General features: G+C 41.1%; 61 protein-coding genes and 1 riboswitch (1 of these 62 running past the window's edge). Of the genes, 19 read left to right on the plus strand and 42 right to left on the minus strand.

Annotation, left to right across the window (positions count from 1 at the left end):
• Together AB4484_RS09320 and AB4484_RS09325 are read left to right on the plus strand one after the other, a co-directional pair.
• Positions 1–956 (plus strand): hypothetical protein (locus AB4484_RS09320; RefSeq protein ID WP_372077721.1); only part of this gene is annotated, 956 nt, incomplete at its 5' end.
• Positions 957–968: 12 nt separating this feature from the next.
• Complete coding sequence (locus AB4484_RS09325) at positions 969–1,682, plus strand: class I SAM-dependent methyltransferase (protein WP_372077723.1); 714 nt, start codon at positions 969–971, stop codon at positions 1,680–1,682.
• Here the strand turns inward: AB4484_RS09325 and AB4484_RS09330 are convergent.
• The 3 genes from AB4484_RS09330 to AB4484_RS09340 all read right to left on the minus strand — a co-directional run bounded on the left by AB4484_RS09330 (position 1,679) and on the right by AB4484_RS09340 (position 4,621).
• Positions 1,679–2,914 carry a hypothetical protein gene (locus AB4484_RS09330; RefSeq protein WP_372077725.1) on the minus strand — a complete coding sequence of 412 codons (1,236 nt, stop codon included), beginning with the start codon at positions 2,912–2,914 and terminating at the stop codon, positions 1,679–1,681. The two genes, AB4484_RS09325 and AB4484_RS09330, sit on opposite strands and share 4 nt — an antisense overlap.
• Complete coding sequence (locus AB4484_RS09335; protein WP_372077727.1) at positions 2,914–3,459, minus strand: sugar transferase; 546 nt, start codon at positions 3,457–3,459, stop codon at positions 2,914–2,916. Before AB4484_RS09335 ends, AB4484_RS09330 begins: the two co-directional genes overlap by 1 nt.
• A gap of 217 nt (positions 3,460–3,676) precedes the next feature.
• Positions 3,677–4,621 (minus strand): UDP-glucose 4-epimerase family protein, encoded by a 945-nt coding sequence (locus AB4484_RS09340; protein ID WP_372077729.1) that lies wholly within the window; start codon positions 4,619–4,621, stop codon positions 3,677–3,679.
• 173 nt (positions 4,622–4,794) lie between these two features.
• Here AB4484_RS09340 and AB4484_RS09345 point away from each other — a divergent pair, with 173 nt between their 5' ends.
• On the plus strand, positions 4,795–6,666 hold the full coding sequence (locus AB4484_RS09345) for a polysaccharide biosynthesis protein (protein WP_372077730.1): 1,872 nt from the start codon (positions 4,795–4,797) through the stop codon (positions 6,664–6,666).
• On the opposite strand, the gene AB4484_RS09350 is transcribed toward AB4484_RS09345, so the two are convergent.
• The 15 genes from AB4484_RS09350 to rfbB form a co-directional block, all read right to left on the minus strand.
• Entirely contained in the window at positions 6,656–7,786 is a 1,131-nt protein-coding gene (locus AB4484_RS09350; RefSeq protein ID WP_372077731.1) for a glycosyltransferase family 4 protein, read from the minus strand. The genes AB4484_RS09345 and AB4484_RS09350 overlap by 11 nt on opposite strands.
• A 30-nt stretch (positions 7,787–7,816) precedes the next feature.
• Positions 7,817–8,524 (minus strand): hypothetical protein, encoded by a 708-nt coding sequence (locus tag AB4484_RS09355; RefSeq protein WP_372077733.1) that lies wholly within the window; start codon positions 8,522–8,524, stop codon positions 7,817–7,819.
• Positions 8,508–8,681 (minus strand): hypothetical protein, encoded by a 174-nt coding sequence (locus AB4484_RS09360; protein ID WP_372077735.1) that lies wholly within the window; start codon positions 8,679–8,681, stop codon positions 8,508–8,510. Before AB4484_RS09360 ends, AB4484_RS09355 begins: the two co-directional genes overlap by 17 nt.
• Positions 8,682–8,729: 48 nt before the next feature.
• On the minus strand, positions 8,730–9,581 hold the full coding sequence (locus tag AB4484_RS09365; protein WP_372077737.1) for a hypothetical protein: 852 nt from the start codon (positions 9,579–9,581) through the stop codon (positions 8,730–8,732).
• 8 nt (positions 9,582–9,589) lie between these two features.
• Entirely contained in the window at positions 9,590–10,939 is a 1,350-nt protein-coding gene (locus AB4484_RS09370; RefSeq protein WP_372077739.1) for a fatty acid--CoA ligase family protein, read from the minus strand.
• Entirely contained in the window at positions 10,939–11,634 is a 696-nt protein-coding gene (locus AB4484_RS09375) for an SDR family NAD(P)-dependent oxidoreductase (RefSeq protein ID WP_372077741.1), read from the minus strand. Before AB4484_RS09375 ends, AB4484_RS09370 begins: the two co-directional genes overlap by 1 nt.
• Positions 11,635–11,645: 11 nt before the next feature.
• Entirely contained in the window at positions 11,646–11,930 is a 285-nt protein-coding gene (locus AB4484_RS09380) for a hypothetical protein (RefSeq protein WP_372077742.1), read from the minus strand.
• Between the two features lie 10 nt (positions 11,931–11,940).
• The gene (locus AB4484_RS09385; protein WP_372077744.1) at positions 11,941–12,516 is read right to left on the minus strand and encodes a GNAT family N-acetyltransferase; all 576 of its coding nucleotides are present in this window, start codon (positions 12,514–12,516) and stop codon (positions 11,941–11,943) included.
• 16 nt (positions 12,517–12,532) lie between these two features.
• Entirely contained in the window at positions 12,533–14,089 is a 1,557-nt protein-coding gene (locus AB4484_RS09390; protein WP_372077746.1) for a glycosyltransferase, read from the minus strand.
• A gap of 11 nt (positions 14,090–14,100) precedes the next feature.
• Positions 14,101–14,835 (minus strand): ABC transporter ATP-binding protein, encoded by a 735-nt coding sequence (locus AB4484_RS09395; protein WP_372077748.1) that lies wholly within the window; start codon positions 14,833–14,835, stop codon positions 14,101–14,103.
• Entirely contained in the window at positions 14,828–15,613 is a 786-nt protein-coding gene (locus AB4484_RS09400; RefSeq protein WP_372077750.1) for an ABC transporter permease, read from the minus strand. The genes AB4484_RS09395 and AB4484_RS09400 overlap by 8 nt, the downstream gene beginning before the upstream one ends.
• A gap of 88 nt (positions 15,614–15,701) precedes the next feature.
• The gene (locus AB4484_RS09405; RefSeq protein WP_372077752.1) at positions 15,702–16,823 is read right to left on the minus strand and encodes a DegT/DnrJ/EryC1/StrS family aminotransferase; all 1,122 of its coding nucleotides are present in this window, start codon (positions 16,821–16,823) and stop codon (positions 15,702–15,704) included.
• A 17-nt stretch (positions 16,824–16,840) separates the two neighbouring features.
• A complete protein-coding gene (rfbC, locus tag AB4484_RS09410; RefSeq protein WP_372077754.1) occupies positions 16,841–17,386 on the minus strand; it encodes a dTDP-4-dehydrorhamnose 3,5-epimerase in 546 nt (181 codons plus the stop codon).
• A complete protein-coding gene (gene rfbA, locus AB4484_RS09415; protein ID WP_372077756.1) occupies positions 17,373–18,251 on the minus strand; it encodes a glucose-1-phosphate thymidylyltransferase RfbA in 879 nt (292 codons plus the stop codon). Before rfbA ends, rfbC begins: the two co-directional genes overlap by 14 nt.
• Positions 18,251–19,348, minus strand: coding sequence for a dTDP-glucose 4,6-dehydratase (gene rfbB / locus AB4484_RS09420; RefSeq protein ID WP_372077758.1), 1,098 nt, complete (start codon positions 19,346–19,348; stop codon positions 18,251–18,253). Before rfbB ends, rfbA begins: the two co-directional genes overlap by 1 nt.
• Before the next feature lie 281 nt (positions 19,349–19,629).
• On the opposite strand from rfbB, the gene AB4484_RS09425 reads away from it, so the two are divergent.
• The 5 genes from AB4484_RS09425 to AB4484_RS09445 all read left to right on the plus strand — a co-directional run bounded on the left by AB4484_RS09425 (position 19,630) and on the right by AB4484_RS09445 (position 24,294).
• Positions 19,630–20,064: a rhodanese-like domain-containing protein gene (locus tag AB4484_RS09425; protein WP_016786319.1), complete on the plus strand. Its 435-nt coding sequence runs from the start codon at positions 19,630–19,632 to the stop codon at positions 20,062–20,064.
• A gap of 123 nt (positions 20,065–20,187) precedes the next feature.
• Complete coding sequence (secB, locus tag AB4484_RS09430) at positions 20,188–20,655, plus strand: protein-export chaperone SecB (protein ID WP_009847959.1); 468 nt, start codon at positions 20,188–20,190, stop codon at positions 20,653–20,655.
• 196 nt (positions 20,656–20,851) lie between these two features.
• Complete coding sequence (gene gpsA / locus AB4484_RS09435) at positions 20,852–21,907, plus strand: NAD(P)H-dependent glycerol-3-phosphate dehydrogenase (protein ID WP_372077760.1); 1,056 nt, start codon at positions 20,852–20,854, stop codon at positions 21,905–21,907.
• Between the two features lie 297 nt (positions 21,908–22,204).
• The gene (gene cysE / locus AB4484_RS09440) at positions 22,205–23,026 is read left to right on the plus strand and encodes a serine O-acetyltransferase (protein ID WP_009847961.1); all 822 of its coding nucleotides are present in this window, start codon (positions 22,205–22,207) and stop codon (positions 23,024–23,026) included.
• Between the two features lie 116 nt (positions 23,027–23,142).
• Complete coding sequence (locus AB4484_RS09445) at positions 23,143–24,294, plus strand: murein hydrolase activator EnvC (protein WP_372077805.1); 1,152 nt, start codon at positions 23,143–23,145, stop codon at positions 24,292–24,294.
• A 147-nt stretch (positions 24,295–24,441) separates the two neighbouring features.
• On the opposite strand, the gene AB4484_RS09450 is transcribed toward AB4484_RS09445, so the two are convergent.
• Positions 24,442–25,080, minus strand: a complete 639-nt coding sequence (locus AB4484_RS09450) for a TetR/AcrR family transcriptional regulator (protein WP_017061441.1) — start codon at positions 25,078–25,080, stop codon at positions 24,442–24,444.
• A gap of 124 nt (positions 25,081–25,204) precedes the next feature.
• Positions 25,205–26,368: a nucleotide sugar dehydrogenase gene (locus AB4484_RS09455; protein ID WP_372077762.1), complete on the minus strand. Its 1,164-nt coding sequence runs from the start codon at positions 26,366–26,368 to the stop codon at positions 25,205–25,207.
• 150 nt (positions 26,369–26,518) lie between these two features.
• Here AB4484_RS09455 and rfaD point away from each other — a divergent pair, with 150 nt between their 5' ends.
• Both rfaD and lpxM read left to right on the plus strand, forming a co-directional pair.
• On the plus strand, positions 26,519–27,460 hold the full coding sequence (gene rfaD, locus AB4484_RS09460; protein WP_372077764.1) for an ADP-glyceromanno-heptose 6-epimerase: 942 nt from the start codon (positions 26,519–26,521) through the stop codon (positions 27,458–27,460).
• A 75-nt stretch (positions 27,461–27,535) separates the two neighbouring features.
• Positions 27,536–28,489, plus strand: a complete 954-nt coding sequence (lpxM, locus tag AB4484_RS09465) for a lauroyl-Kdo(2)-lipid IV(A) myristoyltransferase (RefSeq protein WP_372077766.1) — start codon at positions 27,536–27,538, stop codon at positions 28,487–28,489.
• Positions 28,490–28,544: 55 nt separating this feature from the next.
• Here the strand turns inward: lpxM and AB4484_RS09470 are convergent, their stop codons facing one another.
• From AB4484_RS09470 to AB4484_RS09495, 6 genes are all read right to left on the minus strand, one after another.
• Positions 28,545–28,793, minus strand: a complete 249-nt coding sequence (locus tag AB4484_RS09470) for a hypothetical protein (protein ID WP_372077768.1) — start codon at positions 28,791–28,793, stop codon at positions 28,545–28,547.
• 406 nt (positions 28,794–29,199) lie between these two features.
• Positions 29,200–30,087 (minus strand): lipopolysaccharide biosynthesis protein, encoded by an 888-nt coding sequence (locus AB4484_RS09475; RefSeq protein ID WP_372077770.1) that lies wholly within the window; start codon positions 30,085–30,087, stop codon positions 29,200–29,202.
• The gene (locus AB4484_RS09480; RefSeq protein WP_372077772.1) at positions 30,077–31,033 is read right to left on the minus strand and encodes a glycosyltransferase; all 957 of its coding nucleotides are present in this window, start codon (positions 31,031–31,033) and stop codon (positions 30,077–30,079) included. Before AB4484_RS09480 ends, AB4484_RS09475 begins: the two co-directional genes overlap by 11 nt.
• An 18-nt stretch (positions 31,034–31,051) precedes the next feature.
• On the minus strand, positions 31,052–31,540 hold the full coding sequence (coaD, locus tag AB4484_RS09485; RefSeq protein WP_122046770.1) for a pantetheine-phosphate adenylyltransferase: 489 nt from the start codon (positions 31,538–31,540) through the stop codon (positions 31,052–31,054).
• A gap of 9 nt (positions 31,541–31,549) precedes the next feature.
• On the minus strand, positions 31,550–32,614 hold the full coding sequence (locus AB4484_RS09490) for a glycosyltransferase family 9 protein (RefSeq protein WP_372077774.1): 1,065 nt from the start codon (positions 32,612–32,614) through the stop codon (positions 31,550–31,552).
• Positions 32,607–33,707, minus strand: a complete 1,101-nt coding sequence (locus AB4484_RS09495) for a glycosyltransferase family 9 protein (protein ID WP_372077776.1) — start codon at positions 33,705–33,707, stop codon at positions 32,607–32,609. The genes AB4484_RS09490 and AB4484_RS09495 overlap by 8 nt, the downstream gene beginning before the upstream one ends.
• A 71-nt stretch (positions 33,708–33,778) precedes the next feature.
• Between AB4484_RS09495 and AB4484_RS09500 the strand changes: the two genes are divergently transcribed.
• Positions 33,779–34,501 (plus strand): 3-deoxy-D-manno-octulosonic acid kinase, encoded by a 723-nt coding sequence (locus AB4484_RS09500; protein ID WP_372077778.1) that lies wholly within the window; start codon positions 33,779–33,781, stop codon positions 34,499–34,501.
• Between the two features lies 1 nt (position 34,502).
• Here AB4484_RS09500 and AB4484_RS09505 read toward each other — a convergent pair whose 3' ends face one another.
• The 11 genes from AB4484_RS09505 to radC all read right to left on the minus strand — a co-directional run bounded on the left by AB4484_RS09505 (position 34,503) and on the right by radC (position 43,698).
• Positions 34,503–35,396, minus strand: a complete 894-nt coding sequence (locus AB4484_RS09505) for a hypothetical protein (protein ID WP_372077780.1) — start codon at positions 35,394–35,396, stop codon at positions 34,503–34,505.
• Between the two features lie 3 nt (positions 35,397–35,399).
• The gene (locus AB4484_RS09510) at positions 35,400–36,140 is read right to left on the minus strand and encodes a glycosyltransferase family 25 protein (RefSeq protein WP_372077782.1); all 741 of its coding nucleotides are present in this window, start codon (positions 36,138–36,140) and stop codon (positions 35,400–35,402) included.
• Positions 36,137–37,456 (minus strand): lipid IV(A) 3-deoxy-D-manno-octulosonic acid transferase, encoded by a 1,320-nt coding sequence (waaA, locus tag AB4484_RS09515; protein WP_372077784.1) that lies wholly within the window; start codon positions 37,454–37,456, stop codon positions 36,137–36,139. The genes AB4484_RS09510 and waaA overlap by 4 nt, the downstream gene beginning before the upstream one ends.
• Before the next feature lie 13 nt (positions 37,457–37,469).
• Entirely contained in the window at positions 37,470–38,525 is a 1,056-nt protein-coding gene (gene waaF / locus AB4484_RS09520) for a lipopolysaccharide heptosyltransferase II (protein WP_372077786.1), read from the minus strand.
• Positions 38,522–39,472 (minus strand): glycosyl transferase family 90, encoded by a 951-nt coding sequence (locus tag AB4484_RS09525; protein ID WP_372077788.1) that lies wholly within the window; start codon positions 39,470–39,472, stop codon positions 38,522–38,524. The genes waaF and AB4484_RS09525 overlap by 4 nt, the downstream gene beginning before the upstream one ends.
• Positions 39,469–40,584, minus strand: coding sequence for an O-antigen ligase family protein (locus AB4484_RS09530; protein WP_372077790.1), 1,116 nt, complete (start codon positions 40,582–40,584; stop codon positions 39,469–39,471). The genes AB4484_RS09525 and AB4484_RS09530 overlap by 4 nt, the downstream gene beginning before the upstream one ends.
• A gap of 189 nt (positions 40,585–40,773) precedes the next feature.
• A complete protein-coding gene (gene mutM / locus AB4484_RS09535) occupies positions 40,774–41,583 on the minus strand; it encodes a bifunctional DNA-formamidopyrimidine glycosylase/DNA-(apurinic or apyrimidinic site) lyase (protein WP_372077792.1) in 810 nt (269 codons plus the stop codon).
• A gap of 2 nt (positions 41,584–41,585) precedes the next feature.
• The gene (locus AB4484_RS09540; protein ID WP_193842528.1) at positions 41,586–42,110 is read right to left on the minus strand and encodes a hypothetical protein; all 525 of its coding nucleotides are present in this window, start codon (positions 42,108–42,110) and stop codon (positions 41,586–41,588) included.
• A gap of 204 nt (positions 42,111–42,314) precedes the next feature.
• Positions 42,315–42,482 (minus strand): 50S ribosomal protein L33, encoded by a 168-nt coding sequence (rpmG, locus tag AB4484_RS09545; protein ID WP_002535344.1) that lies wholly within the window; start codon positions 42,480–42,482, stop codon positions 42,315–42,317.
• Positions 42,483–42,495: 13 nt separating this feature from the next.
• Positions 42,496–42,732, minus strand: coding sequence for a 50S ribosomal protein L28 (rpmB, locus tag AB4484_RS09550; RefSeq protein ID WP_004728407.1), 237 nt, complete (start codon positions 42,730–42,732; stop codon positions 42,496–42,498).
• A 291-nt stretch (positions 42,733–43,023) separates the two neighbouring features.
• Positions 43,024–43,698 (minus strand): DNA repair protein RadC, encoded by a 675-nt coding sequence (gene radC / locus AB4484_RS09555; RefSeq protein WP_050619728.1) that lies wholly within the window; start codon positions 43,696–43,698, stop codon positions 43,024–43,026.
• A gap of 224 nt (positions 43,699–43,922) precedes the next feature.
• Here radC and coaBC point away from each other — a divergent pair, with 224 nt between their 5' ends.
• The 3 genes from coaBC to lpxL all read left to right on the plus strand — a co-directional run bounded on the left by coaBC (position 43,923) and on the right by lpxL (position 46,914).
• Positions 43,923–45,164, plus strand: a complete 1,242-nt coding sequence (gene coaBC / locus AB4484_RS09560) for a bifunctional phosphopantothenoylcysteine decarboxylase/phosphopantothenate--cysteine ligase CoaBC (protein ID WP_372077794.1) — start codon at positions 43,923–43,925, stop codon at positions 45,162–45,164.
• A gap of 139 nt (positions 45,165–45,303) precedes the next feature.
• A complete protein-coding gene (gene slmA, locus AB4484_RS09565; RefSeq protein ID WP_050644492.1) occupies positions 45,304–45,894 on the plus strand; it encodes a nucleoid occlusion factor SlmA in 591 nt (196 codons plus the stop codon).
• A 39-nt stretch (positions 45,895–45,933) separates the two neighbouring features.
• Entirely contained in the window at positions 45,934–46,914 is a 981-nt protein-coding gene (gene lpxL / locus AB4484_RS09570) for an LpxL/LpxP family Kdo(2)-lipid IV(A) lauroyl/palmitoleoyl acyltransferase (RefSeq protein ID WP_372077796.1), read from the plus strand.
• Between the two features lie 75 nt (positions 46,915–46,989).
• On the opposite strand, the gene pyrE is transcribed toward lpxL, so the two are convergent.
• Together pyrE and rph are read right to left on the minus strand one after the other, a co-directional pair.
• On the minus strand, positions 46,990–47,631 hold the full coding sequence (gene pyrE, locus AB4484_RS09575; RefSeq protein WP_017059267.1) for an orotate phosphoribosyltransferase: 642 nt from the start codon (positions 47,629–47,631) through the stop codon (positions 46,990–46,992).
• A gap of 106 nt (positions 47,632–47,737) precedes the next feature.
• Positions 47,738–48,454: a ribonuclease PH gene (rph, locus tag AB4484_RS09580; RefSeq protein ID WP_019826449.1), complete on the minus strand. Its 717-nt coding sequence runs from the start codon at positions 48,452–48,454 to the stop codon at positions 47,738–47,740.
• Positions 48,455–48,668: 214 nt separating this feature from the next.
• Here rph and AB4484_RS09585 point away from each other — a divergent pair, with 214 nt between their 5' ends.
• Positions 48,669–49,535: a YicC/YloC family endoribonuclease gene (locus AB4484_RS09585; RefSeq protein WP_048612459.1), complete on the plus strand. Its 867-nt coding sequence runs from the start codon at positions 48,669–48,671 to the stop codon at positions 49,533–49,535.
• Positions 49,536–49,882: 347 nt separating this feature from the next.
• Here AB4484_RS09585 and AB4484_RS09590 read toward each other — a convergent pair whose 3' ends face one another.
• The 3 genes from AB4484_RS09590 to AB4484_RS09600 form a co-directional block, all read right to left on the minus strand.
• A complete protein-coding gene (locus AB4484_RS09590; protein WP_017071067.1) occupies positions 49,883–50,095 on the minus strand; it encodes a cold-shock protein in 213 nt (70 codons plus the stop codon).
• Positions 50,096–50,406: 311 nt separating this feature from the next.
• Positions 50,407–50,832: a phosphate-starvation-inducible protein PsiE gene (locus AB4484_RS09595; protein WP_017079068.1), complete on the minus strand. Its 426-nt coding sequence runs from the start codon at positions 50,830–50,832 to the stop codon at positions 50,407–50,409.
• Between the two features lie 192 nt (positions 50,833–51,024).
• Positions 51,025–52,395, minus strand: a complete 1,371-nt coding sequence (locus AB4484_RS09600; RefSeq protein ID WP_017062465.1) for an NCS2 family permease — start codon at positions 52,393–52,395, stop codon at positions 51,025–51,027.
• A gap of 58 nt (positions 52,396–52,453) precedes the next feature.
• A riboswitch (purine riboswitch) is annotated at positions 52,454–52,553 on the minus strand.
• 324 nt (positions 52,554–52,877) lie between these two features.
• On the opposite strand from AB4484_RS09600, the gene gmk reads away from it, so the two are divergent.
• The 4 genes from gmk to recG form a co-directional block, all read left to right on the plus strand.
• Positions 52,878–53,501, plus strand: coding sequence for a guanylate kinase (gene gmk / locus AB4484_RS09605; RefSeq protein ID WP_017062466.1), 624 nt, complete (start codon positions 52,878–52,880; stop codon positions 53,499–53,501).
• A gap of 279 nt (positions 53,502–53,780) precedes the next feature.
• Positions 53,781–54,053 (plus strand): DNA-directed RNA polymerase subunit omega, encoded by a 273-nt coding sequence (rpoZ, locus tag AB4484_RS09610; RefSeq protein WP_009848003.1) that lies wholly within the window; start codon positions 53,781–53,783, stop codon positions 54,051–54,053.
• A gap of 39 nt (positions 54,054–54,092) precedes the next feature.
• Entirely contained in the window at positions 54,093–56,219 is a 2,127-nt protein-coding gene (gene spoT, locus AB4484_RS09615; protein WP_048612458.1) for a bifunctional GTP diphosphokinase/guanosine-3',5'-bis pyrophosphate 3'-pyrophosphohydrolase, read from the plus strand.
• A 369-nt stretch (positions 56,220–56,588) separates the two neighbouring features.
• On the plus strand, positions 56,589–57,671 hold the 5' portion of the coding sequence (recG, locus tag AB4484_RS09620) for an ATP-dependent DNA helicase RecG (protein WP_372077800.1). Its footprint extends 996 nt past the window's final position; only the first 1,083 of its 2,079 coding nucleotides appear in the window; its start codon is at positions 56,589–56,591; the stop codon falls past the right edge of the window.

Genomic DNA, 57,671 nt, shown 5'->3' on the forward strand with positions numbered 1-57,671 from the left:
TCAATGATCACGGGTATAGACAAAGTAAAGTTAAGAAAAACACAGCACAGTCGAGCATAGAAGAAATTAAGGGACAAAGAGAATATCAATACGGTATTAATATAAGTAACTTTAAAAAATTAGTAGAACCAAGTGATGAACTATGGGTATTCTCAGGATTTCAATTCGTTGCTTTAGAAATAAAGACTACGCATCATAATATTCGTTACTTTGAAATAGCTAATTTCCCCAATAAATACCAGTCAAGTTATACAGGGGTAAATGCGGACGCCGATCATAATCATAAAATAGAAGAATTACGAACAACTCATACTGTGACGCCTAGAGAAATAGAACTGCTAAAAACACAACTACTCACTTTTCGTCCGCCACACGTTGACTCATCAATCCTAAGTAAAGCTCTAGAACAGTTTGTGAACCTGATAGGCTTTCATTGCCTAAAAACGACAGCTCCTCATTCATCACCATTGCAACAACTACAAAAAGCTATTGAGATCCATCGAGTTAGAAAAATTATTCATAACCACAAACACTTACAACGTCCAAGTAACTTCAATTTATTCATAGGACAAGTAGCACAAGATTCACAAACCCTATTTCAATCTAATACAAATGCTATTGATTCAATTAAAAATGCACACCAAGATTCAGAATCAAAAGGACTTCCTCTTGTCGTTCGGCTTCACCCTGGAGAAAAACAACTCTGCGTAATACAAGAACAAATCCGCTTTTGCAAACAAGAAGGCATCCTCATTTGCAACCAAGGAGCTTTACTGGAAAGCGTTCTTCAAAGTGAGCATATATATACAATAAACTCCACTGGAGGGTTACATTCTTTACTCCTTGAAAAACCAGTAACCCTTTATGGAAACAGTTTTTATCAAGACTGGAAAGCCAGTGATGTCGTCCTTTATCACCAACATTTACTTCAAGAATTGCACTCTCCTAACTCATAAAAGGAAACAATAGTGAACATAATAACTACATCCACTAAAGTTGGGGATAATGCTCAACTTTCATTTAAAAAAGTGAGGGTACTAGATATCCGACGACACTCAATTCCTGAACTATGTAAAGATAAGCGAGTGTTAGTGATTGGCTGTGTAGATATGATTGATATGCTCTCTATGCAAAAATACATAAAACAAGGAGAGCATCAATTCCACAATATTTCCCAAAAGGCTAGCTATACGGCAGGGCTTGATATCAATCAAAAGGGCATTAAATTACTGCAAGAAAAAGGATACCATGTTGATTATTGCGATATATTCAATGATCAAAGCAAGTACCTAGAAGAAGAGTATGATTATGTCGTTTTATCTCATGTAATAGAGCATGTGATTGATCTAACGGGCTTCATAAAAAAAATAATGAACATTGTAAAAACCAAACAAGTTATCTTTGCGGTACCAAATGCATACAATATAAAACATGCGCTTCCCGCTCTATTACTACAACGAGAAAAAGTCAGTAATGACCACTATTACACTTTTACACCAATCACCTTTGTAAAACTTATCGAAGGGTTGAATTTTGAAGTAAAAGAACTCTATTTTGACCAAGATAGAAGACTCAAATCAGGTAAAAAACACCGCTTATTGGGAACATTATGGTCACTAGTAAAATCAAAAATATTCACACACAGTGGCGATATTATTTTGGTTGCTCAATATAAATATTAACTTTTGTTTACGTCACTCTGAAACTTATATGCAAAATAAGCCGTAAATAAAGTATAAATGGTTTTACCTCCAATCGAGGTTAACACAGCCCCCCATACTCCATAGTTAATAGTTAACACCGCGAGCAAAACAAAAACGACAAGTGCGGACATAACTGTCGAAATGGTAATATAGCCTACTTTATTTTGGGCTATTAAAAAGCTTTCAGTCCACCCACAAAAAGCCGCAGGGATAAGAAGTAATGAGCTATAAACCAGTAATTCATGAAAAGGAACATACTCGCCACCAAATAACGTCATAATGTTTTCACTGAAAATAAAGATAATCATGATACCAAACAACATGGTAACAACAGGAAAAACTGCACCCACGTAACACAACTTCAATACTGTTTTTGAATCTTTAAGGCTCACCGCTTTGGTAAAGCGAGGTAAGAGTAATATTCTTGCACCAACAACCACAAAGAAAAAAACATTCATTAAACGAGCAACAACGCCCATTACTGCAATACTCTTATCATCCAACCAAAATGAAGAGAAAGGCAATGCCAAATGAGTAACCGCAAGACCAAGAGACATGATAGATAGGTATGGTAATGTGCTTTTGAATGTCTTAATTAACTCCGAAAATGAAACTCGTTCAAAGCTTACAGCACCTATTTTAATTAAATATCCTAACGCAATAACTAGCGTAACGATAACACTGAAAAAATACAATTTAATAAGAGAACATGCGGGTATACTCAGAACTAAAACAACAAACAGAAAGGGTTGTAAAACAAGTTGAAAAAACGCCCCCAAAGGTGCCTTATTATGACCTTGAAATATAGAGATTGTTAAAAAAAACAATGACATTACGTATATTTCAAATAAACCTAATCTGACAGTAAAGTCAAGTAGCCTAACTAACACCCAAAAATACAATCCAAAACAAAGCAACGAACCCAATAAGGAAAGTATAAAAGCAGCAGAAATAGAACAGTATTTTTCTTTTAAGTCATAACTGGCGGCAATATTTTTTACGAGTAATCGCCCCCCTCCCAATGTAGCCAATTGCGATAAAAAAACCAGTATACCGAGAGAGATAAAATATTGTCCAATAAGCTGTGGTTGATATAAGCGAACCAGTAATAGGTTGACCAATAAAGCCCCAATTGCACCAGTAACCTTAAGAGAACCAAGTTGAATTCCCTGCTTAATCAATCCACTCGGCTTACTTACACCATTCTTCACTAGACCCTATCTCCAGAGCCCTTACCTGCAACTGTCTGTATAATATAAGTAAAATAGAGTTTTACAGATAGCGTTTGGATCATCTTTTGATCCCACTCCGCGAGTTTTTTCGGTGTCGACATGTCGATATCATTGATTTGAGCCAATCCCGTCACACCCGGCCTAACCGACAACACTCCTTTCGACTCTCTCTCATCAATCAACTCTTGTTGGTTAAATAGACATGGTCTTGGGCCAACTAAACTCATTTCACCTTTAAGCACGTTGTATAACTGAGGCAGTTCATCAAGCTTGGTTTTTCGCAGGAATCCACCGAGCTTAGTCACTGAACTCGCTCCAACTAAGTGAGTCGCAACAGATTTTGTTTCCACTGGCATAGTGCGGAATTTGACTAAGGTGAATGGTTTTTTATTGCGCCCTACTCGAGTTTGAAAAAAGACCGGGGAACCGGTATCAAAATATCCTAGGATACAAATCACAACAAACACAGGCCAAAGGAACAACAGGCCAAAGAAAGCAAAAATAAAATCTAATATACGAATCAACTTAAAACCCTTTCTAATAAATACAGATTCTGAATAACGCTCGTGCCCCGCTGTTCAGAGTGACAACTCTCTACTACAAAGCACATAGCTCACGCAGTTAAACCAAATAACACCGTCGCTAAAATCAAAGCACCACTCAAAAATCAACGTATATCATCAACGACATAGCTCAAACAACGTAGAATCCAATATCATCATTCAAAAAACGAGGAACGAGTTACTTGGAATCTAAGTACGCTTGCACTGTGTTTTTTATCCCCTGCTCAAAAGTAACAGGGGGCTCCCATCCCAAAACCTCTTTCGTCAAACACACCTCCACTTGTAGGCTGCCATATACTCTTTGCGCTATGTGTTGCTTATTTAAAACTGACGTTCCAGCTTGTATCCAAGACATTGGAATAGGCAAAAGCCTCGGAGCCTTGCCCATTGATAACGCAATAGTTCGCATTAATTGAGTTGTCGACACATCATTATCATCCGATACCAAGAAGGTACGTCCCGGAGCTGAAGGGTGCTCGCAACACGTCAGTATCAAATCAGATAGATTATCCAAATAAACCAAACTTCTTTGGTTTTTTATAGCACCAAACGGTAACGGAATGCCTTTATCAATCAAACGCATCATAGATAGGAAGTTCGCTTTTACGCCAGGTCCATAAACCAAAGGCGGTCTAATGATAACGACTTCTAAACCTGTCTCTTCTGAAAGCTTAGCCAACTCAACTTCAGCTTCATACTTACTCAAACTATAAGGATCTTGCGGCGTATTATTTAAATTAGGTTCAAACGGTAAATTTGGCTCACTGAATTCACCGTTAACTTTAATGGAGCTGATAAATACGAATCTTTTTACACCGGCATCAACAGCTTGGTTTGCTAAATTCAAAGTACCAAACGTGTTCGTATCGCGATAGGCTAATAATGCATCTTGCTCGGTCTCATTCATCTGATGCACTCGAGCAGCACAATGAACAACACAATTCACACCTTCGAATGCACCAGACCAATCGGTAAAAGCATCAATGGAAGGGATAACCAAGCTATTAGTTAATGGCTCGATTTGCTTACGTACAACCGGAATGACTGCCCAGTCACGTTCCTCCGCCAGCTCAACAACTCGGGAACCAACAAAGCCCGTACAACCAGTGACTAATAATTTCATAACACAAAAAAGCTCAAAAAATCGAATAAATAATAAACAAGTTCAACAGTAAAACTACCGATCGACACATAACAATAAATTACAGGTAGCTTACCGCACTTAAGAACATTAAAATACAATCTAAAACTATCACTATCAAACTTAAGACGCTCAGTGGCTCGCTAAGGAACATCATGATTAGACCAATACATACATTGCTTAATGCCAAACGCAAGAACAAGCGTTTCATTAGTATTGGTTATGATATTTTCGCTATCGTGATTTCACTCTATTTAGCTATCACATTGAGACTTGGAAATGCATTTTTTGCAGTCGAAATAGAGGAACTAATAACTCTTTTTATTACTGTTTCAATCACAATTTATAGCTTCGTTAAATTAGGAATGTACCGAGCCGTACTGCGCTATATGATGCTACCAGCCGTAGGCAACATTTTCTTTGGAGTTATAATTTCGACCCTAGCGTTAATAATGAGTGGATTTTTTTTCCACTCATTCATCCCTAGAAGTGTCCCATTTATATATGCTGGCTTGGCAACCCTGACTCTAGGTGGCCCCAGAATACTCATCCGTTCAATTTATTATCACTGGTTTAAACGCCAGAAGCCCAATGTCTTTATTTATGGCGCAGGAGCGACTGGTCGTGACTTAACGTATGCTCTGATTCAGGGAGACGAATACAATCCAGTCGTATTACTTGATGATGACCCAACAAAATCAGGTCAAATATTATTTGGGCTTAAAGTCCATCACCCAAGTGAGTTTGAACACCTCCAATCACTCTATCAACCCGTAAAACTGCTTTTAGCAATTAATGGGATTAATAAAGGGGAGCGTTTGAGATTGGTTGAAAAATTGTCACATTGGCCAATCGCAGTACAATCCGTTCCATCAGTAGAAGATATTGCGGCAGGAAAAGCGACAGCAACTGATGTAAAAGACTTAGACGTTGCAGATCTACTTGGAAGAGCTGCAGTGGACCCTGACAAGGCACTTTTAGCACAAAATATTTTCAATAAGAATGTAATGGTTACTGGCGCCGGAGGCTCTATTGGATCTGAACTATGTCGTCAAATAATGACACAGAAACCCAAAACGCTCGTTCTGTTTGAGCTAAATGAATACAACCTTTACAAAATCGATCAAGAACTAAATTCTACAAAAATCAACTTAAAAAGCGAGACTCGAATAGTCGCAGCTCTTGGCTCGGTTCAGAGACAAAACCGCTTAGAAAAACTGATGATAGCTCACGGAGTTGAAACCGTTTACCATGCTGCAGCTTATAAACACGTCCCTTTAGTTGAAGATAATATTGTTGAAGGTGTTCGTAACAATGTATTTGGAACACTTGCTTGCGCTGAAGCTGCAATACAAACAGGTGTAAAGAACTTTACTCTCATCTCAACAGATAAAGCAGTAAGACCAACTAACGTAATGGGCGCGACGAAACGCATGGCAGAGCTGGTTCTTCAAGCACTAGCAGACAAACAAAAAACCACCAATTTTACAATGGTACGTTTTGGCAATGTACTAGGATCTTCAGGTTCGGTTGTTCCATTATTCAAAAAGCAAATTAAATGTGGCGGCCCCGTAACTGTCACTCACCCTGATATCATTCGTTATTTTATGCTGATCCCTGAAGCGGCACAGCTAGTCATTCAAGCAGGGGCTATGGGTCACAACGGCCAAGTATTCGTACTTGATATGGGGGAGCCCGTTAAGATCCTAGATCTGGCAAAACGTATGATTCACCTAATGGGTATGCAAGAAAACATAAAAGGCGACGCCCAAGAAGGTGATATCGAGATTAAATTTACAGGCCTGAGACCAGGAGAAAAGCTTTATGAAGAGCTTCTTATCGGAGATAACGTTGAAGGTAGCGGCCATCAAAAAATAATGACGGCCAGAGAACAGATGTTGAGCTGGAGTGAAATGCAGCCACTGTTGAATCAACTTGATACTTGCTGCCATAACTTTGACGAAGAATGCATTATGAAGATTCTATTAGATTCACCAACTGGGTATAAACCCAATACTAACGAATAACCCCAAGCTCATCGTAAACTTTTAGAGTTTTTTCAAATACCATTTCTTGAGAAAACTCTTTTTCTACTTTCTGACGCCCCTTAGCGCCAAATTCAAGAGTTTTTTCATCGCTTTCAAGTAAAGCCCGTAAACAGTTAACAAGTGAAATAACATCTCCAGGTTGTGCCAGTAAACCGTTAACCTCGTGAGATACTATTTCACGACAACCAACAACATCGGTTGTGATTATTGCTCTTTGGCAAGAAGCTGCCTCGATCAAGATACGAGGAACACCTTCACCATATGTAGTTGGCAAACACACTATATCGTTTTCTTTTATTAGCTTAGGCATATTCTTCACGTTACCTAGCCAACTAATATCACCAGAGCTTGCCCAAGCCTCTACTTGACTAACAGGAATAGCAGAAGAAACGTCGCTATCAATAATCCCCGCAACATTAAGCTTGAATTCAACACCTCGGCTTTCTAAAATTTGTTTTGCTTCAACTAAGCAGGCCAACCCTTTCTCTTTCAAAAGTCTAGCGCCAAACAAAACGTTTTTATTTAACGGTGGTAGTGAAGGAGAAAAGCGAGTTAAATCAATTCCAGCTCCTTTAATAACTCGACCATTTCCATATTTAAAAATACCAAGCTCATCAAATAGCTTATAATCTTCGTTATTTTCAAAAATGAAACGCGCCTTAGAGGAAGAGATAGACTTATAGAATGTAGTAATAATGCGTCTTAATAGATTAAATTTAATTGAATTAGAACTAAAAACTGCGCCTAACCCAGTTACACTATAGATTATCGGTTTATTAAAAAATAATCTATTTAACAAGCCCGCATATATATTAGGTTTAATTGTCACACAGTGTATCAATTCAGGCTCAATTTCATCTAATATTCTTTTAAGGCGAAGAATACTACCGACCTCTCGAAGAACATTCACACTTTTTCTTTTGACAGATAACTGATGACAAATAAAGCCTTTAGAAACCAATTCATCTTTAATAACATCATTTGAAAAACTGGTAACAATATGTATATCAAGACCTAAAGACTTAAAATATTCTGCTCGCTCAAGCCAATGAAGGCGGAAGTACCAATCTACGTTAATTACATAAACAACTTTCGTCAAAACAACCTCTGCAAGTCCGAACTACTATGACTATTCTAATATGCTATCTATAACTTTTTGGTTATGTTGAATAATATTATCGAAAACACTTATAACTTCATAAACTGGAATAAGTAGCCCAGAAACAAAAACAACCCCACTATCATGAAGTTCGATATTTTCTTTCTCATCAACAACTGAAGACCAAAAATCATTAACAACGTATGGTTTTAAATCTCTCTTCTTCAAAAAAGCGACTTGCTCTTGAAGGTATGTGATTTGCTCTTTGAGAAATTCAGTCGGGCTACCAGTTTCAATCGGTGCCGTCTCCACTCTCCTAGGTAATGGTTTTACTGGTTTCAACAAATAGGAAATCTGATCAACAACGTTAAGCCTGCTATTTCTAGCTTCAGATTTTTGACTATCACTCAAGCTAGCGAATTCGGAGAAATAGTGAAAGTGGATATATTCAGTTGAAAATTCTACATTAAGTTCAGAGTTTGCGGAATAACGCAATCCCCACTGAGGACAAGATGGCGTTTCGTAATCTTTAGGTTGAAGGGCAGTTGTTTTTGCATCAGATGAAAAAAACCTAAATGTGTGCTCATTGAAACAAATTTGATTATTGTGAAAAGTATTAGCTAAATTAGCAGTGGTCAAAAAGTAGGGAACTGTCAAAAAAAACGTACCTGTAGGCTTCAATACTCTATACACTTCAGAGATAACACTTAAAAACCCGTCTTTAGTTAAATGCTCCATACAATGAGATGAATATATAGTCTATTTCGTTATCATCAAAGGGAAGCATTTCCTCGTTCAAATTCAATACAATGTCAGCATCCGACATTGGAGAGAAGTCAATACCAATTGATCCTGGAAGTTTTTTTTGACCACAACCCACGTCTAGTATTTTCATACGAATTATATCCTATTTTTAATTTCTCTAAAAAATTATTGTATTTTATTAAAATAAGTTCAATCTATCCAAAGGGTCTTTCTTAAAGATAAGGTCAATAAACGCTAAAGGAAACGCCTTAAAATTTGGCAACTTGTCTTTGGAGAAGACAGTGTAAATAAGCCATTGAAGAGTAATTTTTAATGTCTGTTTAACCTTCCATAGCAATGGCGTGTAACCTCTCGAAATTAAAGATAACGAATTTTTATAATATAGATAATGTCTAAATGGAGAATGAAGCGAGAACTTAATCCCAAACAAAATTAAACAATCATCACCAATTGAGTGTTCCATAACAGCGTTCTTATTGACATAAATTGGAATTTTGTAATAATTCAACCTAAAACAATATTCGATATCAACACAATCTAAGAAAAACTTCCCTTCAAAAAGACCACAGATATTAATCACACCTCGTGAAAGTAACATTCCTGAGCCGATAACAAATTTCGTACTCTCAAAACCTTCAATAGGTTGAAACTTGCTCTTGTTATAATTCGAAGGCCTTGACCTCTCTTTATCATAAAACTGAGGAGCTACAACAGCCAAACTATTTACGATATGAGGCAGAGAATCAGAAATGTAGTTTTTTGGTAATAAACTGTCCTGATCCTGTATTACAACGTAATCAGCCCCATCATCAAGTGCCCAACTTATAGCAGCATTCATACCAGATACGCCATCATTGTTACAACATCCAATAAACTCGACTCTATCAGAATTAACAACATTATCTTCATCTATATAGGAATTCATATAGATAATGACCTTATCGACTTGTTCAAGCGCTCCTAATACAGATTTTTTCAAGCGCGAAAGATCAGGGTTAAAAACAATGTAGACGGCGTAGACTGTATTCATTTTATTCTTTACTTATATTTATCTAAACGTACTTTTTTAAAGCGCTCATTAATACCCATATTATCCTCAAATTTTATCTTTGTAGGAGTCTTATAACTATCTAATTTTGCTTTACAGTGCTTCCTTATTTCCTTTTTAGCTTCCTTCTCTTCTATTGAATCTGAATTCAAAACAATATTGACGACAACTGTCTGACCAGTGATTGCGTTCGGTGCAGCATAAGCGACACAATCTTTAACACAAGGAACTTCTAATACTACAGATTCAACCTCTGCTGGTAATACCTTCTCGCCACCAACATTAATTACCTCTTTAGCTCTGCCTATAATTTTGAAAAAGCCATCACCAGATTCTTCAACTAAGTCACCTGTTTTAAACCAACCGTCATCAGAAAAAGATTCCATATCCGAATTCAAATAACCAAGAATTTTCGTTTTACTGCGAATCCAAAGCTCACCATTAACAACTTTGATTTCTTGGTTTGGATCGTCAAACTTAATATCTAAACTGCTTGATGAACGACTAGAAGTTTGAGCGATTCCAGTTTCGCTGGTTCCAAAAGTCTGCAAAAGTTTGACTTTAGGCATAAACTTTTGAATTCTCGCCAAAAGGCTTTTGGGCATAGCTTCTGTACCATATGTAATCATTCTTAAACTTTTTAAGTCGAAGTTGTTTGGAACATTAGCCATAAGCATCATATTTAAAAAAGTCGGAGAAGCTGGCAAAAGGTTGACTTTCTGATCTTCAATCAGTTTTCCAACATACTCAGGTTCACGTTTAGAAGGTATAACTAACTTAGCCCCCATAGCCAAGGAATTCAAAAGAGTGTTTAGCCCACCTATATGATCAAACATCAAAAAAACCATAATTGATAACTTCTTCCTTCTTTTTCCCATAAAGGTTGCTAGTAAGTTATCGAGGTCATGTAACATGGCTTTCGGCTTCCCTGTACTACCGCTACTGAATAAAACCAAGCCAGATTTATTCGCTTTTCTAATATCATCAATCAGCTCAAATTGAGTCAACTCATTAGAAAGTAGTTCAGTATCAGGGGCGCCTTGTCGAATATTTATAATATAATTAGGCTTTAATACTGCAATTCTTTTCTCTATCTCTTCTTCATTTTCAGATACAATAGGTATAACAATAGCTTTTATTTTTGCCAAACTAAAGAATAATGAAATCGCGTTAAAGGAATAATCTCCTATAATATAAACAATACTACCAGGCTTTATATTAGAAACCTTACCATCCCAATAATCGATATTATTCAATAAATCACGATAACTGTAAGTTTCATCGTCAAACACTAACGCGGCATCTGAATCATATAATGATAAATTATCTAGATATTCCATTATTTAAATACTCCTCCCAAGTATATAACCTGCCCAGTTATAAAGTCGCTATCTGGCGAAATGAAAAAGTCAATCACATTTGAAACATCTGACTCTTTACCCATACGCTTTATTGCTTGCTCATTTATTAACTCTTCTATTTTGTTCTTCGGTACAGCTTTGATAAGATCAGTCGGGATAGGAGTCGGACCAATAGCATTTACTCGAATACCATATGGGGCTAATTCTTTGGATGATACTCTCGTCAAAGACTCAACAGCAGACTTACTTGCAGCATAGACTGCTTCGCCCTCTAAGTCTAAAGGCACCGCTACGGTTGAATAGTTTACTATAGAACCCTTTTTGCTTTTCATCATGATTTTTGAAGCTTCTCTCGAAACTAAAAACGTACCCACAACATTTGTATTCAATAATCGGACAACTGTTTCTTTGGGAGTGGTCAACAAGTGGTTCATTGATGCCATTCCTGCGTTATTGATCAAAACATCTAGCGTTCTAAATTGCTTCCGGATCGCACGCATCATTTTAATCACACCATCTTCATCACTAATATCTAGAGAGAAGTGAGTGTAGCAAGGATGATTTATGGAGCTTTCACCTCGGCTACAACCGATTACATTCATACCTTTTTCTAGGTAATAATTCGCTAAGTAATAGCCTAAACCTTTTCTAGTCCCTGTAATCAAAATATTCATCAGTATTAACCTCAGCCTATTAGTGAATCAATATACTTTGCTAGAGATTCAACATTACGAAAAGGGGAAGTAACTCCACTCATAGCCTTATCATCAGCTAACATAATTTGAACGTCAAACTCGTCTTCAATTTTTTCTTCCAACTCAGAAATAAGAAAAACGATGCCAACACTATCTAGAGCACCATTCGCTCCAAATAATTTGGTTTTTGTATTTGCATTTTTTAACATTTCGTTATCATCCTCTTCAGAGATATCTCTAAGAGTTGACAAAATAATATCTAGATACTTTTCCATTTTTTAAACCTTAATAATTAAAAATTAAATCACCAAAAATGTTAGATAATGTCACATTATCCAATACTCCAATAAAAGATCTAGGGATCTTTCTAATAATATCCCTTCTATTCTTTTCCCAATCTAACTTTGTATATTCAAATACTAATAACTCTTTTCCATCTACAACATTGCGCTCTTCCAAACATTTGTACTTAAACATATTATGTAAACGGATAGCGACTTTATTATGAGGTAAAACTTCAGCCGTTAGACTTGATATATTGAAAAACTCGAATGCAAAGTCTAAAGCAATAATTTCTAGAAGTACAGCAGTACCAGGCCAGGAGTTATCCTCCGATAAAAAAAGTCCCCACTCTCCACAACCTTCCGATGAATGACTAAATGACAGGCACCCTATAGGATTATTTTCCATCATAACAACAAAATAAACCCGGCTTTTATCATTAATTAGCTTATCAAACCAAATCTGTTGCATTTCTTTTGTAATAACATTATTAGAAATAAGATTCTTTGATACATAATCTGAATTTCTTAAGTTTCTCAAAAACTCTAAATGTTCTTCATTCAATTCGACTAACTTCATTATCATAATTACCCCACTACATTTTTTTTAAATAATTAAATTTGTAATAAAACCAAGTGGATATTAACCGGTACTTTAAAGAAGAAGAAACACTTATAAAAACCCCAGGGAGCTTCCTCATAGTTTTCATCAAAAAATAGAATATCCGATTAGTAACAGCCTTTAACTTGGAGTTAATATTTAACTTGCCTAGAATGCCATGCTCATCGGCAAGATGATAACAAAAATAGATTAACTCGTTCCCGAATATTTTATTAGGATTCAACTCAAAAAGCCATTTTCTTTCGAGTTTTGAGCATAAGGAGTATACGTTATTACTCTGAAATTCGATAATCAAAAAATCATTGAATCTGAGAAACTCTTCATTATTTCTAGCCATATTTTCAGTAAGAAAAATAACACGATCATCACAACTTCCGTGTAGAACATAATCGTATTCAGTCGCTATAAAACCCAATCTAACTAGCTGTTCATAAACTTTATTTATAGAGACATTATCATTAGAAAGGTTACATACTTTAACATCCCTAAAGTTGTCATCAGAAACCAAAACTTTCGGATTGATTTCACAATTCAAAGTATCGAGCTGTAACAGCTTGCTATCACAAATAGCATTAAAGTTATAGTTATCGTTTATATCAGACTTTGCATTTTGAACTATGTGGTTTCTAAGCTTCTGGCTTTCGATTAGTTTTTTTATTCCAGAATACCAACTAGCTTCATCATTTCTAACTAAAACGCCGTTAAAACCATCTTTTACACTGGTATTATATAATGGCATATTGCTATAAACCCCAGCTACAGAGCAACCACCATACTCACGATATTTGTTATTAGTTTTTGAATTAAAAAACTCACCACAACCTATTGGAGCGAGTCCAATGTCAAACCCTTTTCGATAAAAGTTACGTATAAACTCTTCATAGTCTGGAGTAGCAGAGTTCCATTTTACATTATCAAATTTCTTTATTAGTGGGTAAGGCTCTCTCCAGAAGTGAAGCTCCAACCTGTCCTTAGGATACTCTTCAAGTAGCTTTTCTAACGCCAACTCTAAAGGTTTTTCAAAAGAGGGATCTGCAGCCCGTCCCGTCGCTAATGCAATTTTTATTACATCACTCTTTTCAGTTGTTAGTCCAGACAGCAACGTTTTGTCAAAATATGTTTTAGAAAGCGCTACATTTCTATTATATTTTAATGCCTTTTTATACATTATGTCCGAATAAACACAAACCAAACTAGATTCAGATAAAAACTTTTCTAATATATAAATCCGCTCCGGGTATCGATGGTGCTTACCTATGGGATTATCATCAGGTATACTAAAAAAGTTATCATCGATATCATAAATGACTTTTTTACCGGATTTTAAGTATTTACGAGCTAGAGATAAATCAGTTGCACATTGACTACGGCAGAATATCACAATATCTGCAGATTCGTTAACCTTAGTCTTACTTGTGACCTTAGAGATTTTGACATCTATGAGCCCTTGTTTTTGTAAGTGTAACAAGGGCTTCATTAATCCAATTGCTACAGATGGAATAATTAAATTTGAATATATAATAACATTCATGAACCTTTTCCTTAATGGCTAAGGTGGTATGCATTTAACACATCTTCTACTGGACCATCTAATGCAATTCTTCCATTATCAATCCATATTCCTCTATTACAAAACTTTCGAGCCAACTCATCCGAGTGCGTTGCCATAACGATAATCTTGCCTTTCTCTAACATAACCTCCATTCTTCGATTAGCTTTTTCGGTAAATGATGCATCACCAGCCCCTACAATTTCATCAATAACAAGGATGTCTGGTTCAATACTCGTCGCTACAGCAAATGCTAGACGCACAAACATACCTGATGAGTAGGTTTTAAGAGGCTGGTTAATAAAGTCGCCGAGGTCAGCAAATTGGGCAATATCTTCTCTTTTAGAGAGAACTTCCTCATAAGTCATTCCTAAAAGTAGACCTCGTATAATAATATTATCATATCCTGTCATTTCCATCTCAAAGCCTGTCGCAAAATCTAAGAGAGTTGATAGTTTTCCTTGTATATCAACTTTTCCAACTACAGGACTATAAATTCCAGCGATAGTTTTAAGTAGAGTCGACTTACCAGCTCCATTCCTTCCAATCAAACATATTCTCTCCCCCTCATTTATAGTGATATTAATATCATTTAATGCCAGGTGTTCGGAATTATGCTTAGGCCTGTTAATGTTGGTTATTATTGACTTTATACTAGTTGAATGTGCATCTATCAAAGGATAAGACACTGTCAAATCATTAATTCTTATGAACTTTTCACTAGACATAATAAGCAACCTTATTTTCAAACTTTTTAGAAACTTTATAGCTCAAAATAACAAAAACAATTAAAGTAATACTTAATACTATATAATCAATTACGCTTGCGAAAGTACCATCGACCAAAGGAACTCGAATCACCTGAATAAAAGAACTCAACGGGTTAAAATATACAGCAAACCATAGACCTTTTTTTATCAACATTTCTGGAGGGTAGATAACTGGTGTTAACACAAATAATAATTGAAAGACATTAGATAACGCATGGCCGATATCTTTATATATTGCACCTAGATAGCTAAATGTCATTGATATGAAAAATCCACAAAAAAGTACTAGAACCACCCCTGGAATTAGAGTAAATAAGTTATAAAATCCAAAGTCGCCAAAAAGTCCCACAACAGACATTGCTACAATCAGTCCGATACTTAGCCTAACAATATTAGACATAACTATTCTTGCGCAATATATAGGTAATGGTAAGTTGACTTGTTTAATGTACCCTTGAGATATATTTAAAGCAGCAGAGCCATCAACAAAACAAGCGGCAATAAAGCCCCAAACAGCGAATCCGGTTGCTATAAATGGTATGAATTCTATTGGATCTATACCGAAAACTACAGCCCAAATAAGACCAGCTCCGAAAGCGAAACTCAACTGGTTGATCACAAGCCATAGAGACCCTAGTTTAGAGCGTCGAAACTGACTATTTAGATCTTGCTTACTTAAGAACCACCAAATATCTTTATGTTCTTGGAGCACCTTGAACAAATCATTAATGTACATAATTCTACTTTACTAAATTAATATAGGGCAGAATAAACCGCCCTATAAATATGAAAATTCAATATATTGCACGATCGCAGACAAGCGATTAGATATTAGCGATAACTAATTTACAAATATTCTCTACATCTATCTTACTAACACCCATATGCATTGGAAGTGATATTATTTCATCACTAGCTTTCAGAGCTTTATCACAACGCCCACAATGCTCGTACATCTTGTATTCCGAGTTGTCTGTATAATGCACTCCAGGATAAACTTCATTTTCATTTAGTTTAACTAACAATTCATCACGGTTTTTAACTCGAATTTGCAATAAGTGTGTAGAAGACTCACAACCCGGTGCAATAGGAACGATTTCAATTCCTTCAATACCTGACAATTCAGCCCGGTACCAAGAAGCTAATTGTCGACGATATGAATTATCGTTATCAAGATATTTCAATGCCACTAAAGCCATACCAGCCATAATTGAATTACCATGGTATTTAAAGCCTAGGTCTTCAACATCATATTTCCATTTATATGCACCTTGTGCGGCAGTTCGCGCATATGTATCTTTATTTATACCCAACCATGTTAATTTGCGAGCTAGTGCATCATCGTCTGATTCTTGGAAGCAAATCATGCCAGAATCCGCTGTAGGCATATTCTTCACGGCTTGATAACTGAACACGGTTACATCAGCGTTATAACCCACGTGCTTGCCTTCAAATCTTGAACCGGCCATATGAGCAGCATCTAAAACTAGAGCTAATCCTTTCTCTTTACACAGTTTAGACACAGCCTCTAGTTGACCAGTATTCCCTCCAAGGCCAACAAAAACAACAGCTTTTGTTTTATCTGTAATTTTTTCTTCGATACTTTTTGGGTCCAGACATAAATATTGGTCCACATCTGCAAAAACAGGCTCAAGACCAGCATATTTAATCGCATGGTTTGTGGAGATAAACGTCAAAGAAGCAGAAATAACTTCATCTCCATCATTCCAATTATGCTTACGCTTTAATACCTCAAATGCAAGATGAAGACCTGCCGTAGCTGAGCTTAGAAAATGCGCATGTGGTAAGTTTGTGTACTTTTTCCACTCATCTTCAATCTCTACAGTTTTAAAACCCATCCCTGTCCAGCCTTTTTCTAAGCACTCTTTTACATGCTCTAGACACTCATCAACACGGAACTTAGGAACAAATAATTGCGTTGTCATTTTATATAACCTTATTTTTAGAAATGCTCTGCATACTTAAGTTGCAGTCCATTTTTGTCTTTATCTGAAACGAGCAAACTTTCTTCATCGAGTTGCCAATCGATTTTTAGTTCGGGGTCATTCCAAACGATAGAGCGTTCATTCTGGGGGGAGTAATAATCAGTAGTTTTGTACAAAAACTCAACATCATCTGTCAATGTTAAAAAACCATGAGCAAAACCTTCAGGAATCCACAATTGTTTTTTGTTCTCTTGACTTAGTTCAAACGATTGCCACTGTTTAAACGTTGAAGAATTACTTCGTAAATCTACTACTACATCAAGCACTTTCCCTCGGGTAACTCGGACAAGTTTACCTTGTGGTTTCTGTATTTGATAATGCAAGCCCCTAAGTACGCCCTTACCTGATTTAGAATGATTATCTTGGACAAATTGAACACTTCTACCAATTAACTTTTCAAAATTTGAATGATTAAAGCTCTCCATAAAAAAGCCTCTCTCGTCCTCGAAAACTTTAGGTTCAATGATCAAAACATCTTTCAGATTAGTTTTATTTGCCTTCATCGTTGTTTACCAGCCTCTCTAGATACTGCCCATACTCATTCTTCAACATAGGTTTTGCTAAGTTCGAAATTTCTTGCTGACTTAGCCAACCATTACGCCAAGATATCTCCTCTAAACACGCAACTTTTAACCCTTGAACATGCTCAATTGTTTGCACAAAAGAGGAGGCTTCATGAAGACTTTCATGAGTTCCTGTATCTAACCAAGCAAAGCCTCGCCCTAACAGCTCCACATTCAAAGAACCATCGTTCAAGTACATTTCATTTAATGTCGTTATTTCAAGCTCACCACGATGAGATGGTTTTACTTGTTTTGCCATTTCAACCACTCTGTTATCATAGAAATACAAACCTGTTACAGCATAGTTAGATTTGGGGACCACTGGTTTCTCTTCGATCGATACAGCTTTCATCTCGTCATCAAACTCAACAACCCCAAAGCGTTCTGGATCTTTCACTTGATAGCCAAAAACAGTTGCTCCATATGTCCTAGAAGCTGCATTTTTAAGTATATTTGAAAATGACTGCCCATAAAAGATATTGTCACCAAGAACTAAGCATACGCTGTCATCACCAATGAACTCTTCACCGATGATAAACGCTTGTGCTAAGCCATCAGGACTTGGCTGAATCGCGTACTCAAGGTTAATACCGAAATCAGAGCCATCACCCAGTAGACGTTGAAAACCCGCATTGTCTTCCGGTGTGGTGATAATAAGTATGTCTTTAATGCCAGCCAGCATTAATGTCGATATTGGGTAAAACACCATTGGTTTATCATAGATAGGCAATAGTTGTTTTGATACGCCACGAGTCAACGGGTATAGACGAGTGCCAGAACCTCCTGCTAGAACAATACCTTTCATTATTTACTTCCTTTTGATTCAATTATTTCTACACCCAAACGCTCACGTTGATAGCTACCATCTTGTACATTTTGACACCATGCTGAATTGTCTAGATACCATTGCACCGTTTTACGAAGACCTGTTTCAAACGTCTCCTCAGGAGTCCAACCTAGCTCACGCTGCATTTTAGATGAGTCAATGGCGTAGCGACGGTCATGACCAGGACGGTCTTGAACATAGGTAATTTGCTCTGCATACGCTGACTCTTTCGGTACCAACGTATCTAGGATATTACAAATCGTATTGACAACTTCGAGGTTTTTCTTCTCGTTGTGGCCACCAATATTGTAGGTCTCACCGACTTTACCTTCGGTTACTACTTTGTAAAGCGCGCGAGCATGGTCCTCAACGAACAACCAATCACGAATTTGGTCTCCTTTACCATATATAGGAAGGTCTTTTCCTTCCAAAGCATTAAGAATAACCAGTGGGATCAATTTTTCAGGGAAATGATACGGGCCGTAGTTATTTGAGCAGTTGGTTACGATAGTAGGCAGACCGTAAGTACGTAACCATGCTCGCACTAAGTGGTCACTCGAAGCTTTTGACGCCGAGTATGGACTTGATGGCTCATACGAAGTTGTCTCCAAGAACATTGGCAGCTCTGTACCCTCCGGAACTTCATCAGGGTGAGGAAGGTCACCATAAACTTCATCTGTAGAGATATGATGGAAACGAAACTCTGCTTTGGCTTGATCTTCAAGTTTATTCCAGTACTCGCGTGTAGCTTCCAATAACGTATATGTTCCAACTACGTTAGTTTCAATGAATGCAGCAGGGCCAGTGATTGAACGGTCAACATGCGACTCAGCGGCTAAGTGCATTACCGCATCCGGTTTATGCTCTGCAAAAACACGGTCAAGTTCTGAACGATTACAAATATCCACTTGCTCAAATGCGTAACGTTCGCTCGAATCCACTTCGATAAGAGATTCTAAATTACCTGCGTAAGTCAGCTTATCAACGTTTATTACGCTGTCAGATGTATTATTTATAATGTGACGTATAACTGATGAGCCGATAAAACCAGCGCCACCGGTGACTAATATCTTCACAAAAACTCCTAAAATAAAACTTTAAAAACAAAAACAAAAACATAACACGCACGAGTAATATCCATTAGGCATGCTACCGCCCTTTGGTAACAAAGCGAAAACCACACTACGCGTTCAAATTTTAAAATGTAAATTTCTCTATTATCTATGTATCAACGGATATAATCAAAAAAAAATCCAGTTATGTGCGCGGGTAAGCTAACTCTATGTACACCAAACCCCAAAACTCGCTATACTCCTGACCTATAGTTTTTCGCCAATAACGAATAAGAGTTCAAGATATGCAAGAGTTAGTGCCATTTGTTCAAGAGAATATGATTTTAGCCATCGTATGGATCGGCTTGGTTGTTGCCATCATTGCGAACGTTATCAAGACATCAAACGCAGCCTACAAAGAGATCACGGCAGCGCAAACCACACACATGATTAACCGTGAAAACGGTGTTGTGGTTGATATTCGTACTAAAGATGAGTTCAAAAAGGGCCATATTACGGACGCAGTTCACATTTTGCCGTCAGATATCAAAGCAAATAGCTTTGGTAGCCTTGAAAGCCACAAAGCAGACCCAATCATCGTAGTATGCAAGACAGGTCAAACTGCTCAAGAAAGCGCTAACCTACTGGTTAAAGCAGGTTTCGAAAACGTAAGCGTACTGAAAAGTGGTTTAGTGGCTTGGAGCGAAGCTAACCTACCTTTGGTTAAAGGTAAGAAATAGTTAAAGGTAATAAACCGTTAACGACAAGCAGTAAGCTGACCTAATTACACGAATATGACTTTAAGGTTTTGTCCGGCGAATATGACGAACAAAACCTAATTATAAATTTTTAAGGACAAGAAAATGGCTGAAGCAGCACAACAAGACGCACAACAAAACTTCGCAATCCAACGTATCTTCCTAAAAGACGTATCTTTCGAAGCGCCAAATTCTCCAGACATGTTTCAAAAAGAGTGGAACCCAGATGTAAAACTGGACCTAGACACTCAAAGCCGTGAACTTGGCGAAGGCGTTTACGAAGTAATCCTACGTCTAACGGTTACCGTTAAGAACGCAGAAGACACGGCATTCCTTTGTGAAGTTCAACAAGGCGGCATCTTCTCAGCAAGCGAAATGGAAGCTGGCCAACTGGCTCATTGCCTAGGTGCATTCTGCCCGAACATCCTGTTCCCATACGCTCGTGAAACGATTTCTAGCCTAGTGGTTAAAGGTACGTTCCCACAACTGAACCTAGCTCCAGTAAACTTTGATGCTTTGTTCATGAACTACCTACAAAACCAAGCTCAACAAGCTGAAGGCGAACAGGCTTAAGTCTCACAGTAGAACTTAACTCTAACGAACGCTTAAATAGCTTATGTTATAAGAAGCTTAGCTTTTAAATGCACATCGCAGCTTCTGCGATGTGCATTTTTTATTTACACTGTATTTTGATAGAGAACTTTTTCTTCTTAATTTAGAAAACATCTCAAGAACTCTTCGATTTCCCTCATTATTTTTAGGTGGAAGCATGACAGAAACAACTCGCGCGACAGCCCCTTACGGTAAAGACAGCGCTTACGGTAAAGACATTGCGATGACAGTGATTGGCGCAGGTTCTTATGGGACATCTTTAGCGATATCTCTAGCGCGTAACGGTGCCAATGTTGTTCTTTGGGGACATGATCCTGTTCATATGAATCGCCTTGAATCAGAGCGTGCGAACAACGAGTTTCTACCAAATATAGAATTCCCAGAAAGTCTGATCATTGAATCTGACTTAGAAAAAGCCGTGACTTCAAGCCGAGACCTTTTGCTTGTCGTCCCGAGCCACGTATTTGGCGTTGTGCTTAACAGCGTTAAACCTTACTTAGCCTCAGACTCTCGCATCTGTTGGGCGACCAAAGGCTTAGAGCCAGAAACTGGACGCCTGCTTAAAGATGTCGCGCACGATGTGCTGGGTGATGGTTACTCGCTAGCGGTTCTATCCGGGCCGACCTTCGCCAAAGAGTTAGCGATGGGCATGCCAACGGCTATCTCTGTAGCTTCACCTGATGAAGTTTTTCTAGAAGAGCTTCAAGAAAAAATCCACTGCGGTAAAACATTCCGCGTGTATGCAAACTCAGATTTCATTGGTATGCAGCTTGGCGGCGCAGTGAAGAATGTTATCGCAATTGGCGCAGGCATGTCGGATGGTATTGGCTTTGGTGCCAATGCTCGTACCGCACTAATCACTCGCGGCTTGGCTGAAATGAGCCGATTAGGTGCCGCTCTTGGCGCTCAACCAGAAACTTTCATGGGTATGGCTGGATTAGGCGACCTAGTGCTAACCTGTACCGATAACCAATCACGCAACCGCCGCTTTGGTTTGGCACTTGGCGCAGGCAAAGATGTGGATACCGCACAAGAAGAAATTGGCCAAGTAGTTGAAGGTTATCGCAACACCAAAGAAGTTTGGTTATTATCAGAACGCATGGGCGTTGAGATGCCAATTGTTGAACAAATTTATCAAGTGTTGTATCAAGGGAAAGATGCACACTTAGCAGCACAAGACTTACTTGCACGAGACAAGAAGTCAGAAAGATAACAAGAGCAGATACGCGATTCGAGTAAACGAGATACGAAAATAGTAAAAGCGGATACGAGATACGGGTAATCGAGATTCGAAAAGAATAAAAGCAGATACGAGATTCGGGTAAACGAGATGCGAAGAGAGTAAAAGCAGAATGAGCGCTTAAAGAAGGCTGCTTTTCGTTATCCGCATCTCGCTACTCTAATCTGTTCTTTGCATCTCGTTCTTCGTATCTCGAATCTCGGTTACTCGCATCTGCTCTGATAGCTCTTCGAATCGAGCACCTGCCCCTTAAAAATAATGGATGGTAAAATGAAACACTGTGAACAACAAAAAGTTTGGCAATGCATTGTGAAGGAAGCTCGACAGCAGTCGGAGCAAGAGCCTATGCTTGCGAGTTTTTATCATGCCACGATCATCAACCATGAAAGTTTAGGCGCAGCTCTGAGCTACATCCTAGCAAACAAGCTAAAAACAGCTTCAATGCCTGCAATGGCAGTACGTGAAGTGGTTGAACAAGCATTTAAGCAGGACCAATCGATTATTGATGCTGCCGCTTGTGATATCTGCGCGACGGTAAATCGAGATCCTGCTGTCGAGATGTACTCGATGCCTCTGCTTTATCTAAAAGGCTACCACGCCCTTCAAGGTTACCGAGTGGCTAACTGGTTGTGGAAGCAAGGTCGTATTGCGCTTGCCACTTACCTACAGAACCAAATCTCGGTTGCTTGCCAAGTGGATATTCACCCAGCAGCGCGTATCGGTAAAGCTATCATGCTCGACCACGCTACAGGCATTGTGATTGGTGAAACTGCTGTCGTCGAAAATGATGTATCGATCCTTCAAGACGTTACTTTAGGTGGTACGGGTAAAGAAGGTGGCGATCGTCACCCTAAAATCCGCGAAGGCGTCATGATTGGTGCCGGCGCTAAAATACTCGGCAACATTGAAGTGGGTGAAGGCGCGAAAATTGGTTCTTGCTCTGTGGTTCTACAAGCCGTACCACCTCATACAACAGTCGCAGGGGTTCCTGCAAAAATTGTCGGAAAGCCTAAAACAGACAAGCCATCTTTAGATATGGATCAAGGGTTCAATGGCCGCTCTCAGAACTTCATCCATGGTGATGGGATTTAAGTGCAGGTTCGGGATTCGATTCAGCAAAATTCGAAAAACTAAGAGCAGTCACGGGATGCGAGTAACCGAGATGCGAAAAGATTTAAAAGCAGCTGTTGATCATGAATAAGAGCAAAATGACGATAATGATGAAACAAATTCGAGCCATTAGCCGGACTCTTCTGATATCTGCCAGCCTTTGTGCTGCAATTTTGTCTACATCGTCATTTGCCGCCTCTCAGGGGGAACTGAAAGGCGTATCGAGTGAAATATCTCGCCAACAAAAAAACCTGTCCTCACAACAGAAAAAGCTCGATAGCCTGCAAGCAAGCCTCAAGAAACAAGAGCTATCCATCGCTTCGCTTGAAAAAGCGATTCTAGACAGTAAAAAGCAACTCAATACGGCTAATGCAAATATTGCTAACTTAGACACCAAGATTAAAGCGCTTACGGCTCAGAAAAAAGTCCATACCGATAAGTTAGAGCAACTGATTCAGACTTACTACATGACAAGTCGAGCCAAAGCGTCTTCTCACATCCTCAACACGGGTGTCGAAGAAGATCGTATCAGCCACTATTACCAACACCTTGCCAAAGCTCGCTCCGCAACAATCAAAACGATTGAACAGACGCAACTTGAATTAGAAGAAAGCCATAAGCAGCGTCAACTTGAGCAAGAACAGATAGCAACACTGCTAAAACAACAAACCACCAAGCGGGATACGCTGGCCAAAACCCAAACACAACGCAAGAAAACCGTTGGTAGCATCAAGAAGAACATCTCGGGTGACAAGAATTACTTAGCAGAGCTTCAGCGAAATGAAACTCGCCTCAAAGCTGAAATAGCGAAAGCAGAAAAAGCGGCTCGCGAGAGACGTAATGCTGTCCCTATGGATGGGTTAGCCAAACGCAAAGGCAAACTGCCTTGGCCAATCAAAGACAAAGTTCTGCATAGCTATGGTTCTAGCCAAACGGGTCAAGTTAACTGGAAAGGCATGGTGATCAATGCCAAATACGGGCAGCAGGTAAAGTCGGTTTACTCAGGCACGGTTGTGTTTGCAGAGTATCTGCGTGGCTATGGTTTAGTGGTTCTTCTCGACCATGGTAAAGGTGATATGACACTCTATGGCTTTAACCAAGCACTTTTAAAGAAAGAAGGTGACAAGGTTAAAGCGGGCGAAGCCATCGCGCTTGCAGGTGACACTGGCGGCCAAACACGTCCATCGCTGTACTTTGAAATTCGCAGAAACAGCCAAGCTCAGAATCCGAAGAGTTGGTTGGTTAGGTAAGAGCAGATACATGGTTAGAGTAAAACGTGACATGAAAAACGCTAGCCTCGTCGTCGCTCTACCCTGCTTTTCGTTTACTCGTATCCCGTTACTCGAATCTGCTATTTCCCGATCTTCGTATCTCGAATCTCGCTTACTCGTCTCTTTCTACTTAGAGTTCAACGCCCTTACACCATCTTCCAACAGTGTCAGCTGTTCAAAACCTTGAGCTGTTGCAATCGGTTTAACGGTCGCGATCATCTGCAACATTCCTTGATGTACCACTTGCTCAGTAATTTGGGCTTTTGGAGACATCGCCGATTGATAAGCTAACCAACCCGATGCGATCAAGTGAAGAGAAGTGACCATTGACTTCATTTCCGTATCCGTTGCTTTGAGCAAGTTCAACTCAACAAAGGCTCTCATAATGTCGACAAGATTAGTTTGCAGCTTTTCTTGTACAGCCATGTAATCAAGGTGGAGTTTTTCATCACGTGACAATATTTCAGGTAGGTTCGCATAGAAGAATCGGTACTTCCACATCAGCGTGAAGATAGAATCTAAGTAGCTCTTTAGTAGCGTGAGGCTTTCTTGCTGTCCTTGAATCGGTGTGAATCTTTCAAGTAACTCTGTCGAATAGAGAGTAAAGATATCACGGACAATTTCTTGTTTGTTACGGAAGTGGTAGTAGAGGTTGCCAGGGCTAATCTCAATATGTTCAGCAATATGATTGGTCGTAATACTACGCTCGCCGTGCTCATTAAAAAGCTCTAGTGCAGCGTACACAATCTTGTCACGTGTTTTCATTAGTAATTAGTATCCCTATCCGTTTAGTGGCTCAGTATATCGCCACTAAACGGATAGATCGAGCTGTTAACATCTGGTCGAATTAGCAAGCGCTAAAACTAACCTTCTATCAATCACGCTGTAATCAATCACTGCCAAAGAGATCTCGCGTGTAAACCTTATCTGCAACGTCTGATAGTTCATCGACCATTCTGTTGGATACAATCACATCCGATACAGCTTTGAACTCTTCAAGATCAGAATAAACCTTCGAGTTAAAGAAATGCTCTTCTTCCAACACAGGTTCGAACACGACCACTTCAATACCTTTAGCTTTCAAACGCTTCATAATCCCTTGAATCGACGACGCACGGAAGTTGTCTGAACCGGCCGTCATGATCAAACGATAAATACCTACAATTTTAGGCGAGTGCTTAATAATGGAATCCGCAATGAAGTCCTTACGAGTGCGGTTAGCGTCAACGATAGCGCCCACAATGTTGTTAGGTACATCTTGATAGTTAGCTAATAGCTGCTTGGTGTCTTTAGGTAAGCAGTAACCACCGTAGCCAAACGAAGGATTATTGTAGTGATTACCAATACGAGGGTCTAAGCCAACACCTTCGATGATATGACGAGAATCCAAACCATGCGCTTCGGCGTAAGAATCAAGCTCATTAAAATAAGAAACACGCATCGCTAGGTAGGTATTTGACAAGAGCTTTACTGCTTCCGCTCCTGTGGAGTGAGTAAACAGTACGTCGATATTCTCTTTTTCTGCGCCTTCCACCAGAAGATTAGCAAATACTTTAGCGCGTTCCGAGCACTCACCAACAATAATGCGTGATGGGTGTAGGTTGTCGTACAGGGCTTTGCCTTCACGTAAAAATTCTGGCGAGAACATAATGTTTTCACAGTTTAAATCTTGCTTAACACGCTCAGTATAACCAACAGGTACCGTTGATTTGATCACCATGACGGCATTCGGGTTAACCATCATTACGTCACGAATCACCGACTCTACAGAACTGGTATCAAAATAATTATTTTTTTGATCATAATCGGTGGGAGTGGCAATGATGACAAACTCAGCGTCTTTGTAAGCCGCTTTATCTGTTGTCGCCCTGAAATTCAGCGTCTTATTTAATAGAAAGTACTCAATCTCATTGCCTACAACCGAAGACAACGTATCATTAACCATTTCAACTTTATAGTCAGCAACGTCTATTGCGACCACTTCGTTTTTTTGCGCTAATAATATCGCATTCGATAAACCAACATATCCAACTTCTGCCACAGCTAGTTTCATCACAAGCTCCTAATTAATGGGAAATCCTTCGAGATACTCTGACGGTTAAATATAGTGACAATACTATGTTAAAGAATTATTCCGCTAGCTCGGTTCGTTTGTTCCTTGCTATACTCGTGGAAGTTTGTATTCAAAAAAGTAGGAAGAAATATGATTATCGTAACTGGTGGTGCAGGCATGATTGGCAGCAATATTGTTAAGGCGCTCAATGAAGCAGGCCACAACGATATTCTAGTTGTCGACAACTTAAAAGATGGCAAAAAATTTAAGAACCTTGTTGACCTAGATATCACCGATTACATGGATCGTGATGACTTTCTAACTCAAGTTATGGCTGGTGATGATTTCGGTCATATTGAGGCTATTTTCCATGAAGGTGCATGTTCTGCGACCACAGAGTGGGATGGCAAATACATGATGCTAAACAACTACGAATACTCGAAAGAGTTACTGCATTACTGTGTTGAGCGTGAAATTCCATTCCTATATGCATCTTCTGCTGCAACTTACGGTGAAACTGATACCTTTGTCGAAGAACCGCAGTACGAAGGCGCGCTGAACGTCTACGGCTATTCAAAACAGCAATTTGATAACTATGTGCGTCGCTTAACTGCAGATGCAACCGCACACAACGAAACGCTTTCTCAAATCACTGGGTTTCGATACTTCAATGTCTACGGTCCACGTGAACAGCACAAAGGCAGCATGGCTTCTGTCGCTTTTCACCTAAACAATCAAATGAACGCTGGTGAAAACCCGAAATTATTCGCAGGAAGCGAAACCTTCAAGCGTGATTTTGTGTATGTTGGTGATGTTGCGGCCGTAAACCTGTGGTTCTTAAAAAATGGGGTTTCCGGCATCTTCAACCTAGGTACTGGTAATGCCGAATCATTTGAAGAGGTCGCAAAAGCGGTGATTAAACATCACGGTAAGGGAGAGATTGAAACCATCCCATTCCCTGAGCATTTGAAAGGTGCTTACCAAGAATTTACTCAAGCAGATTTAACTAAGCTGCGTAATGCCGGTTGCGATGTTCAATTTAAATCGGTTGCTGAAGGCGTCAGCGAATACATGCAGTCAGTTAATCGCTAGATTCCACTCTCCCGAAAACAAGCTAACGGTATACTGTTAGCTTGTTCAATATATATCGCAAGTTAAAGGTTTACAGTGACAACCCAACGCGACGACTACGATCCTAAAGCATACAACCCTAAATTCATCAGTGCGTTTTTATCACCAAAACACTGGGGAACTTGGCTCGGGCTATACCTATGCCTGCCCATTTCTTTGCTGCCAAATTCGATTCGAGTGGCCATAGCAAAATTCGTGGCGACAAAAATGGCGAAGAAGCAACGTGGCTCAGTACAAAAGGCACGTATAAACCTCGCGCTTTGTTTTCCAGAAAAGTCTGTTCAAGAGCGTGAAACTATTCTAACCAATTGCCTAACAACTGCTGGCACCTTTTTACTTGGTTTTCCTGCCATATCATTACGCAGTAAACGTTGGCTGGAAAAAAACTCAGAAATCATTGGGTTAGAACACTTACAACAACTACAAAAAGACAATCAAAGTGCTATTTTGCTAGTGCCTCACTCTTGGTGCATCGACATTCCGGCTATTCTTTTAGCTTCAAGAGGCTTACCCGTTTCTGCGATGGCAAATAGCCAGAAAAACCCTCTGACCGATTGGCTCATGCACAAGCAAAGAGTTCAGTATGGTGGGCGAGTTTATGATCGCAGTGGCGGCATTAAGCCTTTTATCAAATCAGTCAAAGATGGCTACTTGGGGTATTACCTGCCAGATCAAGACCATGGCCCAGAACAAAGTGTATTCTCAGACTTCTTTGCGACTGAAAAAGCAACCTTGCCTGGACTTGGAAAACTAGCAAAAGTAAGCAGAGCGAAGATCGTTCCGACCTTTGCCAGCTATAATATTGAGACGGGTAAATACGAAATTGAAATCAAAGCACCCATTGAGTTATCTGGCGATGAACATCAAGACGCTAGAGCAATGAATGAAGTCGTTGAAGGTTTTGTTAACCCTAGACCTGAACAGTACATGTGGATTTTAAAGTTGTTAAAAACACGTAGAAATGGACAAGACCCATATGTGGGTTATTAACCTATATATGGGTATAAACCTACACATATCGATTAGATTGATTAGTTAGAAGTTTCTAACTAATCAATAACTTGAAATCTTTGATATTAATGAAGGCCCCTTGATGCTCTTTGATTTTATCAAGTGGCCACTTCCACCACTGTTCAATTAAAAGAGCCTCCCTTTCCTGTTCAGTAAAGCGCTTCTTAATCTCCTTCGCAGGAACACCGCCCACAATACTGAATGCTTCAACATCTTTGGTCACGATAGAGCCGGGTGCAATAACAGCACCATACCCAATAGTCACTCCAGGGAATATTTTCACGTATTCACCAATCCAAACATCGGATCCAACAACAACTTGGTAATGCTCCTCAACATACTTAGTATGCGAGCAAATAGTATCTTTGCTAAATCCAATCCTTGTTTTTGCATCAATCGATGTTCAGCACGATGAAAGCAGGGATGAGTCGACACATAATCATTGATAGGGTGATTATTTAGGACTAATTGTAATCGAGAAAAACGACCTATTTTGACATTGTTCATATTACAATAAATATCAAAATAAGTGCCGAAACCAATATATGAAACATTGACAATCACTTGCTACAGAATTTCAAATTGAGCATCTGTAAAGATTGATTTTCGAGGACGGAAGTTTCTATGTTTTTTTGATCACAAATGAATATTAGCTTCTTTATCTTACGTATGATTTTTTCATAATGAGTCTATTCTCCATTACCAGATAGTAGCTTTTGATAAAAACCATCAACAGTGTAATCTTCAAGCTTAATCAAAACTGATTCGTCAAAGTCGCTAGAAATAAAGCTTTCAATATTACTAGCAAGTTCACTTAAAGAATCAAAGATAAGAAAGTTAGCTTTGGAGTATAAAGGGTGATTATAAAGACTTGCATTATTCGTAATTACTTTTTTTCTAGCGTATAGCGCTTCCTTCACCCTCATAGTATCAGACACCTGTCCATCAAGAACCATTTCTAGTACACATCTGGTATTGAGCATCACGGTTAGGTATTCAACATAGGAATAAGAAGGTTTCTTATCAAAAACAATAAAGTTGCACTTAAATTCAACCAATGCATCTTTTATTTTTTGAACCTTTTCTTTCCTCCCTTTATCCATCCCCACAAAAGAAACATCGTAATCAGAGGATTTTGCTATCTCATCGATGATTTTAAGTTGAGGCAGAGGTACGTAAATATGCTTAAAGCTATACTTTTCTGAGTCACCTTCATCAAAAGTGTACGTTTCGAAATCTTTTAAGTGATGGTTCAGGCTTCCATCTGTGACGTTTCTAAAAACAATCACCTTTCTCCCATCAATCTTTGATATCGACTTAATGTCTCTCAAAGAGTCGGTAGTGAATATGACATCAAAGCCATTTAGCGCCTTTATTTTTCGTCTTATGATCGCTCCATAGGCCCCATGGTAGTGTTTTTTACTGTAGAAAAATAAAAAGGAAATTAATTTCACTAACCACTTACTTAAAAAAATATGATGCTTTTCATAATCAGATGATAGCACGTCAATTTCTAGTTTTTCATACTGTTGCTTGTAGCCTACAAAAACCAGTTTCAGTTTCAATTTATCGTTCATAAGGCAACCTTTTAAAAGACTCGACAATACTTCCTAATGCACTATTGGCTTTATTACCTTCAACTACCTTCTCATAATAACTAACATACGCTGCAGCCATGACATTGGCATTGAATTGATCTCTCGCGTATTCATTACAACGAGCTGAATCATAGGTGTCAGAATTTAAGATCCCTTCTACGAGCTCTTGTTCACAGCTCGATAAAAGACCTACCTCACTAGAAACTAACTCCGGCAGTGAGCCATAGGGTGTACCAAACACTGGACAACCAAAATACAAACTCTCTGTAATCGCCAAGCCAAACGGTTCATGCCAAGTCACGGGGAATATCAGACCTTTTGACTGAGTCATGATCTGAGATTTCGTTGTATCGTCCACCATCCCTAAAAAACGAACATGACGATCTAGCGTTAACCTAAAACCCATTTTTAGGTTCAATCGATGGCCGCCCAAGACATCAAGCTGCTGACCAGCTTTCTTGGTAATATCAATGGCACCTTGAACATTTTTAACTCGCCACGCCGCTTTCCCAAGAAAATGGAAACGTTCACGTTTCAAGTTAAAGTTAGGCTTTTGGTAGTTGTCCCAATTCAAGCCATTGTAAACATAAGCTTGTGCACCATGATTTTTTGCATGCTGAGATGAAACAAAGACGGTATTAGGGTCAATAGGGCCGTCTGAATTACCATGCTGCGTTAAAATGTATGGATAAGAGATAGGCTCAAGATCAGAGTGGAAATGCACAACATCAATATCATTTGGAAGCTGACTTTGCAGTGGTACATTCGGTTGATATTCTATGACTCTCGCCCAAGCACACTTTGTTCCTTTGCCAGCAAGCAGCGTCACTCGGTGACCGGCAAGATGCAAAGCATAAACTAAGTCCCAAATGACTCGTTCCGTTCCACCATAATTAACCACAGGTAACGTGGCTCTTGTATACATTAAAATATTCATAATCACTTAATTTTTAAAAGCTTTTACTTTAGCGACAACAGCTTGATGAACACACTCTGGAACAAATTGCTCTATTTCTCCACCATGAATAGCGACTTCACGAACCAATGTTGATGATAAAAAAGCAAACTCTTCTGAAGGTGTCAAAAACAGGCTCTCTAGTTCTGGTTTTAATCGACGATACATTGTCGTCAAACCAAATTCATACTCAAAGTCCATTGTTGTTCTTAAGCCACGCACCAAAATTGAGGCGTTTTGCTCGGTCGCAAAATCAACCAGCAAACCGCTAAAACCTTCAACGGAAACATTAGGTAATTCATGGCAAGTTTCTCGCAATAAGGCCACACGCTCATCTAAGCTAAATAAGGTGGCTTTACTTGGGCTCTCTGCGACACCAATAACAAGTTTTTCAAACATACATGCGGCACGTTTAATTAAGTCATAATGCCCGTTAGTCACTGGATCAAAAGTACCTGGGTATATTGCTATTTTCATGACATTCCTTTATTCACTGGATGTTTTCTTGTTTTTCAATCGGCCTAATACACGGTCTAGCTGCTCAATCACCGCTTCCGTAGAAATAAGGGCCATAAGATCTTTTCCTTTTACTCGGGTTCCCCACTGAAGATCGCTAACCGCTTTGCCGTGTTGCTCTTTAGCAACCTGCTCATAAACAGAAATCACATTGTCTAAACTATGGTAAGGCCCTGTGCGCATTGGGTTACTGTGCGCATACAAACCAATCACGGGGACACCTTGAGTCGTCGCAATATGTGCTGGCCCTGAATCAGGAGCGATCACAACACTGGATTGACCAATAACTGCGGTAAGCTGCTTTAACGAGGTTAAGCCAACTAAGTTAATACAAGGTGATGTCATGTGCTGGGATATATTGTCGGTTAAATGGCGCTCTCTATCCGTTGGAGCACCACAAAAAACCACCTTAAAGCCTAACTGATAAGCATAATCGGCGACAGCGGCATAGCGCTCAACTAACCAGTTTCTCTCATCTTTACTCGCGGCAGGGCTAATAACAATATACGGCTCATGCGCAAGCTCCATCGATAGTCTTTGATCTTCATCAGACAAAGCAAGATCCCATGTCGGCACCTGTTTGGGACATCCCAAAAAGTAGGCAAATTCAGAGAAATTATCCAACACATGAGATGCGTCCGTTTTTGGCAGCTTGCGATTGGTAAAGAGCCACTGCCCCTCTTTGGCACGTGTCCAACTAAAACCAAGTTTTACTTTTGCCTTTACTCCGATCGTTAACAGGCTGGCTCTTAATGCAACTTGCATATGCAGTAAATAATCAAATCGAGTTGGACGCAGGGCTCTCCATACTTCTTTCATACCTTTTAGGCCGCGTTTTTTATCAAACACGACAACTTGAATTCCAGGTATATCTCCAAGCAATTGAGCTTCGATTTTTCCCATCACCCACGTGATCTGACATTCTGGATAGGTAGCTTGAATAAGTTGCACCACAGAAAGGGCATGACAAACGTCACCAATGGCAGATAAGCGCAGAATACAAATAGATTTGGGAGCAGAAAGAGCGTTATTCATTGAGTGATTCCAATGGCATCATTTCTAGGACAGCAGAAACAACGTTATCTGGCTTGATATCTTGAAGGCATGGCGAATAAACATCATCGCTAATCTGACATTTGTTTTTGTAACAAGGGACGCAATCACGTTCAGATTGCACAAGTCGAATATTAGCGACTCTTTGGGAGCTAACACCATTGCTGTATAAATTGTTCGTTACATCAATTGGCTCTGCATATGGCCAAGGTGACCACATGCTTGCTGGCGCTACGCTAATAATAGATACAATTGGGATAGAGTAACCGGATGCGAGGTGACCCGGCCCACTATCAGGTCCAACAAAACCATCACTGTGTTTTATTAATACAGAGGTTTGAGCTAAGGATAATTCCCCTAAAACACTGACCAATTGGTTCGACTCAGGGACTTGGCTCATGATTTGTTCAACAATGGTCTCATCGCGTTCTAATTTAGCGCCAGATAAGACAATGTTATAGCCTGCAGAGATCAAACGATTGATAACTTCAACCCAATACGAAACTGGCCACTGCTTAATTTCGTTGGAGGATGGTGCATGCACAACAATGTAGTTTAATGGCAATCTCTTTTGAACCTCTGAAGGTAATAACTCTTCAGGAGATACAAGCCGTGCAATACAATTAACATCTATGGTATCCAGCATACGAGCAACGCGACTCATTTTATGCTCAAAGCGATGCTGTTCTTTAATGTAATGAGTATAAATTAACTTTTTAACCCAGGCGCCAGAAAGCGATTCATCAATTGCACCAAGTCTTTTCTTGCCAAAGATAAAACTATAGATAGCGGTTCTATCATTAAGCATTTCATTGACGACTAAATCATATCGACCATGCGCTTTTAAAATCCGGTAATAGTCCTTAACTGATGCTCTTGGCGGAATTTCAACTAAAGAGTCAACGTCTGGATTGGTACCAAAAACCATCTCCCCTCTAGCATTAACTAACACATCTATTGTGGCAGTCGGAAACGCTTTTCTCAGACTATGGGTAAAAGCAGAGATCAACAAACTATCACCAATGCAATGAGTGGCAACAACTAATATTTTTTGGTAACTACATGAATCGTTCATTAATCTGTTCGGCGTTTGATATACTGTTCTACCAAGTATGCCATAAACTCCCCAATACGAGACAGTGATTCATGTTTACAACAAAGCAAATCCATAAAACAACGTACTGGTATAACCCTAAGTTACTCACCGAAGACGTTGAATTGGCTTTTTCTGTGGATTATTGGAAGGCAAATCAAGCAATACTGGGGCACGCTCAAGGTAGAGGAACAACATGGTTTGTTAAGGGAGAAAAAAGCGATTTTGCTCTTCGACATTATCATCGCGGCGGCTTGTTTGGAAAGCTAGTTAGAGACAGCTATTTATTTACTGGATTAGAGAACTCACGAGCATACCAAGAGTTAATGTTACTTGATCTTCTAGCTAAACATAACGTTAATGTCCCAAGCCCAGTTGCTGCAAAGGTATCGCGAGAAGGGTTGTTTTACAAAGCCGATATCTTAATTGAAAAGATTTCCGACGCCGAAGATTTAGTAAAAATACTATCGAACAAAAAACTATCCGATACCCATTTAAACGATATTGGCCATCAGATTCGAAAAATGCACGATGCCGGGGTCAATCATACCGACCTTAATATCCATAACATTCTCGTAGATAAAGCAGGTAAGGTTTGGATTATCGATTTTGATAAATGCTTAACGCAGACAGGCAGCAACTGGAAAGTGAGTAATCTAAAGCGACTCGAGCGCTCATTCGAAAAAGAAGTTCGGTTAGGAAAGATTGATGCTCAGCACTTTGATTTTTCACAAATTGAACAAGGGTACAAAATGAGTACCCTTGAGAGCCTATGATTTATTCTTCTTTCAAACCAAATAACTTACGAAGTTTCTTTTTCTTTTTATAGATATGCCCTCGAATCACTTCAGCAAGAGGGCGCTTGAAGGACACTTCTTTAGCTAAGCGTATTTGCTCTTCAAATGGTTTATCTCCATGTTCTTCAAAGAACTGTTCCAACACCGTTCTCGCCCAGTCTTTTCGTCCACTCGTTGAATAATGATTGAGCCAAGCTTTCGCTGGTTCAATATTCACCTGTGTAGAGAGAGCTTCAGATAACGCAAACTGTTCTAGAGTGTGTGCCTCACACCCTTCTTGACGTAACGCTTGAATCAACACATCGGCATAATCAAAAGCTGATGTGTGTTTCCCGGTGATACCGATGACTGCCGATGCCCACATAACTGAGTCTGGATTGGTGCGGTAGATACTGCCATCCATAAGCTTTATATCTCTATCTCTGATATGTGCGTATTCATTGGTGCTTGGCAAAGTATTGATGTTCACTTCTGAGCAAAACAGTAACGCGTTTTTATCCGATATAGAGTCGAAATAGACATTTGTTGGCACGTTAAAGTACGTATCTGTATCTAGAAAAAGCAGTTTATCTTCAGGGCTCAACTCTAAATTATCACAAAGATATTTTAAGCCGCGGTTCTTGATTCTAAAATGATAAGTATTGTCTAGACTCCATTCAGCCTTTTGATCAGGCGATATCGGAAACACTTTAATTGGCATATTAGCGAAGTGCTCAGGCTCTTCCGCTAGAACAGAGATTTCAGGCCGAGTTCCATTTTCCTCAACCCAATTGGCTAAAAAAGACAAAATGCAAAATCTTGCGCCTTGATAGTAAGTTCTATCATTGCCATAAATGACAAATGTTAAGTGTTTTCTAGCCAATTCTGATTTCATAATTTAGTACTTCGTAATATTTTTAAAAAGTGCTTTGTGCTTGCTGCTGACATGGCTTCGAACATGAGTTCGGTATCCCTCTTTAAACCAACTTCTAACCGTCGCATAAAGCCCTGAGGTTCTACCACTCAACTCACTATCAAATGCACCGGTTTTACTACCCTGACGAACCAAAGGTGGGTGTGTCCAAAAAATATTGTACTCTAATGTCGTTCGTTCATTACCAATATAACCATCAATAGGTGCGTCGGTTATATTGTTTTCCATATGCTCTACCATTGCGCGAGCAAAACTAAGGTCATAAAGCAAACCACCAGTAAGCTTGTTCGTTTTACACAAGTACAGATGTTGATTTGGTACTCTTACTGATGCAGGTACTAAGCTCGACGCCTCTTCAATATTTACAAGATACTTTTCTTCACCAGCAAGCTCGCTTTGGAAAGCTTCTAGTTGCTCAATAAAATTGCTATTTAAAAAAGCATCATCTTCTAACACTAATACTTGTGGAATTTGTTCTTCTACGACTTTTTTCATCACTAAGTAGTGCTTATAAAAGCAAGACTTCTCAGGGAGCCTCAGAGAATCGTCAAAAAAACCATTTCTAACGTCATCAGATAGATCATCGATATCACCAGCTAACATATATTCGTAATCAGTGATGCCCACTTCTGGCAGGTGCTTATCTATATGTTTTCTACGTTCTTCGTAGCCTTTGCTTACATGAATAACAAAAGTTTTGATCATGGTGGTGTCTCAATATTGGTTGACTGATTATTGGTGGCTGAATGATGTATCAATTGGAGTGTTTGTTGTAACGCACCTTGATTCTGTTGAACTATACCATAGCCTATTCGCCCTTTTTCAATTAACTCTTTAGGCTTGGATAATGCACTGACCATTTGTAAAGCAAGCTCATTCTCATCGGCTACAACAGACAGTGCGCTCGAGTCGATCAATTGATTCGCCAGGTCTGAAAAATTGAAATAGCTCGGCCCTGTTAAGCAATATTTTTGAAGCAGCGCTGGTTCGATGAAGTTATGCCCTCCTACTTTCTTTCCAAGTAGGCTTCCTCCCATAAATACAAGATCGCTTGCAGAAAGCATAACCATAAGCTCTCCCATTGTATCTCCTAGGTAGACATCGACATCAAGCGGTACGTCGTCAACAACTTCGGTTCGACGCACTAACAGTAAACCTTGGTTTTTGGCCAATTCAGCAACTGAGTCAAACCGTTCAGGATGACGAGGCACTATCACTAACAGCAATTCTGGCAGTTGGATTTTGGCTTGTTGGTAAGCTCTAAAAATTTGTTCATCTTCACCAGCGTGAGTGCTCGCGGCGGCGACAACCTGCCTGTCCTGTCCAAAAATACTTTTAAGATGTTCACCTTGTGCGATTACATTACTATCAATCGACACATCGTACTTAATTGAGCCTGTGACAATGACTTTTTCGCTCGGCGCACCTAGTAACTCAAATCGAGATTTATCATCAGAGTGTACCGTCAATATTAAACTTAACTTAGAAATTGTCGGATAAATTAACGAACTCATTTTTTGATAATTACTGGCTGATTTTTCGGATAATCGTCCATTGACTAATATCACCGGAATATCATTTTTAGCAACGGTGTTAATGGTGTTTGGCCATAATTCCGTTTCAATAATGAGCATGTTATCTGGCTGAATGCTGTTGATAAAACGTTGAACACACCCACTAAAATCAATAGGCATATAACGGTGGCTAATCGAACCGCTCATTTTTTCTACCTGCTCAGCGCCTGTACTCGTTGTTGTAGTGATCAGTATTCTTTTATCTGGGTTTTGTATCACCAGTTGTTCAACTAACTTCTTACTCGCCAGCACTTCCCCTACTGAAACGGCATGAATCCAAATCACACCCGATTGTCGATTATTAATAGGCGGTGTAAATCCGAAATGCTCTTTCCAGCGATGACCAAAAGGCGGCTTGTTTGCTTTGGAGCGATATAAGCCCCAAAGCAGAATAGGGCTAACAAGGAAAAGTAGCGCAGTATAGGCCCAACGAACGACGATGCTCATATAACGACCTTATTTATATTTTGCCTTGGGAAATAACATCAAACTGCTCAATAGCAGTAATGACTCTACTCGGCATTAACTCAGTTAGGCACTTTAGGTGCTGCTTGGGACAAGTTCGTTCAAAGCAAGGTCGGCACTCAATATCGGTATTGATGATCGCCAGTTTATTCGTTAGCGGAGGCGTATATTTAGGTGAACTAGAGCCGTAAACAGCCACGACATTACAGCCCACCGCGGCGGCCACATGCATCAGCCCAGAATCATTGCTAACGACAGTACGACAAGCCCCGATCAAGTCTACAGCCTGAATTAAGCTCGTATCTCCAGCTAAATTGAAGCAGTGCTGCTGCATATTAACAGGGACTTGTTCGATTATCTTTTGGGTTACTTCACGATCCTTAGCCGAGCCAAACAACCACACTTGATAACCTTGCTTTATCATCGCTGCCGCTGCTGTTGCAAAGTGATTATCAGGCCAACGTTTCGCAGGGCCAAACTCAGCACCAGGACATAAGCCAAGGACAGGCCTTTGATTGTTTAAACCAAATTGCTCCATAGCCTCTTGTTGGCTGGAGCCAACAACTTGTAGGCTTGGAAAAGGTAATGATGACAATTCACCTAAACAACCACTACCCGTCATTTCAGCTTTAGGGTGCGCTAACGCTACATACCGCTCTAACATGTATTGAAACGCTTTTTTATTGGTTCTAACGTCATTAAGCAAACCAAAACGCATTTCACCTTTCCAACCAACTCGTTCAGGAACGCGTGCAAACAGGGGAATTAAAGCTGATTTCGCGGAGTTAGGTAATACGTATGCTTTATCGTACTGCACTTCCCTCAATGATTTCCCGAGTCTATAACGAGATTTCAGATCAAATTGCCCATGCCCTAGTGGCATTTCAAGAGCTTGGTTGACTTGTGGCATTCTTTCCAAAATAGGCTTACACCATGCTGGCGCTAAAACATCAATTTTTGCGTCAGGATACTGTCTTTGCAACTCAATATATAAGCCTTGAGACATTACCATGTCTCCAACCCATGACGGGCCAATAATCAGAATTTTCATTTGTCTTGCTCGTTAATAGCGTGTTCGTTAATAGCTTGGCCAGATAGTCTAAAATATTCTTGAAGTGTTTTAATGCAAACCAATTTTTCTAGTTGTTCATCTTGGAAAGGAGCAAGGTATTCATGCGCATTTTTGATCATCTGTTCAGACTCTTTAGGGTTGTCTAAATAGTATTGAATTTTTTGCTCAAAATCCGACCAGTCATCTTTCACCTCTACATAATGTATACCTGGCTGCAAAGTGCCTTCCATAAACCACGTTTCAAATATCATTTTTGGAGTAACGACGAGTGAGTTTGAAGACATTGCCCATTTCAAGTTTGATGCAACATCGTTCCCTTCAAGGCAAATAATGAATTTGTATTGAAGCTGCTCTTCTACTGTCATAAATGGCTGTTGCCACTCTGGGTGCTGCTCTGAAGTATTCGATTGACCTGCATTCATCAGTGGATGACCATACAGAGCTTCCATAAAACGAATTCTATGTGGTTGAGTCACTGCACCACGAAACACGGCCATATTTTTTTTATCAGCAAAGCTTAAACTATCATTTATGAATCGAAAATGACGACGCTTATCTAACTTGAAGAGTACAGAGTTACTATTGTTCCCATTAACCGGACGAGCTTTAAATAAAGTTGGAACTGGCTCGATATGTGTTTCATCACCAAAGTAGTAACTGAAACGAAAGTACTTTGGGAAATAATAAAGAAACTCTTTAAGATCAAAGTAATAAGATGTGTAACCCTTTCGAGAATAATTCTTAATTTCGCAACTTAAATTAGCCTTATCAAAGTCACCGAGCCCTTTTACGTAATAATTTACTCTGATTTTTATATAATCAGCTTGATCGGAATATGACTTTTCCAGCTTTTCAAACTGTTTTGAAAAATACAAACGAGGTGTGATAGAGAGCAAGGCATGTTTTAAATAATAAAATATCTTCATAGTTTCTCTTTATATTTTATTTTTGCATAATGAACTAAAGTTCCGGTAACAATTAAATATACAACGAGAGCATCACCATTTCTAAAAGGTGAATCTGTTAAACTGGCCACAGCGTAGTGGATAGAAGGCAAGCTAAACAACCAAAATAAGTCGGGATACTTTCTCAGTCCCAAATATACTGGATAGAAAATAAAGAACAAAAAGATACTTAAACCTATAACTCCAGAGCGCGCTAGCTTATCAATATAGTTATTGTGTAAATGCCCTTCTGAAATATAGCCATAAGCCATAGGTGTATACCCTGGTATATTCTCTTCAATATACTCACGATTCAATGACCCATGCCCTAATATAGGACTACTTTCAAAAAGTTCAATGCCAGCTTGGTACATCTGTAATCTGAGACCTATTGATGAATTGAGGTCACCTTGTTCAATTTGGCTGATCTCCGTCCATGTCTGGTCGTAACGCTCGACAAGAGCCTCTTTAGAGAAAAAAACAGCACCAAAACAAAAAGTTAACGATAGTAATATAATTTTTATGCTTATTTTTTTTCGGTAAAGTAGAACTAAGCCAATTACGATATATAGAATTCCAACTCCTAAAATAACCCCTCTCGATTGCGTTAAGATCAAAGAAAAACCGGAAATAATCGCACTTAAGACTAACATCCAGGCGATTTTACCTTTAAAATTTGTCAATAGTGCCCCTACTGAAAGCGTAGATATTAAACCTTGATGTGTTGCTAGCGGGATAGGATTAGTTGGCCAAAATATTCGCTCTGTCGGATAAATAAAAAAGTACCAACATGACAAAGCTAAACATGCCAAAGCTGCACTAAATAGTAGATATTGAGCTAGCTTTGCATTGAGAAGTTGCTTTTGAGGGAGTAAGCACAATAGTACAGTTGTAACAAGAAAACCTCTCAATTCTTGAGAACTGGCACCATAAGTAACATAGCCTATTGCGGTAAACATCCCAGCAAATAGAGTTCCCCATAGCCAAACATTACTTTTAAAGTTGGACTTAATCTGGAACAAGCCATAAATAAATATATGAACAATAGCGGCAACCAAAACCAAAGCTACCAAAGGTTTGTTGCCCTGAGGCATCCAAATAATACCTATAGCTAACCATAGGTAAGGAATTAGTAACAGAGATCTAGAGATAGACTCTGCCTTTAGAAATGAAGACAACATAATTCCAAAGTAATAATAAAAATAGTTCCGGCAATGTTATCAGATAAAGTGCTATAGACACAGCTTCAAGTGATATCAACCTCTGTATTGAGAGCTACACATCTATAGCTGACAACTAGAGCAAAAAAACGTGTTCCGCTGCCCTATCTTTAGTTCTTGAATCAGAGCTTCACAGTTAGGGCATTTTTCCCCGGCTTTCCCATAAACTTGCAACTCTTGAGCGAAGTACCCCGGCTTGCCATCTGCTTGTGCGAAATCTTTTAAGGTGGTACCACCTTGCTTGATGGCGGTGGCGAGCACTTGTTTGATCTCTTTGGTTAACAAAACCCACTCTTCTTTTGTCACTTTGCTTGCAGGGCGCAAAGGGCTAATACGTGAAGCAAATAGCGCTTCGTTGGCGTAGATATTTCCGACACCCACCACCACTTTATTGTCCATGATGAACTGCTTAACGGCCACTTTACGTTTTTCTGCCTTCTCGGCTATATAGTCGGCGTTGAAGTCGTCAGTGAGCGGCTCAGGACCAGATCCCAGTAGCACAGGATGCGTTTCGTCAGGAGCAGACCATAGCCACGCACCAAAACGACGCGGATCGTTATAACGCAGAACCTTGCCATTGGTGAGCTTAAGATCCACATGATCGTGTTTGGCTGCCGGGAAATCGGCATCTAATACGCGCAGTGAGCCCGACATACCAAGGTGCACTATGGCAGTGCCTGTATCCGTTTCAATCAATAGGTACTTTGCGCGACGCGAGATAGAGCGAATCACCTGCCCTTCTAATGCTTTTAACTCTTGTGGGATATCCCAACGCAGCTTGGGGGTGCGAAAAGTGAGCGTTTTAATGGTCTCGCCAACTAAATGAGGCGAGATCCCCATACGGCTTACTTCGACTTCGGGTAATTCAGGCATAGTTAGTCGTCCGATTTAGATGAGTGGTTAGCGTTAAAGCTTGGAAACAGGTAGCTCTCTTCAATAGACACCGCCAACCACTGATCATTCCAGTTTTTTAACAACCAGAATTCAGGCAATTGATAATAGGTAATACGCTGGGGCTCTTCTTGGTCTTGATACCATACTTCGATGGTGTGTGGTGCATTTAACCGAGGCGTAAGGTCTGTGTAGGTCTGTGAGTCGACTTCCGTGCCCACAAGCTCTTTCCAACGTTGAGACAACTCTTGTGCATTGGTAGCTTGAGGGAAGTCCGTACCTTTAAACAGGTAAACCCATTGATTATCTTGTTGAATGACGGACCACTTAGCAAAGTGCAACGCTTGAAGCTCTGCTGTTGGGTTCAGGAGATAAGGATAAGGGCTATCAACCTGCGGTTCAGGCTCGATAAGGTACGCTTTGATCAATGTTGGAAGGTTTAGCACGCCAATAAAAGCGATCACACTGAACATGAGTATGTTGTTCCACCGGCGTCCACGATATCTCATCTGATTCTGCTCATCTAACCTATTGAACATTCAGTATATCGTGAAAGTGGCAATACTTTCTATGTTGCGCAGTTTTCTGTCTATCAGGTGCTATATCAAGCAAGAGCAATTGAGTTGCTCAAATTTTAGATATAAAAAAACCCAGCGATTAAACTGGGTTTTTCAATTCTTTCTTCTACTGAAGAAGAGCAAAAAAAGCATCAATTACTTGATTTTAGCTTCTTTGTACATAACGTGTTGGCGAACTACTGGATCAAACTTTTTGATCTCAAATTTGCCTGGCATGTTACGCTTGTTCTTATCAGTTGTGTAGAAGTGACCAGTACCTGCAGAAGATACTAGACGAATTTTCTCACGAATGCCTTTAGCCATTGCTTAATTCCTCTTAAACGTTTTCGCCACGTGCACGGATATCAACAAGAACAGCATCGATGCCTTTCTTATCAATGATACGCATGCCTTTAGCAGTTAGACGTAGTTTAACAAAACGTTTTTCGCTCTCTACCCAGAAACGATGAGTTTGTAGGTTCGGCAGAAAACGGCGCTTAGTAGCATTGCGTGCGTGTGAACGGTTGTTACCCGTTACTGGACGCTTACCAGTTACTTGGCATACTCGGGACATGAATGTCTTCTCCAATCGTTTCAGCTCGATATCAACCTTGGTGGCCGAACCTCTCTATCAATTAAAATAGAAGGTAAAAACCGTTATGGAAAATCCATACAAGGCTATCAAAGGTCGCGCATTATACTAACTTGACACGCATTGCTCAAGACCCGAACAGATCCTTTTTACGGATTTCGTGATCTTTTTTTGTGCAGCGCAGCTTGCTTGAGTAATCAGAGCTGATTTTAGGTCTAAAAATGTGGGCGGAATAATAGCAGATTTAACGCAACTAACAACCTAAAATGTGATTCAAATCCATCCACGCTCTGCAAAAGAGACAACTTCGCCATCTCCAACGACAAAATGGTCGAGAACTCGGATGTCCACCAGCGCTAATGCATCGGTTAATCGGCGTGTAATCCGTCTATCCGCTTGGCTAGGCTCCGCGACACCCGAAGGATGGTTATGAGCCAAGATTAATGCCGCCGCATTGTGGTGAAGTGACCGTTTAACCACTTCCCGCGGGTAAACCGATGCGGCATCGATGGTTCCTTCAAACATCACCTCGTCCTTTATTACCCTATTTTGGTTATCGAGGAACAATATATAGAAGGCTTCTCGCTGGCGATCACGCAACATGCTCGAAAGATACAACTTAGTATGACTAGGGCTCGTGAGCGCATCTCCACGAGATAACGTCTCTGCTAGATAGCGCTGCGTCATCTCTAACACAGCCTGTAATTGAACATACTTGGCCTGACCCATCCCTTTATGGGCACAAAACTCTTCCTGCGTTGCTGAAAAAAGGTGACGGAGTGAGCCAAAGTCTTTGATCAACTTGTCAGCGAGTTCCAACACGTTCATTCCTTGTGTCCCTGTTCGCAGAAATATCGCGAGCAGTTCCGCATCACTCAAAGAATCAGGCCCTCGACTCAATAACTTTTCTCTCGGCATCGATTCGGCAGGCATTTTATCTATTGGCATATAAAAGCTAATCACTAGTCATGAACACGACCCACCACCTTAATGAGATCGTAATCAGAGATCCTTCGATAGAGATAAAAGGAAACGAGTCACTAGCAAAACCGTGTAATTGATAAGTTTGATAACACCAACTTGATGAGCGTCAAATCTGTTCTAATTCTGCTTCTAGGCACTAATCCTTTGTTCTGATATCGTAAGTCCCAGAGAAATTAAGGAACAGAATCATGCAAACATTGGTTAATCAACTGGATAACGCTGACCTACAAGGCCTAGCTGGGAAAAAAATCCTACTTGGCATTAGTGGTGGTATCGCTGCGTATAAATGTGCCGAACTGACTCGACGCTTAATTGAACGTGGAGCACAAGTACAAGTCGTGATGACAAATGCAGCCAAGGAGTTCATCACTCCTCTCACCATGCAAGCCGTCTCTGGAAGGCCAGTGTCTGATAGTTTGCTTGATCCTGCTGCTGAGGCTTCCATGGGGCACATCGAGCTCGCAAAGTGGGCTGACTTGGTATTACTAGCACCAGCAACCGCAGATCTGATTGCTCGCATGACAGCAGGCATGGGTAACGACCTACTGACCACTTTGGTTTTAGCAACCGATGCGCCAGTTGCGGTATCTCCAGCAATGAACCAACAAATGTACAGCCACCCGGCGACTCAAGAGAACATCGCGACGCTAAAACGTCGTGGTTGTGAAATCTGGGGGCCAGCAGCTGGCGAGCAAGCGTGTGGTGATGTCGGTATGGGCCGTATGCTAGAGCCAATGCAGCTCGTGCACCGTTGTGAAGACTTCTTCCAACCTAAGCCGCTTACTGGCCGTTCTGTGCTTATTACTGCAGGCCCGACTCGTGAAGCGATTGACCCTGTGCGTTACATTACCAACCACAGCTCAGGCAAGATGGGTTATGCACTGGCTGAAGCGGCTGCGAAACAAGGCGCAACAGTCACTCTAATCAGTGGCCCTGTTTCATTAGCGACGCCAAACAAAGTTAATCGTATTGATGTCGACAGCGCACAACAGATGTTTGATGCGGTTGCAGCAAGCGCGGCTCAACACGATATTTTCATCAGCTGCGCCGCGGTTGCCGATTACCGCCCTGAGACCATCGCAGACCAAAAGCTTAAAAAGGTCGACGGTAAAGACGACATGACCATTCAAATGGTTAAAAACCCAGACATCGTCGCTTCTGTCGCTTCGATGACGGAAGGACGCCCATTTACTGTCGGCTTCGCAGCAGAAACTCAAGATGTTGAGAAGTACGCACGCGGCAAACTGGAAAGAAAAAACCTCGACATGATTTGCGCCAACGATGTCTCTGTCGAAGGGCAAGGCTTCAATAGCAGTAGCAATGAGCTGCACCTTTATTGGAAAGGCGGCGATAAATCTCTACCACTGGAAAGCAAAGACACGCTTGGTTTCCAGATCCTCGATCAGATCCAACAGCTTATTGATGCATAAACACACAAATTCGCTCTGACAATCTGCTGACACCTCTCGATTCTGTTGACCTAGGGCTCACAAAACTAGGAAACAGAATTGAATGGTGTTTATAATCCTTCTTCACTCAATCCTCATCTTTAGGAAAGGAAGTAAATAGATGGCTGGTACTCGAAAATCAAACCGTCGTGAAGAAATCCTACAAGCTCTCGCACAAATGTTGGAATCGACCGAAGGTGCTTCTCGTATCACAACGGTAAAGTTGGCCAAGCAAGTGGGTGTTTCTGAAGCTGCGTTATACCGCCACTTCCCAAGCAAAGCCCGCATGTTTGAAGGCCTGATCGAGTTCATTGAAGAAGCGTTGATGTCTCGAATCAACCGCATTCTGGATGAAGAAAAAGACACGCTAGAGCGCATACGACTCGTGATGCAACTTATCTTAGTTTTCTCAGAACGTAACCCAGGCCTGACTCGAATTTTGTCTGGTCATGCTCTAATGTTTGAAAATGAACGCCTGCGTGATCGCATCAACCAACTTTTCGAACGCATTGAGACGCAACTTCGCCAGATCCTGCGTGAAAGAAAGCTTCGTGAAGGGAAATCATTCCCGGTTGATGAGAAAATCTTAGCCGCTCAGCTGCTCGGTCAAGTTGAAGGCAGCTTGAATCGATTTGTTCGCTCAGACTTCAAATATCAACCAACAGAAAATTTTGATGCTTATTGGGCTCTGCTAAGCGCTCAGATTAAGTAACAATCAAATTAAGTAGCAATCAAATCTTAAGTGATGGTTATGACGACGAAAACTTCTCCGACAAACAGCACTGCACAACACGTTATTACTAAGCCACCTTTTACTCTGGCATTACTCCACCCTAAATACTGGGGAGTATGGTTCGGTTTTGGGTTATTGGCGCTTATCGTTAACGTTCTCCCTTATCGCCTCTTACTGCTGTTAGGCCGATCGTTAGGCTCTTTGGGGGCTCGCTATGGTAAAAAGCGCGTCGCGGTAGCAACACGTAATTTGGAGCTCGCCTTCCCAGACAAGCCAGCAGATGAAGTCGCGGCAATGGTCAGTGAGAACTTCAAGAACACCGGTATGGCACTCATCGAAACGGGCATTACCTGGTTTTGGCCGACGTGGCGTTTCAAGCGAATCCTAGTAGATAAAGATACCCAAGCACTGCGTACGCACAAAGGCAACGGTAAAGGTGTTCTTCTATGCTGTGTGCATGCCTTAAACCTAGAGATCACTGCGCGAGCAATGGCTGTTCTCGGTATTTCAGGTTTAGGTGTTTATCGCCCGCACAACAATCCAGCTTATGAGTTCATTCAATACCGAGGTCGTACTCAGAACGGCAATCGCCTGATTCACCGTAAAGACGTCAAACGTATGATTCGAATCCTGCGTCAGGGTGAGATCCTTTTCTATCTGCCGGATCATGATTACGGCCGTAACAAGTCTGTGTTTGTGCCTTTCTTCGCAGTAGAAGATGCGTGTACCACAACAGGCACCAGTATTCTGGCTTACACTAGCCGATGTGCACTTGTTCCGGGGTCTGGTTTTAGAAATGCCGACGGCAAATATGAAATCATGGCTGATGAGTCAATCGAAGAAAACTACCCGCAGAAAGATGAGAAAGCGGCTGCCGCGTATATGAACAGCTACCTAGAGAAGATTATCTTAAGAGCACCAGAACAGTGGATGTGGCTGCACAAGCGCTTTAAGACCATGGAAGACCCAGAAGTGGAGCGCGGCATTCGTTATAAATAATTAATACTGAACCAAAAGAAAAGGGGCTGATGATTCATCAGCCCCTTGTGCATTCTATAGCTATAACAAATTGTATTAGATGCCGTATTGAGCGCGGTACGCTTTTACAGATTCTAGGTGTGCTGCGTCTGTGCCTTTCTCTTCAAGGAAAGTAACCAAGTCAGTCAGGCTAACGATTGAGATAATCGCACAACCGAAGTCACGCTCAACTTCTTGAATCGCAGACAGTTCGCCTTTGCCCTTCTCTTGACGGTCGATAGCAACAAGCACACCCGCTAAATCAGCGCCATTTGCTTGGATGATTTCCATCGACTCACGAATCGCAGTACCTGCAGTGATCACGTCGTCCACTAACATGATGCGACCTTCAAGTGCGCTACCGACAAGGTTGCCACCTTCACCGTGGTTTTTTGCTTCTTTGCGGTTGAAGCAGTAAGGCGTGTCTACATCGTGGTGATCCGCCAGTGCAACCGCTGTCGTCGTTGCAATTGGGATACCCTTGTATGCAGGGCCAAATAGTACATCGAACTCAATGCCAGAATCAGCCAATGCTGCTGCGTAGAAGCGACCTAAGCGTGCTAGGTCACGACCTGTATTAAACAATCCAGCATTGAAGAAGTAAGGGCTCTTACGGCCAGACTTTAAAGTAAACTCACCAAACTTAAGTACTTCTTTCTCTAGTGCAAATTCAATAAATTCACGTTGATATGCTTTCATGTTTTTCCTCTACGTTTATTCAATAAAACTTAACTTACGCTCTGCACTACTCTTTCGAGTTTTACAGACAAAAAAATAGCCCCTTATGAAAGGAGCTATCTAAAAACTATTCTGCTAACGCCGACTTCTGCGCTTCAACAATATCAGCAATACCCTTATTCGCCAGGGCTAAAAGCTGCATCAGCTCTTCGTGGCTGAACGGTTCACCTTCTGCAGTGCCTTGAATCTCAATCATCTTACCGTCTTCCGTCATTACAACGTTCATGTCGGTATCGGCTGCTGAGTCTTCAACGTACTCAAGGTCACACAGTGCTTGTGCACCAACGATGCCCACTGAAACTGCCGCTACGTGGCCTTTCATTGGGTTCTTTTTCAGTTTACCGCTTGCTAGTAGGCTGTTGATAGCATCAGCCATTGCAACGCTTGCACCTGAGATAGAAGCAGTACGAGTACCGCCGTCTGCTTGGATAACATCACAATCTACAGTGATCATGATTTCACCCATTACTTTCAGGTCAACAACAGCACGTAGGCTACGAGCGATCAGACGTTGGATTTCCATCGTACGACCACCTTGCTTGCCGCTCGCCGCTTCACGACGGTTACGAGTGTGCGTTGCACGTGGCAGCATGCCATATTCAGCGGTTACCCAACCCTTTCCTTGACCTTTTAACCAACGCGGTACGTTTTCTTCTACCGTCGCATTACATAGAACTTTAGTGTTGCCGAACTCAACTAATACAGAACCTTCAGCATAAGCTGTGTAGTTACGAGTAATTTTAATTGGACGAATTTGATCTACAGCGCGGTCATTTGGACGCATTGGTATCTACCTTATTAACAGTCTGAAGTGATTTACTATCGAAAGAGTGCATCACCTAAGAAAGGGGTGAGACAGTTTTGATTGGGGCAAGATTATATAGCAGTTTATCGTGCAAAGCTATCCATCATGAAAGGCGACAGGCTTCGAGAGCACACCATATCGTGATACTATGCGTGCGCGTTATTTTCAGAATGATAAAAGACAGGAAAATTCGATGATTTATAGTATGACCGCGTACGCACGCAAAGAAGTAAAAGGCGATTGGGGCACGGCAGTATGGGAAATCCGTAGTGTAAACCAACGCTACCTAGAAACTTACTTCCGTATGCCTGAACAGTTCCGTGGTTTAGAGCCAATCTTGCGTGAGCGTTTCCGTAAGCGTCTAGCGCGCGGTAAGGTTGAATGTAACCTACGCTTTGAAGCAAACCCTGCTGCAAAGGGCGAGCTAAGCATTAACGAAGGTTTGGCTCAGCAAGTAATCAATGCGGCGAACCAAGTAATGACGATGACTGGCGAAGACAGCCGTTTGAACCCATTCCAAGTCATGAACTGGCCTGGCGTGATGGAAACGCCAGAGCAAGACATGGATGCGATCAACAAAGATCTGCTAGACGCATTCAACGATGCTATCGCAGAGTTCATTGATGCTCGTGCTCGTGAAGGTGAGAACATGAAGGCGCTAATCGTACAGCGCTTAGATGCTATCACTGAAGAAGTCGTGAAAGTTCGTGCGCGTATGCCTGAAATCCTAGAGTGGCAACGTGAGCGTCTTCTTACCAAATTTGAAGATGCGAAAATCGAACTGGAAGGTTCTCGTGTTGAGCAAGAGCTTATCCTACTGGCACAGAAGTCAGACGTAGCAGAAGAGCTAGATCGTCTAGATTCTCACGTGAAAGAAGCAAATGCAGTACTGAAGAAAGGTGGCGCTTGTGGTCGTAAACTAGACTTCATGATGCAAGAGTTCAACCGTGAGTCAAACACGCTAGCGTCTAAATCTATCAGCACAGACATCACGGCATCAGGCGTAGAGCTTAAGGTTCTTATCGAACAGATGCGTGAGCAGATCCAGAACATTGAATAACAACCTGTAAGCTGCACAAAATAAAGAGTAATCAGCCTAATCTGTGTTGATTAACTAACAGTGTTGATTAGATCAAAAGGAGCTCCTATTTTTAGGGGCTTTTTTTGTGGATATAGTAATGACAATCAGGGTTAGTCAGTAAGTTGGTAGTTACGCAGAAGATTTACTTAGAGCAAAAGATAGATACAGCGATAGATAGAACGAGATGACTCACGTAAAACAGGATTTTTGAATATTTAGAGAGGGTATTGCAAGTGAAGGAGAGTATTTCGGTAAAACTGAGGGGAAACAGATTTGAGAGAGAAAGTGACGCAAGTTGCTAATGCAACCTGCGCCGACTTAAAATCTTATAGAGCTACAACGTTTGCAGCTTGAAGACCTTTTTGGCCTTGCTCTACTTCGAAAGACACTTGTTGGCCTTCTTTAAGAGTCTTGAAACCTTCAGAAGCGATTGCACGGAAGTGTACGAATACGTCAGCGCCGCCGTTGTCTTGAGTTAGGAAACCGAAGCCTTTCTCTTCGTTAAACCATTTTACTACGCCGTTTACTTTGTTAGACATGATGTGTCCCTTATATAAAAATAAAAAATTAATCGCCAAAAGTGCGATGCGCTGAAAGCTTGAATTATTTAATGTATCTATGAAGCTAAGGGAAACACTGAGAATAACAATGAAGCAATACTAAGGGTTCTACTTTACAACTGGATGTTTCATTTAATAACCCTGAGAACAGAGCGACGTCATTCTTGGTGATCTGAGCCTGCTTGTAAAGCGTTATTTGGACAATTTGATGTTTTTTTGTTCAACCGACTTAAATTAAAAGCCCAACGATATCGTTGGGCTTCATTTATAAAACTTTAACCTTCAAAGTGTTACTCATCTGGCTGCTTGGTTCTAAGGTCTACATACGGCCAATAATGATGTCCAACACGAATCAACAATGTTGCTGCGGCCAAGATAAATGCCGCTAAAGATAACCAAACGATCAATACCGCATCGAGTTCTTTCATGCCCAAAGTGATGTAACGAGCAATCGCCATCATCGCGATATAGATCGGGTATCGCACTGGAATCTTACCGTTCATCACAAACTGCTGAACCATCGCCAACACTTCTAAATAGATAAACATCAGCAGAATGTCAGTCAATTGCACTCGGCGTTCAGCGAAGACATGCATGAACTCTTCGACCATCGCAAACAAGGTCGCGAGCGTGATCGCCACCAGTAATACCGCTTCCATAATGTGGAATACTTTTAAAAACGGCTTACTAAAAGATTTAGGTAAGTTAGAAGGCATAGTCACTCTTCAAGAAATAATTAATCCAGTCTCTACAATAGCATGCATCAATATAAGTCGCGTACTCTCAAAGCATTAACGCCATCAATTACACACGCTATATAGAAGCAACAGATACAAAAATGGCCCCACATTCACTGCAGAGCCATCTGTTTGTCTTTTACGTAGCGACTTGTTAGTGGCTAATTAGCCTTAAAGTAGAATCAGGTAAGTTAAGAACACCACACACAGTCCGTAGATAAGCGGGTGTACTTCTTTGCGCTTGCCTGCCACAACCATTGTGAATGCGTAGCTGATGAAGCCCATCGCCATACCGTTCGCTGGAGAGAAGCTTAGCACTGTGAACATGATGGTAAAGAAGGCTGCAATGCGTGACTCTTTCTTTTCCCAGTTTATCTGACCAAGACGACCTACCATGTAGATGCCAACCACTACCATCGCCGGTGCAACCATTGCAGCGGAGAAGATAGAGAAGATTGGGTATAGGAAAAGTGAGATTAGGAACAGACCAGCCACCATGACTGCTGCCAAGCCCGTTTTCGCACCTTGAGAAGACGCAATGCCAGACTCAGAGAAAGCAGTGATCGATGTGGTACCAAGAATCGAACCAATCACAGTACCGCCCGCATCTGCTACTAGAGCCGATTTCGCGTTTGGCACCTTGCCGTCTTTATCGATGATGCCCGCATCACGGCCAACACCAACAATCGTGCTCAAGCCATCAAAGAAATCGACAATCAAGAAGATAAGTACGATGAACAGTAGGTCGAACATTTTCTCTGGCGTGAAAGCAGAGAAATCAAAGATAGCGCCGAAGCTACCAGCCATGCTTGGCGGCATAGCAATGAACTGTTCTGGAATTGGTGCATTTGAAGTGCCCATGAAGACGTCAGCAAGAATCGTCAACACGATAGCAGAAACGAACGAGATGAACGTTGCTAGCTTGATGTCACGAACCATACAACCCAGCGCGATGAAGATGCTCACGTAAGCGATGATCACCTTTGGATCGGAAATGTCGCCTAAGCCAACCAGTACGAATGGGTTAGAAACGATGATGCCTGCATTCTTAAGACCTAAGAAAGCAATGAACAGTCCGAGAGACACGGTAATCGCCAACTTCAAATCTTCAGGAATCGACTCAATCATCGATTTACGGATATTGGTTAACGAGAACGCGAGGTACAGGATACCTGACAGGAAGATGCCGAACAGCGCCTCATTCCAAAGTACTGCGACTGAACCACTTAATAGTAAGCCTTTGAAGAAGCCGTTCATGCTCATGCCCGGCGCAAGCATCACTGGGTAGTTGCCCCAAATGCCCATAATTAGGGTTGCGATTGCCGCAGACAGAGCCGTTGCAGTAAACACGGCACCTTTGTCCATGCCTGGAATATCACCCAAAATTGCTGGGTTAACCGCCAGAATGTAACTCATCGCCAAGAAAGTAATGAAACCTGCGTACAGCTCAGTGCCAATCGTGGTTTTTCTTTCAGTGATTTTAAACATCGAATCAAGCGAGCCAGAGGTGTTCTGGGCTTTCAGGGTGGAATCGGTACTCACAACAAAACCTTTGCAATAAATTAAGAATTTGGTGATTCAAATGCTGTGAGAATAGAGAGGTCTCTACACTAAAAACTGTAGTCACCAAGGTAGGCTCGGTAGTAGAAACATCTAGTCCATATCACTAGATATATACAGCATTTAATCGTTTGCGCGGATTGTAAGGATTGAGATTAAAACTTCAACAAATTTTGTCCAGATCACATAAAAAAGTACCGATGATGAGTCATTACATTTATACAAAGATCCTTGAGAAGATCATTCGCTAATAAATAACGATCAAGCCAGTTGTTCTCAATCATCTAAATATGCTACTCTTCGCCTCCATTTTTCTGACCTAATTTTCACCAGTTGCTTCTATTAGTTTTACTCGTTATCTCTTTATAGACGTAACCAACGGAACAACAATTAGAGTCAGTGCTATCTTTTATAGTGTAGGTTTATCACCTTCACTCAATCCAACCAACAGTGGAAATATACAGATGGGCAAAGGTACTCTTTACATCGTATCTGCACCTAGTGGCGCAGGTAAGTCGAGCTTGATCTCAGCAATGCTAGAAACCAATCCAACCTACGCAATGAAGGTATCTGTTTCACACACCACTCGCGGTATGCGCCCTGGTGAAGAAAATGGTGTCCACTACCACTTCGTAGAGAAGCATCATTTTGAAGACCTTATTACTAAAGGTGAATTCCTAGAGTACGCTGAAGTTTTCGGCAACTACTACGGTACTTCACGCGTTTGGATTGAAGAAAACCTAAACCGCGGTATCGATGTATTCCTAGATATCGACTGGCAAGGTGCTCGTCAGATCCGTGAACAAATGCCTCAAGCGAAGAGTGTCTTCATTCTTCCACCATCAAATGGTGAACTAGAGCGTCGTTTGAATGTTCGCGGTCAAGACAGCGACGAAGTTATTGCGAAACGCATGAGCGAAGCAAAATCAGAGATTTCTCACTATGCAGAATATGATTATGTGATCGTGAATGACGACTTTGATGCAGCCCTAATGGACTTCAGAGCTATCATTCGTGCGGAGCGCTTAAAAGAAGATAAGCAAGCAGCGAAATACAGCGGCATGCTTACAGCACTACTGGCGGAATAATCTCTGATACCAATCGTAGTAAACAACTGGTCATTCTAGCTTGTGAAAAAGCCTGATAACGTCGTTAGAATTTTTGATTGTAGGGTCACTACTTATCGAAAAATTCTGCCTTGTTCTCAAACTTTTTTTCGGCGCTATCTCTGAACACTTATTTACTGTGATTGGTATAACTAGATTTTCCATTGAGATAAGTATACGGTGATCTAGAAAGTCTCTAGTTAAACTTGTATACTTTCTCGTCATCAAAAATTTATTAGTTAATTACTATTTGGAGTCCTCATGGCACGCGTAACTGTTCAAGACGCTGTTGAAAAAGTTGGCAACCGTTTCGACCTAGTTCTTATTGCGGCTCGCCGCGCACGTCAAATGCAAACTGGCGGTAAAGATTCACTAGTGCCTGAAGAAAACGATAAGCCAACGGTTATCGCTCTTCGCGAAATCGAAGAAGGTCTTATCACTAAAGACGTACTAGATGCTCGTGAGCGTCAAGAGCAACAAGAGCAAGAAGCGGCTGAACTTGCAGCAGTAAGCAGCATCGCTCACACTCGTTAAGAACGTCATTCGAACTAATTAACCTTCCGGGCCTTTAATTTGTATCTATTCGATAGCCTCAAAGACGTTGCCCAAGAATACCTAACAGAGCCTCAAATTGAGGCTCTGCGTCAATCTTATGTGGTAGCGAGAGACGCCCATGAAGGGCAAACCCGCTCAAGCGGTGAACCATACATTATCCACCCTGTAGCTGTTTCAAGAATCCTGGCAGAAATGCGTCTGGATATCGAAACCCTGCAAGCTGCTCTGCTTCATGATGTCATCGAAGACTGTGATGTCACTAAAGAAGATCTAGAGGAAAAATTTGGCAATACCGTTGCTGAATTGGTTGATGGTGTATCTAAGCTGGATAAGCTTAAATTTCGTGATCGCAAAGAAGCGCAAGCAGAGAACTTCCGCAAGATGGTTCTCGCCATGGTGCAAGACATCCGCGTTATCTTGATCAAATTAGCTGACCGTACTCACAACATGCGCACGCTTGGGGCACTTCGTCCTGACAAAAAGCGTCGTATTGCTCGTGAAACCCTAGAGATTTATTCTCCACTAGCTCACCGTCTTGGTATTCATAACATCAAGACCGAACTAGAAGAGCTGGGCTTTGAAGCCCTCTATCCTAACCGTTATCGCGTACTTAAAAACGTAGTGAAAGCTGCGCGTGGTAACCGTAAGGAGATGATTCAACGTATCCATAGCGAAATTGAAGGCCGCCTTGAAGAGGTCGGTTTGCCTGCTCGCGTACTTGGTCGTGAAAAAAACCTGTTCTCCATCTACAACAAGATGAAAACCAAAGAGCAGCGCTTCCACACCATTATGGACATCTACGCTTTCCGCGTCGTGGTTGATACCCCAGATACTTGTTATCGCGTACTTGGTCAGGCTCACAGCCTGTACAAGCCTCGTCCTGGCCGCATGAAAGATTACATTGCGGTACCAAAAGCCAACGGCTACCAATCTCTGCACACATCAATGATCGGCCCTCACGGGGTGCCAGTTGAGGTTCAGATCCGTACTGAAGATATGGATCAAATGGCAGACAAAGGTGTCGCGGCGCACTGGTCTTACAAAGGCAACGGCTCACGCAGCAGCAATGGCACAACCGCACAGGTTAAAGCACAACGTTGGATGCAGAGCTTACTTGAGCTACAACAAAGCGCAGGTAACTCATTCGAATTCATTGAAAACGTTAAGTCTGATCTGTTCCCAGATGAGATCTTCGTGTTCACGCCGAAGGGTCGCATTGTCGAACTTCCTGCAGGCGCAACAGCGGTCGATTTTGCTTACGCGGTGCATACCGACGTCGGCAACATGTGTGTAGGTGCTCGTGTAGACATGAACCCTTACCCACTCAGCAAATCGCTGAAGAACGGTCAAACCATTGAGATCATCAGTGCTCCGGGCGCACGTCCGAATGCTGCATGGCTCAACTACGTAGTGACATCTCGTGCGCGTACTAAGATCCGTCAGGTTCTGAAAACCATGCGCCGTGAAGAGTCTATTACGCTAGGTCGCCGTCTACTGAATCACGCACTTGGCGAACACTCTATTGCCGATATCGGCCAAGAGAATCTAGAACATGTATTGTCTGACTTACGCCTAGAAAGCGTTGAAGACTTACTGGCGTCGATTGGTCTTGGTGAGCTGATGAGTATCGTTATTGCTCGTCGCCTGCTTGGTGATGCAGACGAATTGACTGAAGTAGAAAACAACAGCGACACACCGAGGAAGAAACTTCCGATCCGTGGTGCTGAAGGTCTACTACTGACGTTCGCTAACTGTTGTCACCCGATTCCAGATGATCACATCATTGCCCATGTATCTCCAGGTCGTGGCCTTGTGGTTCACCGTGAAACGTGTCCAAACGTTCGTGGTTACCAGAAAGAACCAGACAAATACATGGCAGTTGAATGGTCTGACGATTACGACCAAGAGTTCACCGCTGAACTTCAGGTTGATCTGCAGAACCACCAAGGTGCACTGGCTGAGTTAACTAACGTTATCTCGAAAACAGGCTCTAACATTCACGGTATTTCAACCGAAGAACGTGATGGCCGCCTGTACACAGTGACAATCTTGCTGACCACCAAAGATCGTGTTCACCTTGCAAGTATTATGAAGAAGCTTCGTGTGATGCCACACGCGCTGAAAGTAAGACGTCGTAAGAACTGATCAAAGTAAAGATGAGGGATTCGAGATGGCGAGATGCGAAGAACAAAAAACTTCATGACTCACTATCTTGGCTCCACATCTGCTTTTAGTTTTTTTGAATATCGATAGATAAAGCAGATGAGAGATACGAGTCTCGAGATGCGAAGAGCAAAAGCTTTTCACCACTCAGCCTTTCGTATTTCGAGTCTGCTTTAATTTTTTGTACTGCCCTATTCCTCTCATATCCCATTTACATACATCCCGTACTCGCTCTTAGTCTTTTCGTATCCCGTTTACTCGCATCCCGTATCTGCTTCTAAGCTTTATCCTGTACAAAAATCCAGTAAAATGCTTGAATAGATTATCTCTCTTACGTTTATGAGCCTTGTTATGTCACAGCTTTTATCTGCTATCCCTCTCAACTCTTTATCTGGAGTCGGCGCAAAAGTCGCAGAGAAACTGGAAAAGGTTGGGCTTAACAACGTACAAGACTTACTATTTCACCTCCCTTTACGCTACGAAGATAGAACACGCATCTATCCGATCGTAAAACTGCACGCGGGCTTATGGGCTGCGGTGCAAGGCAAGGTGATGCACGTCGATACCATTTTCGGTAAACGTAAGATGCTCGCAGTAAAGATCAGCGATGGTAACGGCACCATCACGCTGCGCTTTTTCAACTTTACGGCAGGAATGAAGAATAACTTTACCGAAGGCAAACAAGTGCATGCCTACGGTGAAATCAAGCGCGGCAATATGGGACTGGAGATTGTTCACCCTGACTACAAGTTCTTTGCACCAAGGCAGAAACCAGATGTGGAAGCGAACCTAACTCCGGTGTACCCAACCACCGAAGGGCTAAGACAAGTCACACTGCGCAACCTCACTGACCAAGCGCTCGACCTAATAGACAAAGCGGCGGTTAACGAACTTCTTCCGTCAGGTTTATACGACCACCAAATCACCCTTGCACAAGCACTGCATACCATTCATAGACCACCTCCAGGTATCGACCTAGAGCTGTTTGATGAAGGTAAACACCCTGCGCAGCTGCGCCTGATTATGGAAGAACTGCTTGCTCAAAACCTGTCGATGTTGTCTGTTCGAAGCAAAGGACAGCAAGACAAGGCGATGCCTTTTCCTCCAGTGAATACTCTGAAAGATAAGTTGTTGGCTCAGCTGCCGTTTTCTCCAACCAATGCTCAAGCACGAGTGACTAAAGAGATCGAAGCTGACCTTGAGAAGCCGCACCCTATGATGCGTTTAGTGCAGGGTGATGTGGGCTCAGGTAAAACCTTAGTCGCTGCACTCGCGGCGGTTCGCGCACTGGAACACGGTCAGCAAGTAGCCCTGATGGCACCAACTGAACTATTAGCCGAACAGCACGCAATCAACTTTGCTAACTGGTTTGAAGCAATGGGCATTCAAGTCGGTTGGCTCGCAGGTAAACTCAAAGGCAAAGCTCGTGAAACC

The sequence above is a fragment of the Vibrio sp. 10N.261.46.A3 genome, from assembly GCF_041472995.1.
Classification (GTDB): domain Bacteria; phylum Pseudomonadota; class Gammaproteobacteria; order Enterobacterales; family Vibrionaceae; genus Vibrio; species Vibrio coralliirubri.

Excerpts from the sequence above, each read along its gene's own strand:
- AB4484_RS09340 (WP_372077729.1), bottom strand. The coding sequence starts at position 4,621 with ATGAAATTATTAGTCACTGGTTGTACGGGCTTTGTTGGTTCCCGAGTT.
- AB4484_RS09345 (WP_372077730.1), top strand. The coding sequence starts at position 4,795 with ATGATTAGACCAATACATACATTGCTTAATGCCAAACGCAAGAACAAG.
- AB4484_RS09355 (WP_372077733.1), bottom strand. The coding sequence starts at position 8,524 with ATGGAGCATTTAACTAAAGACGGGTTTTTAAGTGTTATCTCTGAAGTG.
- AB4484_RS09360 (WP_372077735.1), bottom strand. The coding sequence starts at position 8,681 with ATGAAAATACTAGACGTGGGTTGTGGTCAAAAAAAACTTCCAGGATCA.
- AB4484_RS09365 (WP_372077737.1), bottom strand. The coding sequence starts at position 9,581 with ATGAATACAGTCTACGCCGTCTACATTGTTTTTAACCCTGATCTTTCG.
- AB4484_RS09370 (WP_372077739.1), bottom strand. The coding sequence starts at position 10,939 with ATGGAATATCTAGATAATTTATCATTATATGATTCAGATGCCGCGTTA.
- AB4484_RS09375 (WP_372077741.1), bottom strand. The coding sequence starts at position 11,634 with ATGAATATTTTGATTACAGGGACTAGAAAAGGTTTAGGCTATTACTTA.
- AB4484_RS09380 (WP_372077742.1), bottom strand. The coding sequence starts at position 11,930 with ATGGAAAAGTATCTAGATATTATTTTGTCAACTCTTAGAGATATCTCT.
- AB4484_RS09385 (WP_372077744.1), bottom strand. The coding sequence starts at position 12,516 with ATGAAGTTAGTCGAATTGAATGAAGAACATTTAGAGTTTTTGAGAAAC.
- AB4484_RS09390 (WP_372077746.1), bottom strand. The coding sequence starts at position 14,089 with ATGAATGTTATTATATATTCAAATTTAATTATTCCATCTGTAGCAATT.
- AB4484_RS09395 (WP_372077748.1), bottom strand. The coding sequence starts at position 14,835 with ATGTCTAGTGAAAAGTTCATAAGAATTAATGATTTGACAGTGTCTTAT.
- AB4484_RS09400 (WP_372077750.1), bottom strand. The coding sequence starts at position 15,613 with ATGTACATTAATGATTTGTTCAAGGTGCTCCAAGAACATAAAGATATT.
- AB4484_RS09405 (WP_372077752.1), bottom strand. The coding sequence starts at position 16,823 with ATGACAACGCAATTATTTGTTCCTAAGTTCCGTGTTGATGAGTGTCTA.
- rfbC (WP_372077754.1), bottom strand. The coding sequence starts at position 17,386 with ATGAAGGCAAATAAAACTAATCTGAAAGATGTTTTGATCATTGAACCT.
- rfbA (WP_372077756.1), bottom strand. The coding sequence starts at position 18,251 with ATGAAAGGTATTGTTCTAGCAGGAGGTTCTGGCACTCGTCTATACCCG.
- AB4484_RS09425 (WP_016786319.1), top strand. The coding sequence starts at position 19,630 with ATGCAAGAGTTAGTGCCATTTGTTCAAGAGAATATGATTTTAGCCATC.
- secB (WP_009847959.1), top strand. The coding sequence starts at position 20,188 with ATGGCTGAAGCAGCACAACAAGACGCACAACAAAACTTCGCAATCCAA.
- gpsA (WP_372077760.1), top strand. The coding sequence starts at position 20,852 with ATGACAGAAACAACTCGCGCGACAGCCCCTTACGGTAAAGACAGCGCT.
- cysE (WP_009847961.1), top strand. The coding sequence starts at position 22,205 with ATGAAACACTGTGAACAACAAAAAGTTTGGCAATGCATTGTGAAGGAA.
- AB4484_RS09445 (WP_372077805.1), top strand. The coding sequence starts at position 23,143 with ATGACGATAATGATGAAACAAATTCGAGCCATTAGCCGGACTCTTCTG.
- AB4484_RS09450 (WP_017061441.1), bottom strand. The coding sequence starts at position 25,080 with ATGAAAACACGTGACAAGATTGTGTACGCTGCACTAGAGCTTTTTAAT.
- AB4484_RS09455 (WP_372077762.1), bottom strand. The coding sequence starts at position 26,368 with ATGAAACTAGCTGTGGCAGAAGTTGGATATGTTGGTTTATCGAATGCG.
- rfaD (WP_372077764.1), top strand. The coding sequence starts at position 26,519 with ATGATTATCGTAACTGGTGGTGCAGGCATGATTGGCAGCAATATTGTT.
- AB4484_RS09475 (WP_372077770.1), bottom strand. The coding sequence starts at position 30,087 with ATGAACGATAAATTGAAACTGAAACTGGTTTTTGTAGGCTACAAGCAA.
- AB4484_RS09480 (WP_372077772.1), bottom strand. The coding sequence starts at position 31,033 with ATGTATACAAGAGCCACGTTACCTGTGGTTAATTATGGTGGAACGGAA.
- coaD (WP_122046770.1), bottom strand. The coding sequence starts at position 31,540 with ATGAAAATAGCAATATACCCAGGTACTTTTGATCCAGTGACTAACGGG.
- AB4484_RS09490 (WP_372077774.1), bottom strand. The coding sequence starts at position 32,614 with ATGAATAACGCTCTTTCTGCTCCCAAATCTATTTGTATTCTGCGCTTA.
- AB4484_RS09495 (WP_372077776.1), bottom strand. The coding sequence starts at position 33,707 with ATGAACGATTCATGTAGTTACCAAAAAATATTAGTTGTTGCCACTCAT.
- AB4484_RS09500 (WP_372077778.1), top strand. The coding sequence starts at position 33,779 with ATGTTTACAACAAAGCAAATCCATAAAACAACGTACTGGTATAACCCT.
- AB4484_RS09505 (WP_372077780.1), bottom strand. The coding sequence starts at position 35,396 with ATGAAATCAGAATTGGCTAGAAAACACTTAACATTTGTCATTTATGGC.
- AB4484_RS09510 (WP_372077782.1), bottom strand. The coding sequence starts at position 36,140 with ATGATCAAAACTTTTGTTATTCATGTAAGCAAAGGCTACGAAGAACGT.
- waaA (WP_372077784.1), bottom strand. The coding sequence starts at position 37,456 with ATGAGCATCGTCGTTCGTTGGGCCTATACTGCGCTACTTTTCCTTGTT.
- waaF (WP_372077786.1), bottom strand. The coding sequence starts at position 38,525 with ATGAAAATTCTGATTATTGGCCCGTCATGGGTTGGAGACATGGTAATG.
- AB4484_RS09525 (WP_372077788.1), bottom strand. The coding sequence starts at position 39,472 with ATGAAGATATTTTATTATTTAAAACATGCCTTGCTCTCTATCACACCT.
- AB4484_RS09530 (WP_372077790.1), bottom strand. The coding sequence starts at position 40,584 with ATGCCTCAGGGCAACAAACCTTTGGTAGCTTTGGTTTTGGTTGCCGCT.
- mutM (WP_372077792.1), bottom strand. The coding sequence starts at position 41,583 with ATGCCTGAATTACCCGAAGTCGAAGTAAGCCGTATGGGGATCTCGCCT.
- AB4484_RS09540 (WP_193842528.1), bottom strand. The coding sequence starts at position 42,110 with ATGAGATATCGTGGACGCCGGTGGAACAACATACTCATGTTCAGTGTG.
- rpmG (WP_002535344.1), bottom strand. The coding sequence starts at position 42,482 with ATGGCTAAAGGCATTCGTGAGAAAATTCGTCTAGTATCTTCTGCAGGT.
- rpmB (WP_004728407.1), bottom strand. The coding sequence starts at position 42,732 with ATGTCCCGAGTATGCCAAGTAACTGGTAAGCGTCCAGTAACGGGTAAC.
- radC (WP_050619728.1), bottom strand. The coding sequence starts at position 43,698 with ATGCCAATAGATAAAATGCCTGCCGAATCGATGCCGAGAGAAAAGTTA.
- coaBC (WP_372077794.1), top strand. The coding sequence starts at position 43,923 with ATGCAAACATTGGTTAATCAACTGGATAACGCTGACCTACAAGGCCTA.
- slmA (WP_050644492.1), top strand. The coding sequence starts at position 45,304 with ATGGCTGGTACTCGAAAATCAAACCGTCGTGAAGAAATCCTACAAGCT.
- lpxL (WP_372077796.1), top strand. The coding sequence starts at position 45,934 with ATGACGACGAAAACTTCTCCGACAAACAGCACTGCACAACACGTTATT.
- pyrE (WP_017059267.1), bottom strand. The coding sequence starts at position 47,631 with ATGAAAGCATATCAACGTGAATTTATTGAATTTGCACTAGAGAAAGAA.
- rph (WP_019826449.1), bottom strand. The coding sequence starts at position 48,454 with ATGCGTCCAAATGACCGCGCTGTAGATCAAATTCGTCCAATTAAAATT.
- AB4484_RS09585 (WP_048612459.1), top strand. The coding sequence starts at position 48,669 with ATGATTTATAGTATGACCGCGTACGCACGCAAAGAAGTAAAAGGCGAT.
- AB4484_RS09590 (WP_017071067.1), bottom strand. The coding sequence starts at position 50,095 with ATGTCTAACAAAGTAAACGGCGTAGTAAAATGGTTTAACGAAGAGAAA.
- AB4484_RS09595 (WP_017079068.1), bottom strand. The coding sequence starts at position 50,832 with ATGCCTTCTAACTTACCTAAATCTTTTAGTAAGCCGTTTTTAAAAGTA.
- gmk (WP_017062466.1), top strand. The coding sequence starts at position 52,878 with ATGGGCAAAGGTACTCTTTACATCGTATCTGCACCTAGTGGCGCAGGT.
- rpoZ (WP_009848003.1), top strand. The coding sequence starts at position 53,781 with ATGGCACGCGTAACTGTTCAAGACGCTGTTGAAAAAGTTGGCAACCGT.